The following is a 57,671-nucleotide window of genomic DNA, read 5'->3' as shown; positions in this document are numbered from 1 at the left end:
ATTTTGCTTGAAGGTAAATCCATTAAGCATGTCTCAGCTGCCAAACGTTCTAAGGACATCAGCCGTGTTTTCCAAGATCCTAAGATGGGAACAGCTTCCCGCTTGACCATTGAAGAAAATATGGCTATTGCCTATCGTCGTGGATTGTCGCGCGGTCTTGGTTGGGGTGTGAAGGATAGTGAACGTGCTATTTTTAAGGAAGCCTTGAAAGAGCTTGGTCTGGGATTAGAAAACCGTATGAAGGTGGACACGCAATTTCTTTCAGGTGGTCAACGTCAGGCTCTGACCTTGATGATGGCTTCGCTGGTTAAACCAAAAGTTCTGCTCCTGGACGAACACACTGCGGCCCTTGATCCAAAAACCAGCGATATGGTTATGGAATTGACCAAGAAAATCGTGGAAAGTCACCGGTTGACAGCTCTGATGATTACGCATAATATGGAAAACGCCATTGAATATGGTAATCGTTTGGTCATGTTGCACCGTGGTCAGATTGTTGTTGATGTAGAAGGAGAAGAGAAGAAGAACTTGACTGTTCAAAACTTGATGGACCTTTTCTACAAAAACAGCGGTGAGAAACTAACTGACGATGAGATGATTTTATAGACAATATGTAAAGACCCCCAGTTGAGAATTCGTGGATTTACCTGTACACTAGAATAAAAAAAACAATCAACTTCTAACAGGAATTACCACACTCAATTGGAGGTCTTATATGTTTCATTTTACCACACTTTTCATCGGAATGGATGTTCACAAAGAAAGTTTTTCACTCTGCTATTATGATATGATGGCGAATCAATTCAAACATAGCACTAAAGTTGGTCCAAATGTTAGCTATATTGTGAACTATGTGAATGAGCTTCGTCGTTTATATGGTCAAGATGCAGAAGTGTTATGTGGCTACGAAGCCGGATGTCTTGGATTTACCCTATATCACCAGCTACAAGCTCACGGGATTCCCTGTATCGTGATGGCGCCTACAACGGTGATGAAGGAAGGATCTAAGCGTGTTAAGACTGATAAAAAAGATGCAGCTCAGCTCGCAAAAGCTCTGGCCTTTCGTAGCTATCGGCCTGTTCATATTCCTACTGTTGAGGATGAACAAGTCAAAGAATATATCCGCATGAGAACAGACCACAAAGTGGCTCTGAAGAAAATCAAACAACAAATTCTTGCCTTCTGTCTCCGACATGATTTTCGCTATACCGAGGGAAGCAGTAATTGGACACAGAAACATGTTCGCTGGCTCCGTTCCCTAAAACCTGAGGGACTTTACGCAGAGATTTTGACAGAATATCTATTGACCTATGAGAAATTAGTAGATCAAATAGAACGGTATGATGCACGAATTGAGCAACTGGGTCAAAGCGACAGTTACCAAGAGAAGGTCTCACGGCTTTCTTGCTTTATTGGCATTAAAACACTAACTGCTCTTTCCATTGTGACAGAAATCGGTGATTTTAATCGCTTTGCGACAGCTCAACATTTTGCTTCTTATCTTGGGCTAACTCCTAGCGAAAATTCTAGCGGCGACAAGGAGAGAAGAGGTGCTATCACCAAAGCTGGGAATAGCCATGTGAGACGACTTCTGATAGAAGCTGCACAATCATTGGCTAAGGGGACGATTGGGTATAAATCCAAAGAATTGAAACGGAGACAAAGTGGAAACCGAGTGGAGGTGATTGCTTATGCGGATAAGGCTAATGAACGCTTAAGAAGACGTTATCGCACACTTGTTCTAGGAAAAAATAAGAAACAAAATGTTGCTAAAACAGCTATTGCACGAGAATTGTCTGGTTTTATTTGGGGGATGATGACAGGAAGAATAGCTTGAAGTTAGCGCTTGTTTTCATGTACACTTTTGACCATTAAGTTTTATCATCGCAGAGCGATGAGGAATCCCTATTTCTATCCAAAATCACTGGGTGAATTTGGACAGAAATAAGGATTGAAATCATGTTTGAATGGAAAGTATCTTGAAGGAGTTTAGGACTTCAAGGTTTGAGTCATCTACGAAACGACTAAGTGGCACAATTGTGATCCACGCTTATAGAGAGTAGGACTCGCGGCAGAACCATTGACCTGTAGGTAACCAATCCACGAATATCAGAGTGGCCAATGCCCGAAGCTAAGAACTAGGCTCTTTCTAGATACTTTTCATTTTTTAATCAGTTCGATTGTTTTTACTTGACAAAGGGCTTTACATATCAGTCGTTCAGTTTATCTTTTATTACGTCGTTAACTCGTTTTGCCGTACTCCAGTACTGTCTTCAACTCGTTGCCTAGTACTAAAAGCAAACTGAAAGACTATACAAAAAATAAGACTACTGATTTATTCAAGTCAGTAGTCTTTTTCTTATACTTGTAGAAACTCCAGCATTTCTTCCATTGGGATTTGATGGATGGCTGCCTGTCCCAATTGAGGAACGATGACAAGTTTGATGGTCTTGCCACGTGCTTTTTTATCGTGAGTTAGGGCGGCGTATAATTCATCTACATTCCAAGGCTGGTGTGTAGTCGGCAAGCCGAATTTTTCACACATGGCGATAATCTTTTCTGTCATACCAGCTGGCATCAGTCCTTTTTTCTCAGCTGCGCGTGAGATTTGTACCATACCGATGGCAACAGCTTCACCGTGCATGACTTGGCCGTAGCCAGCGGTCGCTTCAATAGCATGTCCAATCGTGTGACCGAAGTTGAGGTAGAGTCTGACACCGTTGTCTAATTCATCTTCGACAACAACCTTGCGTTTGACTTCACAGGAGTGGTAGATAATATAGTCAGCATGTTCCAGAATGCTCTCGACAGAGCCGTCTAATTGGTCTAGGGTTTCCCAGAGCTTCACATCATCTATTAAGCCATATTTGACAACCTCGCCCATTCCTTCAATCAATTCTCGTTTGCCGAGTGTTTTTAGGGTATCAGGGTCAATGAGAACGCCGTCAGGCTGGCAGAAGGTCCCCACCATATTTTTGGCAAATGGGGTGTTCACGCCAGTTTTTCCCCCGATAGAGGAATCAACCTGAGCAGTCAAGCTGGTTGGAATTTGTAGAAAATGGATACCTCGCATATAGGTAGAGGCAACAAAGCCAGCTAAATCGCCAACGACTCCCCCGCCGAGAGCAATGATTCCATCACTTCGTGTCATACCATTTTTTACGAGAAATTCGTAGGCCTGATTGACGGTATCAAGATTTTTTGAAGCTTCGCCTTCTGGAAATGCAAAGACAATGGTTTCAAAACCAGCTTGTTCTAAGCTTGACTGAACTGTTTCACGGTAGAGTGAGCCAACGTGGTCATCTGTAATAATGGCGATTTTCTGAGGTTTCCAAAGTTCTTTGACCCATGTACCTGTCTGTGCTAAACTTCCTCTTTGGATAAGGATGTCGTAGGGAGTGTTGGGAAGATTGACGGTCAGTTTCATCAGATTTCCTCTCTATTTGATGTCGTATTTCTGGACTAATTGGTCCCAAATCAAGTCAGTCGGCATTTCCTTACCAGTCCAGGCTTGGAATGCTTCAGCCGCTTGGAAAAGGAGCATGCCCAAACCGTTAATAGTAGGGTTGCCTTGTGATTGGGCTAGTTTTAATAAAGGTGTTTCGAATGGTTGATAAATCACATCTGCAACCAAAAGATTTTCGGGAAAGCGAATGGTAGAAGGAACAGGTTGAGAATACCCATCCATGCCTACACTGGTTCCGTTGACTAGTAAGTCGGAGTTGGTGATATGTTCCTGTAGTAATTGGCTATCATCAAGCGCTAGGACCTTCACGGGAACTCCAGTTGCTTGAGCAATAGGTGTAAGACTCGCCTGTGTTCTTTCCAAGCTTTGTTGACGGCAGAAAATAGTAATTTCCTTTGCACCATCCAATGTAGCCTGAGCTATGATAGCAGTAGAAGCACCACCACCACCTAGAATGGTCAGTCGCTTGTTCTTAACTTGAAAGCCTTTTAGTCTTTCCAAACTCTTGAAAAATCCAATTCCATCGGTGTTGTGACCGATTAGTTTTCCATCTTTATGAATGACGGTATTGACAGCGCCAATTAAGCGAGCAGAGTCAGTCAGGCTATCGAGATAAGGGATGACAGCCTGCTTATAGGGCATGGACAGGTTGATACCAAACATATCATATCGTTTGATATTTTCAAGCGTTACAGCCAAATCTTCCTCGGGAATTTCCCAAGCGACATAGACACCATTTACACCTGTTTCCTTAAAAGCCAGATTATGAATGAAGGGGGAGATGGAGTGTTTGATTGGCTTTGCAACAACGGCAGCAAGACGAGTGTAACCATCAATGTTCATAGCTTACCTCCAAATTATTTATCGTATAAAAAATTAAGGAAAGAATTAGACGGTTTGATGAATTTCACGAATCAGAGCTTCCGTTTTTTCCCAACCTAAGCAAGGGTCGGTAATGGATTTGCCGAATACCTCAGGGCTATCTTGACGGCCGTCTTCTAAGTAGGATTCAATCATGAAACCACGAACGTACTTGCGAATGGATTCGTTCCAATCACGGTTGATGAGGGTTTGACGGACGATACGGATTTGTTCCAGGTAATTTTTACCAGAATTGTCGTGGTTGGTATCAATTACGATAAATGGATTTTTAAGACCAAATTGTTCATACTGTTTGATGGTTTTCAAGAGAATATCATAGTAGTAGTTTGGCTCATAACCGCCCTTTTCAGTATTGGCACCACGAAGGATAGCATGAGCTAGAGGGTTGCCATCTGTATCAACTTCTGCATCACGGTAAATAAAGTTCTGTTTGTTTTGTGCGGCGTAGATACCATTGAACATAACGGTCAAATTACCAGAAGTTGGGTTTTTCATACCAGTTGGCATATCGATACCTGATGCAACAAATCTGTGTTCTTGGTCTTCAACCGAACGTGCTCCGATAGCATGGTAGGACACCAAGTCTTCCACAAGAGGGTAGTTGGCAGAGTAGAGCATTTCATCAGCAGTTGTGAGTCCGGTCTCAGTAATGACACGGTAATGCAAATTACGAACGGCAGCGATACCGTTAATGAGGTCTGGTAATTTAGAAGTATCTGGCTGATGAACCAGTCCTTTATAGCCTTCCCCATTGGTACGTGGCTTAGCTGTGTAAACCCGCATGACCATGAAGATTTTATCTTTGACTTCCTCTTGAAGCTTAGAGAGACGACGTGCATATTCTAGAACGGCCTCTTCATTATCTGATGAGCAAGGGCCTATAACCAAGAGCAGACGGTCATCTTCGCCTCGGATAATTCTTTTCAGTTCTTCATCGCGCTGATTTTTTGCAGCTAGAAATTCTCCTTCTAACTTGGAAAGTTCCTTTACTTTGTCGATGTCTAAACTGGTGCTACGTTTGTGAATTCCCATAATATCTTCCTATCTGTTGTAAATTTCTCGGATGAGTTCTTGTGTTTTTTCCCAGCCTAAGCAAGGGTCTGTGATGGATTTTCCATAGACATCTGGATTGTCTTGGCGACCGTCTTCAATGTAGGATTCAATCATGAATCCGCGAACGTAGTTACGAATGGCTTCGTTCCAGTCACGGTTGATTAAGGTTTGACGGACGATACGGATTTGTTCCAAATAATTTTTCCCAGAATTGTCATGGTTGGTATCGATGATGATGAATGGATTTTTCAAACCAAATTGATCATAGAGGTCAATGGTTTCTAGAAGATTGTCATAGTAATAGTTTGGTAGGTATTTACCATTTTCATTGACTGCGCCACGAAGAATAACGTGAGCAAGTGGGTTGCCAGATGTTTCAACTTCAGTATTGTTGAAGAGGAAGGATTGCTTCTTCTGAGCAGCAAAAAGACCGTTGAACATGACTTTGAGGTTGCCAGATGTTGGATTTTTCAAGCCTGTTGGAACATCGATGCCTGACGCTACAAAACGGTGCTGCTGATTTTCAACCGAACGAGCTCCGATAGCGATGTAGGAAACCAAGTCATCAACCAAAGGCAGATTTTCAGGGTAGAGCATCTCGTCAGCAGTAGTTAAACCTGTTTCCGTAATGACACGATAGTGGAGGTTACGAACAGCTTTGATTCCGTTGATGAGGCTTGGTGCAGCATCTGTATCTGGTTGGTGCATGAGTCCTTTATAACCATCACCATTGGTACGTGGCTTGGCAGTATAGACGCGCATGACCATGAAAATTTTATCTTTGACCTCTTCTTGAAGCTTGGCCAAGCGGTGTGCGTAGTCCAAAACGGCCTCTTCATTGTCTGATGAACATGGTCCGATAACCAAGAGAAGACGGTCATCTTCTCCCTTTAAAATAGCCTCAAGTTCACGGTCACGAGCTTGTTTTTTAGTAAGTGTTTCTGGAGAAAGTTTTGAATGTTCTCGTACTTGATTGATATCAATTTTTTCGCTGATTGGTGTAAACAATAGGTCTTCCTCTTTCATTTATAGATTTCTCAATTATACCATTATTTTTAAGAATTTAAAACCAATATTCATGATTTTGTGTAAAAATTACAGTAAATTCTGAAAATTCTTTCTTTAATTTCTGTAGATTTTGAGTATCGCTTTTATTTAGATATAATTTTCCAAAAAAAATCTGAAAATATTCAATAAATATGATAGAATAGGTCTAACACTATTTCGAGGTATGAGTTATGAAATTAAGAACAAATGTAGAAAAATTACAAGGAAAAATTCGTGTCCCAGGTGATAAATCAATCAGTCATCGTTCTATTATTTTTGGTTCCCTTGCAAAAGGTGTTACTCGTGTCCACGATATTTTACGTGGGGAAGATGTCTTGTCAACCATGCAGGTCTTTCGTGATTTGGGTGTAAAAATTGAAGACAATGGTGATATTGTTGAAGTACACGGTGTTGGCTTTGATGGTCTTCAAGCACCAAAAAATGATTTGGATATGGGAAATTCTGGAACCTCGATTCGTTTGATTTCAGGCGTTTTGGCAGGTCAAGACTTTGAGGCGACTATGTTTGGTGATGATTCCTTATCCAAACGTCCCATGGACCGAGTGACTATTCCACTCAGTCAAATGGGAGTAGAGATTTCTGGACAAACTGAACGTGACCTACCTCCGTTGACCATCAAAGGGAATAAGAATTTAAAACCAATTCGCTACCAACTTCCTGTAGCTTCTGCCCAAGTAAAATCAGCTCTGATTTTTGCTGCCCTGCAGGCTGAGGGAGAGTCGGTCATCGTAGAAAAAGAGTTGACTCGAAACCATACAGAAGATATGATTGTCCAGTTTGGTGGACAGTTAGAAGTCAATGGCAAGGAAATCCGCATCCAAGGTGGTCAGGAGTTTATTGCCCAAGAGATTACAGTTCCAGGAGATATTTCAAGTGCTGCTTTTTGGTTGGTTGCTGGCTTAATCGTACCAGGTTCAAAAATTGTCCTTGAAAATGTAGGAATCAATGAAACTCGGACTGGTATTCTAGATGTCATTAAAGCTATGGGCGGAAAAATGACCCTTTCTAACATAGATGAACTTGCAAAATCTGCTACCATTACAGTTGAAACGTCGGAATTGAAGGCTACGGAGATTGCAGGCGAATTGATTCCTCGTTTGATTGATGAGTTGCCAATTATTACCTTACTAGCGACTCAAGCACATGGAACAACGATTATTCGTGATGCTGAGGAGTTGAAAGTCAAAGAAACGGATCGTATTCAGGTTGTTGCAGATGCTCTAAATAGTATGGGAGCAACTATTGAACCAACAGAAGATGGTATGATTATTCACGGACCAACTGCTTTACATGGTGCTGAAATCAATACATTTGGTGACCACCGTATCGGTATGATGACTGCCATTGCCGCCTTGTTGGCCAAAGATGGAGAAGTTGTATTGGAAAGAGCAGAAGCTATCAATACTAGCTATCCTGCCTTCTTTGAACACTTAAATAGTTTGATGGATTAGGAGAACGTATGCCAATCGTTTTACTTGGATTTATGGGAGTTGGAAAAACAACAACAGCACATTTGTTAAATCTCCCCGTTTACGATATGGACCATATCATTGAAGAACGGATTGGTATGCCTATTGCTGACTATTTCAGTCTTGAAGGAGAGGCTTCGTTTAGACAACTGGAGACAGAGGTACTGAAAGAATTGCTGGACTTACCTAGTAATTGTATCGTGTCAACTGGTGGTGGTGTGATTAAATCTGAAGTAAACAGGGAATTGCTGTTGGCAAATAGGGAGAACAATGTACTTCTTACTGCCTCCTTTGAAGTTGCCTATCAGAGAATTAGTAAGGATAGACAGTCGCAAAGACCTCTCTTTTTACAGTGTAGTAAGGAAGAGTTTGAAGCCCTCTATCGTGAACGAATGGCACTTTATCAAGGTTTAGCTGATACTGTAATCGATACAGATAAACTGAATCCAGAACAAGTAGCAAGGAAAATTTTATGCAAGTAGCCTATCTAGGACCTCGTGGTTCTTTTACACATCAAGTGGCCCAGCAGGCCTTTCCGACTGCGGATTTGCAGGCTTTTGAAACGATTACAGAGGTTATCAAGGCCTACGAAACGGGGGAAGTTACCTATTCCGTTATTCCAGTAGAGAACTCGATTGAAGGTAGTGTTCATGAAACGATTGACTATCTCTTTCATCAGGCGGAGATTCATGCGGTTGCAGAGATTGTTCAACCGATTGCCCAACAACTGTTAGCCACGAGTGCCGATAAGGCTGTAGAGGTCATTTATTCTCATCCGCAGGCAATTGCTCAGGGGAAGAAATATATTCAGGAACATTTTCCTCAGGCTCGTATTGAAATAACAGCTAGTACAGCCTATGCTGCTCGCTTTGTGGCAGAACACCCTGAACAACCATTCGCGGCAATTGCTCCGCAAGCGGCAGCAGTTGAATATGGACTGGAAGTAATTGCGCAAGACATCCAGGAAATCAGCGAGAATTTTACACGTTTTTGGATTTTGGGGGATAAGGCTCCGTCTATTGCCCTGGAACAAGTAGCTAAAAAAGTTAGTCTTGCATTGACATTGCCAGATAACCTGCCAGGAGCCTTGTATAAGGCAATGTCTGTTTTCTCATGGAGAGGAATCAGCTTAACAAAAATAGAAAGCCGACCCCTGAAAACGGCTTTGGGTGAGTATTTTTTCATACTGGATCTGGACAATCAGTCTGAGGAATTATTAGCCTATTCTCAAAAAGAATTGACTAGTTTAGATATAACCTATAAAGTACTAGGGAATTACCTGGTCTATATGACCAGCTAGGATGAAGACAGATGAATAAAAACAATAATATCCTAACCCATCATGAACAATTGAGGTTAGATTATTTGCAAAAAAATATCCACTACTTAAATGACAAAGAAAGTCGCGAGTTGGATTATCTATTATATAAAAAAGAGTTGAGAGAACGGCATGGAAGTCCAAGGCAATCTCTACGTAGCTTTACACCAACGGCTTATGAAGATGACTTCGAGGAAGATTATTTTGAAGAGGGTGATGAGCAAGAGGAACTGTTGCCTCGCTATCCTGAACGTAAATCCAGAAAAACAAGACAAGCCAAACCTCAACGGTTTCAGTCTCCTCGTATCGAGCCCAAAGCGAAGGTACCTAAACCTAAAAAAGCTCGTAAAAAGGGTGGTTTCAAGCGCTTTATTGGTTCCGTATTGCTTGCTATAGCACTAGTGATTGTAGCGATGGGCTATAATTTCTTCAAAGGTATGAATAGCGTGAGCGAGAAGCCGGTAGCTGAGGTCTTCAACGGCGTAGATACATCGAATGGGACAAATATTTTAATTTTGGGAACAGACGGTCGTGTTGGCGAAAGTTCAGGTGAAACTCGAACGGATACCATCATGGTTCTAAATGTGAATAACACGGATAACAAAGTCAAACTTGTTAGCTTTATGCGGGATACCTTGGTGGATATTGAGGGATATGAATATAAACTCAATACTGCCTATACTTTGGGAGAACAGGATAATCAGCAAGGGGCTGAAGAAGTTCGGAAGGTGTTGAAGAATAATTTTGACATTGATATCAAGTACTATGCGATGGTGGATTTTGCAACCTTTGCGACAACGATTGATACACTTTTCCCTGAGGGCGTAACGATTGATGCACAGTTTTCAACTATTAATGGTGAAGTCGTTAGCTCAGTAGAAGTGCCGAATGATTTACAGCTGGAAGAAAATGCTCCTGCTTATCAAACGATTCAGGTCGGTGTACAGCAGATGGATGGTAAGACCTTGCTTAACTACGCGCGCTATCGTTCGGATGATGAAGGTGATTTTGGTCGTACGAGACGTCAACAGGAAGTGTTATCTGCTGTTATGACACAAGCTAAAAATCCAATGAAACTATTCTCTGGCTCCGAAGCTATAGGTAAGGTTGTGGCCATGACTCCGACAACAGTGCCACAAAGCTTTATGTGGCTACAGGGACCAGGTCTTCTATTGGATGCGGCAAATGGTATCGAACGTGTTACAATCCCAGAATATGGAGACTGGATTGACGACTATGATATGTATGGTGGTATGGCTCTTCGTGTTGATTTTGAAAAATACCAGCAGCGCTTGGCTGAGTTAGGCCTGCGTTAAGAAATATGGTATACTAGAAGTGACTTCGGTCACTTTTTTAGTGGTCCAAAAATAGAAAGTAGAATTATGTTAAAGAAAAACGATATTGTCGAAGTAGAAGTTGTAGATTTGACACATGAGGGGCAGGGTGTGGCAAAAATTGATAGTTTTGTCTTCTTTGTAGACAATGCTCTTCCAGGCGAGAAAATTTCTATGTGCATCTTAAAACTTAAGAAAAATATTGGTTTTGGTAAGGTGGAGCAATGGCAGAGCTTCTCACCAGACCGTAATCAGGACTTGGATTTGACCTATCTAAGAACAGGTATTGCTGACTTGGGGCATCTCACTTATCCAGCCCAACTAGCTTTTAAGAAAAAACAAGTTGAGAATAGTCTACGTAAGATTGCAGGCATTTCAGAAATAGCAGTAGCAGATACTTTAGGAATGGACAATCCTCTTGCTTATCGTAATAAGGCAGCTGTTCCAGTTCGTCGAGTTAATGGTCAATTGGAAACTGGTTTTTTCCGTAAGAATTCACACGATTTGGTTCCGATTGAAGATTTTTATATTCAACATAAGGAAATTGATGCCTTGGTTCTAGCGACACGTGACCTCTTGAGAAAATTAGACTTGAAGCCTTACGATGAGAAAGAACAGACAGGACTTGTGAGAAATATTGTTGTTCGTCGTGGTCATTATTCAGGTCAGTTGATGCTAGTTTTAGTTACGACTCGTCCGAAGATTTTCCGTGTTGAAACTCTTATTGAGCGTTTGACGAACCAGTTTCCGAATCTGGTTTCTATCATCCAGAATATTAATGACCAGAATACCAATGCTATATTCGGTCAAGAATTCCGTCTTTTGCATGGCAGTGAAACTATTGCAGATACCATGTTGGGCAATGAATTTGAAATTTCTGCACCGTCTTTCTATCAAGTCAACACAGAAATGGCTGAAAAACTCTATCAGACCGCCATTGACTTTGCAGAATTGTCGGCAGATGATGTCGTGATTGATGCCTATTCAGGTATTGGGACAATTGGTCTCTCCTTTGCAAAACAAGTCAAGCATGTTTACGGCGTAGAAGTCGTTGAAAAGGCTGTCCTTGATAGTCAGAAGAATGCTGCTCGAAATGGGATTGATAATGTTACCTATGTCTGTGATAGTGCAGAATCCGCTATGCAAAAATGGGTGGCAGATGGAGTCAAACCAACTGTGATTTTTGTCGACCCACCACGAAAAGGTTTGACAGAAAGTTTTATCAAAGCAAGTACTTCTGTAAAACCAGAGAAAATCGTCTATATCTCTTGTAATGTGGCAACCATGGCGCGTGATATTAAACTTTATGAGGAATTGGGGTACAAATTGACGAAGGTACAGCCGACTGATTTATTTCCGAATACGCATCACATCGAGTGTGTCGCTCTGCTTGTAAAGAACTAGAAAACTTTGAACGAAGGGATTCCATAGAGAATTACTCATTTTCTCTAATTAGATAAAATGTAACCTCTGTTATTCTTGTATAACTACTTTACAAGTTTTGAAAAATTGGTATGATCTGCATCATTTATATATTTGTATGTTTATGTTCGAGAGAAATCTATACGCATAGTTAAGAAAGAAAAGAGCCGCGAAAGCGACTCTTTTTGGTTTTAAATGATTATCCAACAAATTCGTTGATTTCTTTTTCGATGTTGGCGATTTTTTCTTCTGCTTCAGCAAGTGTTTCACCAACTGTTGCGATGTAGAATTTGATTTTTGGTTCTGTTCCTGAAGGACGAACAGCAAACCAAGAATCATCTGCCAAGGTGTATTTCAAGACATCTGATGGAGGAGTAGTGAGTTTTTCAACATTTCCATCTTTGTCAGTCTTAGTTTGAAGGGCAAAGTCTTCAAAGACTGCAATGTCAGTTGTGTTAAATTGGGCTGGTGAATTATCGCGGAATTTAGCCATGATCGCCTTGATTTGTTCCGCACCGTCTTTACCAGAAAGGGTAACTGAAATGGTTTTCTCAGCGAAGTAGCCATATTCTTTGAAGATTTCATCGATACCGTCAGCTAAGGTCATGCCACGTGAACGGTAGTAGGCAGCAATTTCAGCAACCATAAGCACAGCCTGGATAGCATCCTTGTCACGTACGAATGGTTTAATCAAATAGCCAAAGCTTTCTTCAAAACCAAACATGTAAGTATGGTTGTGTTTTTCTTCAAACTCTTGGATTTTCTCAGCGATGAATTTGAAACCAGTCAAGACGTTGAACATGGTAGCGCCATAGCTTTCAGCAATCTTAGTTACCAACTCAGTAGATACAATTGACTTAGCAAGGGCAGCGTTTGCTGGAAGTGTACCTGCTTGCTTGTGGGCTTCAAGGATGTACTTAGCGATGATAGCGCCGATTTGGTTACCAGAAAGGTTCCAGTACGAACCGTCAGCTTGACGAACTTCAACACCAACACGGTCAGCATCAGGGTCAGTTGCAAGAAGGACATCTGCCCCGACTTCACGGCCCAATTCTTCTGCAAGGGCAAATGCAGCTTGGCTTTCTGGGTTTGGTGAAGCGACAGTAGAGAAGTCAGGGTCAGCAGTCGCCTGTGCTTCAACAACTTGAACAGATTCAAAACCAGCTTGTGCAAGAGCACGACGCGCCAACATTTCACCCGTACCATGAAGCGGTGTGTAAACAATCTTCATGTCCTTACCATACTCAGCAATTAATTCAGGGTTGATGTTGAGGTCTTTGAGTTCTTCAAGATATTTAACGTCAGTTTCTTCGCCAAGAACTGTAATCAAGCCATTTTCCTTGCTGGCTTCAAGGTCAGCCAATTCAACTGCAAATGGATTGTCGATGGCACGGATGAAGTTGGTCAATGCATCTGCATCAGCTGGTGGCATTTGTCCACCGTCTTCACCGTAAACCTTGTAGCCGTTAAATTCTTTCGGGTTGTGGCTTGCAGTCACCATGATCCCTGCGATGGCATTGTAATGGCGCACAGCGAATGACAACTCAGGAGTTGGACGAAGGCTTTCAAATACATAAGATTTGATTCCATGCGCTGCCAAAACTTGAGCTGATTCAAAAGCAAATTCTGGCGAGAAGTGACGTGAATCGTAAGCGATGGCAACACCACGTTTTTTAGCTTCTTCACCTTTTGATTCTACCAATTTTGCCAAACCTTCAGTAGCTTGACGGACTACGAATACGTTGATGCGGTTGGTACCAGCGCCAATATAGCCACGCATACCAGCTGTACCAAATTCAAGATTTGTATAGAAGGCATCTTCTTTTGTTTTTTCATCCATTGCGACTAATTCTTCACGCAAGTAATCTGGAAGGTCCGCAAAGTCGAGCCATGTTTGATAGGTTTCTTGATAAGTCATCGCATATCTCCTTAAAAATTTTTTCTATTAAACGCTTTCATTATACCATGTTTGAAAAGAAAAATCACGCTTTCACATGATTTTCTGATATTTATTTTTGAATTTTCTGTAAAGTTGGAACAAGCGCTGCAGTTAATACAGAAGAAATGATCATTTCTGCAATTGAATTGGTACCTAAAACGGTTGCTAACATTGCTTGAATATTACCATCAAAGACAGAGGAGAAGAGGAAGAAAATACCTCCAAGTACAAAAATAGTATTGGTCATTGAACCAATTGCACCAGCAATAAATAATCCTTTACGATTTTTTATCCATTTGTAGACGAAATAAGGTGTAATCCCGACTAATATACGTGGGACAACTGCAATGATGATTGAATAAACATTACCATTTTCAACAAATGGGGAGAAAAGATAGCTGGTTGGTAGTAAGATAATAGTATTATGGATCATACTCATTAAGCCCATGAGAGCCCCCAAACAAGCCCCAACACGTGGCCCGTATATAATAGAAGCAATAATGACTGGGATATGTACGATGGTGGGTTTTATTGGAACAGGCAATATATTAAAAATAATTGAACTCAATATATTGATGACAATCATGACAGCAAAGAAGATTGCAATTGTAGCAATTTGAGTTGATTTATTTTTTTTCATCAAGGGTGTTACTCACTTTCTCTAAAATATCAGTTACCTCAGCCAAGGCCCCAGTTCCAAAATCTCCACAAGCAAGCAGGGCTTCACGCGGTTTGATTTCCTCAAAACCATACTCTATGAGGGTTTTGAGATTTTTCTGGGTAGCAGGATTGAGGTACATGTTAGTATTCATAGCAGGTGCCAGCAGCTTTTTAGTACCAATTGGCAGAGCCAGAGCTGTTGCCGTAATAATGTTGTCAGCCATACCATTAGCTAATTTAGCTATCGTATTGGCAGAAGCAGGGGCAAGTAAAAATAAGTCTGTTTCTTTGGCAATATCGATATGCTTGATAAGAGTAGGATTTTCTTCAATCATGACATCTGTGTGAACCAGATTTTTCGACAAGGATTGGAGAGTCAAAGGTGTGATGAAGTCCATAGCAGAGCGACTCATGAGGACTGTAACCTGATGACCGAGCTTGGTCAATTGGCTAGTTAGGTCAGCTGCTTTGTAGGCTGAAATAGAGCCAGTAACGGCAAGTGTGATATTAGCCATTTTGTTCTCCTTTTTCTAGGGTATTTAAAATGAGCTGAGCAATTTCATCTTTTGTCTGTGCTTGAATCTCCCTTGTTTTATCAACCAAATAGGCAATGTGTTGATTTTCTCCAATATCCTTCAAGTCATTAGCAAGTATATAATCAGCGCCATTTCGTTCAATGCTTTGGCGAGCTACGGCAAATAATTCCTCCTTAGGAACATTAACCAATAGTTTGAAGCCAAAGAGTGTGATAGCTGGATTCCATTTTTTTACATAGGAAATGACCTTGGGAGTTTTTTTCAAGAAAAGAACTTGGTAGTCATCCTTGGATGAAATCTTACTTTCTGTATTCTGTTTTTTTAGTAGACTAGAAATGTCTTCAGTTGCTCTTATTTCATCTAAGCCAGTCATATAAACAGGTGTATAATCGGATACAGCCATGCTATGAATCAGAGCCTGATGTGATTTGACTAAAGGTTCTAATGTTTCTTTCAAACTATCAACATTTGTAATTTCGATAATGGTTAAATTCTTCTGAGAATTTGGTTTAACAGCCTGTCTTGTAGTCACAAGAGTAACTTCATGACCGCGTTTCAAGGCTTGTTCGGCAATGATTTTTCCAAGATTTCCAGAAGCATGGTTTGTAATAGCGCGGACTTGATCGATAGCTTCGCTTGTTCCGCCTGATGTAATCAATAGTTTCATGTTCATATTTTACTAGAATTTCTATTTTTCGTAAAGTTTGCACTAATCGATTTGCTAATCAATCTGTGACACTGGAAAATGATGCTGCTAACACACAAAAATATAAGGGCCTGTATTATCGTCATTTAGTTTTTCTTTTATTACTTCGTTAACTCGCCTTGCCTAACTTCAGTTATGCCTGCGGCTCATTGCCTCGTACTAAAAGTAAACTAAAAGACTATATAAGTGAAGTGCTTTATGCAAGCGGTCGTTTGCTTGCTCATCAAGGCAATTTTTAAAGGAATACTGACTCTCTTTTGAAAAAACTAACTAAAACTAGTCTTAGATGGAAGTGTATAGCTATGATGAGAATGCAGTTTTTAAAAATTTGTATCTGTTTAAGTAAAGAAACCTGTAGTTTTTCTGAAAATTCCGTACGTTAGTGCATAAATAGTAAAAAATATGCGAAAATAAGCTGTGGTATGGTATAATGTCCATAAAAAATAAGGAATTTAGGAGCTCTCATGAAAACAGATATTGAAATTGCACAAAGTGTAACCTTGAAACCAATCACAGAAATCGTTGAAAAAGTTGGTATCAGCTTTGATGATATTGAACTTTATGGAAAATACAAGGCAAAATTGTCCTTTGATAAAATTAATGCGGTGAAAGACAATGCGCCAGGGAAATTGATCTTGGTGACAGCTATCAACCCAACGCCAGCTGGTGAAGGCAAGTCGACTATTACTATCGGTTTGGCAGATGCCTTGTCTAAAATTGGCAAGAAAACCATGATTGCTCTCCGTGAGCCTTCTTTGGGACCTGTCATGGGGATCAAAGGTGGAGCTGCAGGTGGTGGCTATGCTCAGGTCTTGCCTATGGAAGACATCAATTTGCATTTTACAGGCGACATGCATGCCATTACCACAGCAAACAACGCCCTTTCAGCCTTGATTGATAACCATATCCATCAGGGGAATGTGATTGGCATTGATCAACGTCGTATTATCTGGAAACGTGTTGTGGACCTCAACGATCGTGCTTTGCGTAAAGTAACAGTTGGCTTGGGCGGACCGCTTAATGGTATTCCACGTGAAGATGGATTCGATATTACCGTAGCTTCTGAAATCATGGCGATTTTATGCTTGGCAACAGACATCGATGACTTGAAAGAACGTTTGGCAAATATTGTTATCGGTTATCGTTTCGATCGCAGTCCTGTCTATGTGCGTGATTTGGCGGTGGAAGGTGCTTTGACCCTCATTTTGAAGGATGCTATTAAACCAAACCTTGTCCAAACCATCTATGGCACGCCAGCCTTTGTCCACGGAGGTCCATTTGCTAACATCGCCCACGGCTGCAACTCAGTCCTCGCTACCACAACAGCTCTGCGTTTGGCCGACTATACTGTCACAGAAGCAGGATTTGGTGCTGACCTTGGAGCAGAGAAGTTCCTTGACATTAAGGTGCCGAACCTGCCTAAGGCTCCTGATGCTGTGGTGATTGTAGCAACCCTGCGTGCGCTTAAAATGCACGGTGGTGTAGCCAAGACAGAACTTTCTGCTGAAAATGTAGAGGCAGTGAAAGCTGGTTTTTCTAACTTGAAGCGTCACGTTGAAAATATTCAGAAATACGGTATTCCAGCAGTCGTTGCTATCAATGAATTTGTATCAGATACAGCTGATGAAATTGCCGCGTTGAAAGAACTTTGCGCTGAAATTGGTGTACCTGTTGAATTGGCTAGTGTATGGGCAAATGGCGCTGATGGTGGCGTTGAATTGGCTGAAACAGTTGTGGCTACTACTGAAAATCAAGCAGCCAACTACCAACGACTTTACAAGGCAGACGATAGCTTGGAAGAAAAAGTAACCAAGATTGTTACGCAGATTTATGGTGGCTCAGGTGTGGTTTTCGAGAAGAAAGCTCGTAACCAGCTGGCTGAATTTGCTAAGAATGGTTGGGACAAGTTGCCAGTCTGCATGGCCAAGACCCAGTACAGTTTCTCAGATGATCAGTTTGCCCTTGGAGCGCCGACAGACTTTGACATTACAGTCCGTGAATTTGTTCCAAAATTAGGAGCAGGCTTCATCGTTGCCTTAACAGGTGATGTCATGACCATGCCTGGTTTGCCAAAAGCTCCCGCAGCTCTCAACATGGATGTGGCGGCAGATGGGACAGCTATCGGCTTGTTCTAACAAGAATATAAAAAATCCGCTCAAAGGCGGATTTTTTGTCTATTCAGATAGTTTCTCAACTGTTTGATAGGCAAGTAAGCCAAGTAAAATACTCAAGATAGGAAACACCGTCTGGAAGATACCTGTGTTGAATGGTGAATTAAAGAGAAAATGGATTCCAAAGCTTGCACCAATCCAAAATACTCCCTGTGCTTTTGACATACCTGTATTTTTCGTGAGAAGGGCTACTAAGCCAATGGCAAAGAGAAGCGTGAAAACCCAATGGGCCCAACCAGCTTGACCAACGCGTTCAAGAATGGTTTCAAAGCCGTCTAATTTATTCATGAACATGTCTCTAAAAACAAAGGTGACGTCTTCCATGATTTGGAAACCTAATCCAACAATCACTCCGCTTACCAATGCATTTTTTAGTGTCATTTTTCTACAAATAAGCAGTACAAGTAGAACAGTTAGCCCTTTCCCGATTTCTTCTGCCAATGGACCTGAAATAGCTGCGCCCCAGTCATTTAGGAAATTATTACTAGCTTTAACGATTTCGAGCAGGAAATATCCAATAGCTGTATGTCCCAGTTCAGAAAAAGAGATGCTACTTGTTAAGCCTAAAAGCCAGCTAAGCCCTATAACTTGTTTGGAGATGTTATAGCGTTTAGCTAAGGAATATGTCAGTACTAGTAGGGGGATGATGTAAATAGCAACCAAGGAAATGGTTAGGAGAAAGAGAGGATATTTAGCTTCCATGCCATTTGGCTTACCTAATTCTCCAAAGATAATTTTGCAACCGTTGACAAATCCAATCGTTGCTAAGACGACTGGAAGATAGGTTTTACACATTTGAAATTTTTCTTTCATAGTTTTACCTTTCTGTATTAATAAACTGGTGTATGGATACATTGTATCAAAAATAAGTACATTTCGTCTATTATTCACCTATTTTTTATCTAAACCTTCTCAGTTATTGTAATGTTTTTTCCTGCAACTAGGACTCCATAATAGGCCGTAGCAGAATTGTGCCAAAAATTTTCTTTTTTGATAGACTAGGGTTGAAACATACAAAAGGAGTATCTTATGGAACAATTTGATTTGTTAGTTATCGGTTTTGGAAAGGCTGGTAAGACCTTGGCAGGTAAGCTTTCAGCAGCTGGTAAAAAGGTAGCTTTGGTTGAGGAAAATCCAGCTATGTTTGGCGGGACTTGTATCAACATTGGCTGTATTCCGACCAAGACCCTCTTGGTTGCGGCAGATAAAAACTGGACTTTTGAGCAGGTAATGGAGCAAAAGGAAACAGTCACCACTCGTCTGCGAAACAAAAACGAGGCAGTCTTGAAAGGCAGCGGTGCCAATCTTTATCAAGGTCACGCACGTTTTGTTGCGGACAAAGTCGTTGAAGTGTCGGCCGGTGAAGAGTCGATCCAACTGACTGCGGAAACTATTGTCATCAATACAGGTGCTAAGTCGCGCGTGCTTCCAATTCCAGGTTTGTTGGATACAGCTCACGTTTATGATAGTACAGGCATTCAGAACTTGGAAACCCGTCCTGACAAGTTGGCAATTATCGGTGGTGGTAACATTGGACTTGAATTTGCTGGACTTTACAGCAAACTCGGTAGTCAGGTGACAGTATATGAAGCCAGCTCTGCTATTTTACCAAGAGAAGAGGAAGTAGTCGCTAAGTTAGCCAAGGAGTATATGGAAGAAGCTGGCGTGTCTTTCGTGCTCGGAGCAAACATCAAACAAGTGGTAGCAGCAGGTGATCAAGTTGCTGTGACAGTCAATGGTGAAACGGCAATCTTCGATGCTGTCCTCTATGCGACAGGTCGTGTGCCAAACACCGCTGACTTGGGCTTGGAACATACGGCGATTGAGCGTTTGGAAAATGGTGCTGTTAAGGTGGATGACTACTGTGAAACCACTGTTCCAGGTGTCTACGCAGTGGGCGATGTCAATGGCGGTCCACAATTCACTTACACATCCCTAGACGACTTCCGTATCGTTTTCGGTAAGTTGACTGGAACTGGAACTTACAGCTTGAGCCAACGTAAGTCTATTCCAACCAGCGTCTTTATCACGCCTGTGCTTTCTCGTGTAGGTCTGACCGAGAAGGAAGCCAAGGAAGCAGGTTACGACTATATTGCCAATGAATTGCCTGTTGCCAATATGCCACGTGCCCATGTCAATAACGACCTCAAAGGTATCTTCAAGGTTGTCGTGGATAAGGAAAGCAAACTGGTTCTTGGAGCAACTCTCTTTGGTCGAAACTCAGAAGAGTTGATTAACTTGATTGCTATGGCTATTGATAATAAAATCCCATATACCTACTTCAAAACACAAATCTTCACCCATCCGACAATGGCTGAGAATTTGAATGATGTCTTTAATTTTTAATAGTGTAATAACCGTCCAATAGGGCGGTTTTTCTTCTTCCATGTTACAATAAAGTATCAACCATTGGAGGTTTTATATGAAATGGAATAAAAAGTTAGCACTTGGTGCTGTATTAGTAACCAGCCTAGTCACCTTGTCTGCTTGTCAATCAATTTCAAATTGGTGGAAGAATACCAAGGAAGAATGGATTGGCTTGGAAATGACAGTTCGGACATTTGATGAGAATTCTCAGTTAATAGATGAAATGTCTGGTAAGTCCTTATCGATTTCGCGGAATGAAGAATTCGACTCAGTGGATGCCGAAGGTTATTCTAATGCGGATTCGTCTGTTTTGAAGGTGACACTTGGTAATTATGAAATTGACCATGTCGGCTCATCTTTGATCGCGGCAGAAGAGGGCTTGGAGGATTTATTTGCCAAGTATCAATCGACTGTAGATATTGCCAACTATGATCATTCTATTCCTTTGGTCAATCGGATGGTTTCTAGCTTAAAAAATGATTTTACTGGTAAGGCTAAGGTTGTTTTAATTCGTTCGCAAAATGGAACCCCGCTTGCTACTTATGTAGGTGATAAAGTGTCTCTTTATGCATCTGATGCACCTAAGACTTCTGAACTCTTAATTGATGGCAAGCGGTTGATTATATACCGCTGTGATTATACAATTTATGATAGAGAATTATTGGAGAACTAAATGATAGACATTCGTTCCGCAAGGACAGAGGATGCGGCAGACCTTGTGGCAATTTATGCTCCTTATGTAGAAAAGACCGCTATTACCTTTGAAACAGAAGTACCGACTGTGGAAGCCTTTGCAAGTCGAATTGAAAAGACCTTGGAGAAGTTTCCCTATCTGGTCGCAGTAGAAGAAGGTAAAGTTGTGGGTTATGCCTATGCTTCAACATATTATGCCCGTGCTGCTTACGATTGGACAGTTGAATTGTCTGTTTATGTTAGTAGAGAGGCACGTGGAAAAGGAATCGGAACTCTTCTCTACAATGCTTTGGAAAGGGAACTGACAGCGCGTGGTTTTAAAAATTTCTTAGCCTGTATCGCCCTACCAAACCCGGCCTCTATAGCACTCCATGAGAAGAGGGGCTATAAACAGGTAGCTCATTTCAAAAAAGTTGGTTATAAATTTGATAGCTGGCATGATATTGTCTGGCTCCAAAAATCTCTTGTAGGTGAGAATGATGAAGATTGAAGAATTAGAAAAACGTTTGTTGGCTGTGGCGGATGCCAGTCAGGCCCAGCCTATGAAGGCTTATATGAAAAACAATTTTGACTTTCTGGGTGTGCGAACTCCTGACCGCCGAAAAGTTGCTAGGCAATTTTTCAAAGAATTTAAGTCTCAGGGCATTGACTGGGAGTTTGTAGAGGCTTGCTGGTCTAAGCCCTACCGTGAATTTCAATATATCGCCATTGATTATCTGGTCACCAAGAAAAAAGACTTGGTTTTAGCCGACCTGCCCCGTTTGAAAAAACTAGCCCAAACAAAGTCATGGTGGGATAGTATTGATGGACTGGACAAGCTAGTTGGTAAGATTGTTTTGGACAATCCAGAATCCAAACAGACAATCTTGGAATGGAGTTTGGATGGTGATTTCTGGTTGAGACGGATTGCCATTGACCACCAACTCTTGCAAAAAGAAAAGACAGATACAGAGTTGCTGGAGACAATCTTGGTCAATAATCTTCATCAGACTGAATTTTTCATCAATAAGGCGATTGGCTGGAGTTTGCGGGATTATTCCAAGACCAATCCTGAATGGGTACGAGTTTTTCTTGCCAAGTACAGCTCACAAATGGCAAGCTTGTCCATTCGTGAAGCCAGTAAGTACATCTAGGAGGAATTTTGTCTAAAGTATATGAATTTGAAGCAGTCATTCATCCAGTACCAGATAAGGGCGGAGCCTACGTTATTTTTCCCTATGATATACGAGAGGAATTTGGAAAAGGCAGAGTAAAGGTACATGCGACTTTTGATGAACATCTTTATGATGGTTCAATCGTCAATATGGGAATTAAGGATGAAGCAGGCAATATCTGTTATATTATTGGCGTTCAAAAGGCTATTCGAGCGGCTATTGGAAAACAGGCTGGTGATAGAGTTCAGGTGACTATTCAAGAACGCTTGGATTAGTGTGACTTGCAAATTTTTTAGATTATGGTAGAATAGGTTCATGCGATGAGCCGAGTAGTGGTGGGATTAAGGTTCAGCACACTTCTAAGAGTTCGTGTCAACATCTCAGCGCAGTGGTTGATTGGCAGATTTGTTCGTATTTTATACTCTAAATCTGACCATTACGACTGTTGCGAACAAAGTTTGCTCTATTTCCAACCTCAAAAGGTTCACTGAACCTTTTGAGCTATGCGGGGTGGGAGTGAAACAGTCTGGGGATAGACTGTTTCAGCTCAACAACTGGAAATAAGGACTTGTTGACGAACTCTTGGTTGACAAGTTGAGTTCTTTCCCACTCCCTTCGACGCTAGGGAGGTCTTCATTTAATTGAAACGCAGGAGCGGACCTTGGTTAGATGCTGTGAACCTTCTAACCTCATCGGAAACGATGCCCTTGCCCACCTTTTAGGTGGGCTTTTTTTGCACACTAAGTGAGACTGGGCAAAAAGCCCTGCCCACTTCTCAGTGTTCATGTCAACATCTCAGCGCAGTGGTTGATTGGCTTTAACAGTCCAGTGGACTGTTAAAGGTTGGAGATAGGATTTGTGAAGCAAATCTCAGCAATTCGTGTTTTACACTCCAAATCTGGCCATTACGACTGTTGCGAACAAAGTTTGCTCTATTTCCAACCTCAAAAGGTTCACCGAACCTTTTGAGCTGTGCGGGGTGGGAGTGAAACAGTCTGGGGATAGACTGTTTCAGCTCAACAACTGGAAATAAGGACTTGTTGACGAACTCTTTTTGACTTAGTCGAGTTCTTTCCCACTCCCATTTCAGTATGTGATTTCTATAGGAATGCTATTGGCTCAGCCGAGGAAGTTTTTGTATTTCTCAAAGTTAGAAATAACAGTTGATATTATGTTTGATGAAGATTGCTTGATAGTCTTTTAAATCTTCTGGATGGAGAGCCTTGACATCGGTCATAGCATAGGTTCGATTGAGAAGCTTATACTTATTTTCTCCAAATTGATGGAAGGGGAGTAGTTGAACTTTGTCAATCTTGAGTTGATTAAAGAGACGGGCGAATTGTTCAGCATCTTCGAGGGAATTATTAAAGTCAGGGATAACAGGGATACGTAGGACGATTTCTTTCCCGATGGAAAAGGCGTATTGGATATTTTGTATGATAAGGTTATTGTTGATGCCGGTGACTTTTCTATGAGAAATTGTATTGTAATGTTTTAAATCAGTATAGATAAAGTCAACGTATTGGATAAGGTCAACAAATTTGCGGTGTTCTACGAAAGCGGTGGTTTCAATAGCGGTATGAAGGCCGTGTCTTTTTGCCTCCATAAGAATAGCTTTCGCAAACTCATATTGGGCAAAAATTTCTCCGCCAGACAGCGTGAGCCCACCACCAGATTCTTCGTAAAAATCAATGTCTTTCATGACTTCGGATATGATGTCATCAACAGATTTTTCTTCTCCCATGATGGTCATTTTTTTACTAATAGCATCAAGCATGGGTTCAGGTTTTCGTTTTTGAGATTCTGGATTTGCACACCAAGGACAACGTAGGGGGCAGCCTTTCAAGAAAACCGTCGTACGTATACCTGGACCGTCATGGAGTGAAAAATGTTGAATGTTAAAAATAATGCCTTTTCGTGTATTCATGCTCTTTCTCCTTTTCGATTAATTTGATTTTATCACACAAAAGAAAGTTTTACAATTACGAACGTAAGTTGAAAAGTTGCAAATAGTTGAAAAAGAGTCAAAATTTGATAGAATAATGATGAGGTGATGAAATGGAACGATTAGATAAAATTATACAACTGGTATCACAACATGAAAAAATAGATGTCAATAGTTTGGCGGAGCAATTGGACGTTTCTAAGGTAACCATCCGTAAAGATTTGGATAAGTTAGAATCAAAAGGTTTATTACGTAGAGAACACGGCTATGCTGTTCTAAATAGTGGCGATGACCTCAATATTCGAATGTCCTTTCGCTATGACGTAAAAAAACGAATTGCAAAAGAAGCAGCAAATCTTATTGCCGACAATGAAACGATTATGATAGAGTCTGGGTCAACTTGTGCTCTCTTGGCAGAAGAAATTTGCAAAACCAAGAGAAATGTGACCGTCATAACAAATTCTTATTTTATAGCCAATTATGTGCGACAATATGATAGCTGTCAGATTATTTTATTGGGTGGTGAGTTTCAAAAAGATTCCCAAGTAACAGTTGGGCCGCTCTTACATAAAATGATTCAGTTTTTCCATGTTGATAAGGCTTTTGTAGGAACTGATGGCTATGATAGCGAGCATGGTTTTACAGGTAAAAACTTAATGCGAAGCGAAGTAGTACAGTACATGTCTGATGTTGCTGAAAACATGATTGTGCTAACAGATTCTAGTAAATTTACAAAACGAGGGACAGTACGCAGATTTGGTTTAAGTCAAGTTACTCAGGTCATTACAGATACGTCGATTTCTGAAGATCTTGTCAAAGAATTAGAAAATGCTAGAGTCACAGTAAGGCTAGTTTAGGTTGGGAGCAGTATGAAGCAAGAAAAAAGAAGGCAGTTGGCAAAAATAGCCTATCTTTATTACGAAGAGGGGAAAAGCCAAGCTGAGATTGCTGCTGAGACAGGAATTTATAGAACGACGGTCAGTAGAATGTTGACCAAGGCTAAGTCAGAAGGCATTGTAAAAATAGAAATTCAAGATTTTGATAGGCGCCTATACCGACTTGAAAAATATGTTCAAGAAAAATATGGATTAAAAGGTTTAGAACTGGTTGAAAACAGCACCGATGAGGACCAGCTTGATTTAGAAAATCGTCTGGCACAGGCTGCAGCCGATATGCTTACCAATCTAATTGATGATGGAAAGAAAGTTGGTTTTTCATGGGGGAGAAGCCTCAGTCTTATTGTAGATAAGATAGGGAATCATCGTATGAAAGGTGTCAAATTTGTTCCAATAGCTGGCGGTCCAAGTCATATCCACGCACGTTATCATGTGAATACTCTGATTTACGATATGGCCAATAAATTTCGTGGAGAATGTAGTTTTATCAATGCGACGATTATTCAGGAGAATCAAGAACTCGCTCAAGGTATTCTTTCTTCTAAATATTTCGAGGAGCTACGTGCTGACTGGAAGGACTTAGATGTAGCAGCAATCGGTATTGGCGGCCGAGTCGATGAAAAAAATCGTCAATGGCTAGATATGTTGACGACGGCTGATTTTCAAGCCTTGTCAGATGAAGGTGCAGTCGGTGAAACCTGCTGTCGTGGTCTGAATCAATACGGTCAAGCTGTCGTTGAGGATTTGCAAAAGAGGACCATTGCCATCTCTTTAGATGATTTAAAAGAAGTTCCAGATACCATAGCTCTTGCATACGGGGAGGAAAAGGCCCAAGCCATTTTAGCTGTATTGCGAGCTGGCTACATTCATCATCTGGTAACAGATGAACGAACCATCGTAAAAGTTTTAGAACTGGATAATGATGAGTACGTCCATACAAATTAGCAAGAGAATACTTCAATCGCTTAAAGGTGGTTGAAGTATTTTTTTATCCTCAAATATGCACAAAAGTGCAAAAATAAATTAAAACAGAAAATGTTCTATAAATATATTTACGCTATAAAGAGAAAATGATATGATTTACTTACGAAAGAAATATAATAACTTACAAACAAAACAAATTGGAGGAAAAAGAAATGGAAATGATTATTGCAGATCAATTGATCATGGGATTGATTATTTATGCTGGAGATGCGAAAAGTCACGCCTACCAAGCTTTGTCGCTAGTCAAAGCAGGTGAAGAAGAGCGAGCAGAAGAGGAATTAGAATTGGCAGATGCAGCATTATTAGAAGCTCACAATATGCAGACAAAATTCTTAGCACAGGAAGCTGGGGGAGCAAAATCTGATATTACAGCACTATTTGTCCATTCGCAAGATCATTTGATGACATCTATTACAGAAATCAATTTGATTAAAGAAATCATTGATTTGCGGAAAGAACTAAAAAAAGTTGGCTAAAACAAAAAAATTATATTTAGGAGGAAACCGAAATGGTTAAAATCGCTCTATTTTGTGCCGCTGGTTTTTCTACAGGCATGTTGGTAAACAACATGAAGATTGCAGCAGCAGACGCAGGTGTCGAAGTAGAAATCGACGCGCATTCTCAAGGGAAAATTGCAGATTACCTTGACGAAATTGATGTAGCTTTATTGGGACCACAAGTAGCATATACGCTTGATAAGTCAAAAGCGCTCTGTGATGAAAAGCAAGTCCCTATTGCCGTGATTCCAATGGCAGACTACGGGATGTTGGACGGGGAAAAAGTTCTTCAATTGGCACTCAGCATGGTTTCATAAAGGAGTATGGTCATGTCCAAAATTGATACACAAAAAATTATTGTCCCAATCATGAAATTTGTGAATATGAAAGGGATCATCGCTCTAAAAGATGGTATGTTGGCTATCTTGCCTTTAACAGTAGTTGGTAGTATTTTCTTAATTTTGGGGCAATTGCCTTTTGAAGGCTTAAATGCTGCAATAGCTTCTATATTTGGAGCGGAATGGACTGAACCGTTTATGCAAGTCTATAGCGGAACCTTTGCAATTATGGGCTTGATTTCTTGTTTTGCGATCGGCTATTCTTACGCCAAAAATAGTGGAGTTGAGCCTCTCCCTGCGGGCGTACTGTCCTTGTCTTCATTCTTTATCCTCTTGAAATCATCTTATATTCCAGTTGATGGAGAACCAATCGGTGATGCCATCGCAAAAGTATGGTTTGGTGGTCAAGGAATTATCGGTGCGATTATTATTGGTTTGGTAGTGGGCGCTATCTATACGACTTTTATTCAGCGTCATATTGTTATCAAGATGCCTGAACAAGTACCGCAAGCAATTGCCAAGCAGTTTGAAGCTATGATTCCAGCTTTTGTTATCTTTTTGCTATCTATGATTGTTTATATTGTTTCCAAGATGGCGACAAACGGTGGTACATTCATTGAAATGATTTACGATGTGATTCAAGTGCCACTACAAGGTTTGACTGGTTCATTACCAGGTGCGATTGGAATTGCTTTCTTCATTTCCTTCCTCTGGTGGTTTGGTGTACATGGCCAGTCAGTTGTCAATGGTGTCGTTACTGCTTTACTATTGTCAAACCTCGATGCCAATAAGGCCCTTTTAGCAGCAGATAAATTGTCTCTGGAAAATGGCGCCCACATCGTGACCCAACAATTCTTAGATAGTTTCTTGATTATGTCAGGTTCAGGTATTACCTTCGGTATTGTTTTTGCAATGCTATTTGCCGCTAAATCAAAACAATATAAGGCTCTTGGTAAGGTAGCGGCCTTTCCTGCACTCTTTAACGTAAATGAACCAGTCGTCTTTGGTTTTCCAATTGTGATGAATCCTGTTATGTTCTTACCATTTGTCTTGGTACCGATCTTAGCGGCTTTCATTGTCTACGGTGCAATCTCAATAGGCTTTATGCAACCATTTTCAGGTGTGACCCTACCCTGGTCTACTCCAGCAATCATTTCTGGTTTTATGGTGGGTGGTTGGCAAGGTGCAGTTGTTCAAATCATTATTTTAGCTGTCTCAACTATTGTTTATTTCCCATTCTTCAAAATCCAAGATAAGATTGCCTATGAAAGTGAAATGAAAGAACCAGTTTAGTCAATGATGTCAGACAAAAGAGTTGCACAAATGTGCAGCTGGCTTCGGAAATCTTAGCGCTCACTAGCATCAATTGACAATAACCCCTATTACAGGATATACTTAATTTACAAACGAAACAAAATTAAGTTTCGAAAGAAAGGGTAAAACTATGAAAACAGTGACTGAAGTAGCTGGCACTAGCATTAAAACTGAGTATTTTGGAAGTCTGACTAATCGGATGAACAAATACAGAGAAGATGTCCTTGATAAGAAGCCCTATATTGACGCGGAACGGGCTGTTTTAGCAACAAAAGCCTATCAAGAACATAGAGAGAAGCCCAATGTATTAAAAAGGGCCTATATGCTCAAGGAAATATTGGAGAACATGACGCTTTATATTGAAGAAGAAAGTCTGATTGCAGGTAACCAAGCTTCTTCAAATAAAGATGCTCCCATCTTCCCAGAATATACCTTGGAGTTTGTATTGAATGAATTGGATTTATTCGAAAAGCGGGATGGGGATGTCTTCTATATTACCGAGGAAACTAAGGAGCAGTTGCGCAGCATCGCTCCATTCTGGGAAAAGAATAATCTTCGTTCACGTGCAGGTGTCTTGCTTCCAGATGAAGTTCAAGTTTATATGGCAACTGGCTTCTTTGGTATGGAAGGTAAGATGAACTCTGGCGATGCCCACTTGGCTGTCAATTACCAAAAGGTATTGGAACAAGGTTTGCGTGGTTTTGAGGAGCGAGTTCGTGCAGCAAAGGCTAAGCTTGATTTGACGGATCCTGCAAGTATTGATAAGTACCATTTCTATGATTCAATCTTTATCATCATTGATGCGGTGAAAGCATACGCAGATCGTTTTGTCGCCTTGGCTACTGAATTGGCAGAGAAAGCACCAACAGCTCAACGCCGTCAAGAACTACTGGAGATTGCACGGATTTGTGCGAAGGTGCCGTATGAACCTGCTGAAACATTTGCAGAGGCAGTGCAATCTGTCTGGTTTATCCAGTGTATCTTGCAAATCGAGTCGAATGGACATTCTCTATCCTATGGACGTTTCGACCAATACATGTATCCGTATGTAAAAGCTGATTTAGAAGCAGGACGTGAAACGGAAGACAGCATCGTCGAACGCTTGACTAACTTGTGGATTAAGACCATTACTATCAACAAGGTTCGTAGTCAATCACATACCTTCTCATCTGCTGGTAGTCCACTATACCAAAATGTAACCATTGGTGGACAAACACGTGATAAGAAGGATGCTGTCAATCCACTTTCTTACTTAGTATTGAAATCTGTTGCCCAAACACACCTGCCACAGCCAAACTTGACTGTTCGCTATCATGCAGGCCTAGATGCTCGCTTCATGAATGAATGTATCGAAGTCATGAAACTTGGTTTCGGTATGCCTGCCTTTAACAACGATGAAATTATCATTCCATCCTTTATCGAGAAAGGTGTCTTGGAAGAAGATGCCTATGACTACAGTGCGATTGGCTGTGTAGAAACGGCTGTTCCTGGTAAATGGGGATACCGTTGTACAGGTATGAGCTATATGAACTTCCCGAAAGTTTTATTGATTACCATGAATGATGGTATCGATCCTGCATCAGGCAAACGGTTTGCACCAGCCTTTGGTCACTTCAAAGATATGAAATCCTTTGAAGAGCTTGAAACGGCATGGGAAAAGACACTTCGTCATCTAACACGGATGAGTGTCGTCGTTGAAAATGCAATTGACATTGCTTTAGAAAGAGAAGTACCAGACATTCTCTGCTCAGCTCTGACAGATGACTGTATCGGTCGTGGCAAGCACCTGAAAGAAGGTGGAGCGATTTACGATTACATTTCTGGTCTGCAGGTTGGCATTGCCAATTTATCTGATTCTCTAGCAGCAATCAAAAAATTAGTCTTTGAAGAAGGACGATTGACTCCAGAAGAATTATGGCATGCATTAGAAACAGACTATGCTGGGGAGCGTGGTAAAGAAATCCAGGAAATGTTGATTGAAGATGCACCAAAATATGGTAACGATGATGATTATGCCGACCAGTTGGTGACAGATGCTTACAACATTTATGTGGATGAAATTGCCAAGTACCCCAATACTCGCTTTGGTCGTGGTCCGATTGGTGGTATCCGTTATTCAGGTACATCATCCATTTCAGCCAATGTTGGACAGGGGCGTGGTACGTTGGCAACTCCAGACGGTCGCAATGCAGGCACACCGTTGGCAGAAGGTTGTTCTCCATCACATAATATGGATAAAAATGGACCGACATCCGTTTTGAAATCAGTTACCAAATTACCAACACATGAAATTGTTGGAGGCGTTCTACTCAATCAGAAGGTCAATCCACAAACACTTGCCAAAGAAGAAGACAAACAAAAATTAATTGCCCTCTTGCGGACATTCTTTAACCGCTTGCATGGCTATCATATTCAGTACAATGTTGTCTCTCGAGAAACCTTGATTGATGCACAACTACATCCTGAAAAACACCGTGATTTGATTGTCCGTGTAGCAGGTTATTCAGCATTCTTCAATGTATTGTCGAGAGCAACACAAGACGACATCATTGGTCGTACAGAACATACATTGTAAAAGAGGTTATTATGGAATTCATGCTGGACACCTTAAATATAGAGGAAATACGAAAATGGGCTGAGGTTCTACCCCTTGCGGGGGTGACCTCAAACCCAACGATTGCGAAGAAAGAAGGTGACATTGACTTTTTTGAACGTTTGCACCTTATCCGTGATATCATCGGACCAAATGCTTCACTACATGTGCAAGTTGTGGCAAAGGATTATGAAGGGATTTTGGCAGACGCTAAAAAAATTCGTGAATTTGCACCGGAAAATGTCTATATTAAGGTTCCGGTAACGCCTGCTGGTTTGGCTGCTATGAAAACATTGAAAGCGCAAGGTTATCAGATTACAGCAACAGCGATTTATACCGTTTTTCAGGGCTTGTTAGCTATTGAAGCGGGTGCAGATTACTTAGCGCCGTACTACAATCGCATGGCCAATCTGAATATTGATTCGAATGCGGTCATCGCTCAGTTATCAGAAGCGATTGATAGGGAGTGTTCGGAAAGTAAAATTTTAGCGGCATCATTCAAAAATGTGGAGCAAGTAAACCAAGCATTTGCAAATGGGGCGCAGGCTATTACGGCAGGTGCAGATATATTTGAAGCAGCCTTTTCTATGCCATCCATTGAAAAGGCGGTAAATGATTTTGCAGATGATTGGTCTGCCATTCATGGAAGGTATACTATCTAAACATTTCTATATTATAAAATAAGGGGGCACTATGAAACAATTCTCAGGTCTTTCACGCACTATCCAAGGAAATCATCTTTTAGACACTTGTGCGATTGACATTTTGAAAATAGGTCATCGCCCCCTTGTTTTATGTACAAAACAGGAGTATAATACGACTGTAGAAAGTTTTGTGAAAGTTTTAACTTGTCATGGACTTATTGTTAAAATAGCCTATATGGAGGAGTGGGACCAGAACTCGGTTGAAGAATGTGGGGAGGTTGGTTTCCGACATCGTGCAGACCATATTATTGGCATTGGTAATAGTTCCGTGGCAGCTTGTACAAAGGCTGTTGCAGATTTACTAGACTTGCCAGCTGTTCTTATACCGACTTCGCCGCTTGCCACTCTACCTCGGGTATCGTTGGAAAATAAGAAAAGAGAGCGACCATTGTTTAATGAGTCCATCCAGCTAATTATAGCGGATAGGGAGCAATTATTGATACAAACTACCTCGGAGTTGATAAATGGATTGGTCAACACTCTTCTTTATCTAGCAGCCATAAAAGAAGTAAAAAGAAATCATCTATTCAGCTTGGTAGATGATATTCTTATCAGAGGTTTTGAAAGCGTTTTATTAAGAAGTAGTCTTCAAGCTATAGAGAATTTTGAAGCCCGAATATTATCAAAAGAAGTACAAGATGTCTTAGAAGTTCTTTCTACTTGTGTAACATTAGACCTACCTAGTGATGCTTGGGACGTGATTCAACAAATAGAATCAAAGCTCAGCGAAAGAAGAGAGGATTTAGTGGATGAGCCATTGAAACGAAATGTTGTCCTCTATTTGTTTTTGACCTATTTGACTCAGGAATCAGAAGAATTTCAAGCCAGGCTGAAGTGGTGTCAACAGTTGCTTTTGTCTGCAAACTCTAGCAATCTATTGTTGCTGGAGGCCGTTTTCAAGGAAATTGCACTAGAGATAGGAGAAGATGGCTCGACACGTTGCTAGTAGGCATCGCTGTACAATGGCAATGTTTAAAATACGGGCTCATGCCTCTTGCTTTCGGCAATGCTAACTGTCGTTTATTACTCAATATAACACTATCTATTATTTCAAGGAGGAATTCTTATGAAAGTATTTGCAAGTCCATCTCGCTATATTCAAGGTAAACATGTCCTTTTCCAAGGTGCAGAAGCTATCGGAAAATTAGGAACAAAGCCTTTGATTCTTTGTGATGATTTAGTATATGGGATTGTCGGTGAGAAGTTTTTGTCCTATCTCGTTGAAGAAGGGATGCAAGTCCATCGTGTTGCCTTTAATGGAGAAGCATCTGACAAGGAAATCCAGCGCGTCGTAGAAATCGGAAAAGAACAGGCTAGTGATGTCGTAATCGGTCTAGGTGGTGGTAAGACAATTGACTCAGCCAAGGCGATTGCTGATTTACTAGGGGTGCCAGTTGTCATTGCTCCAACAATTGCTTCAACAGATGCTCCGACATCTGCTTTATCTGTCATTTATTCTGAAGAAGGGGCGTTTGAACGCTATATTTTCTATAAGAAAAATCCAGATCTTGTCTTGGTAGATACAGCGATTATTTGTCAAGCACCGCCACGTCTTTTGGCTTCTGGTATTGCGGATGGCTTGGCGACGTGGGTAGAAGCGCGTGCTATTTTACAAAGCAATGGAACAACAATGGCAGGAGGAGGTCAGACACTTGCTGGTATCGCTATTGCGCAAGCCTGTGAACAAACACTCTTTGAATATGGACTTCAAGCCATGGCCAGCTGTAAAGCCAAGGTTGTGACAGCTGCTTTAGAGAACATTGTTGAAGCCAATACCTTGCTAAGTGGTTTAGGCTTTGAAAGTGCAGGTTTGGCCGCGGCGCATGCGATACACAATGGATTCACCGCCTTGGAGGGAGACATTCACCATTTGACACATGGTGAAAAAGTGGCTTATGGGACCTTGACCCAGCTCTTCTTGGAAAACCGTCCGAAAGAAGAATTGGAAAAATACATCCGTTTCTATCAAGCCTTGAGTCTTCCAACAACTTTGGAGGAGTTACATTTGGCTGATGCTGGTTATGAAGATCTATTGAAAGTCGGCCAACAAGCGACGATTGAAGGAGAAACAATTCACGGTATGCCATTTGCTATTTCAGCAGAAGACGTTGCAGAAGCTCTGATGGCTGTTGACTACTATGTTCGCTCGTTAGATAAATAAGAAGAGCATTCACAGTTGAGCATGTCCATCTAAACTTGTGAATAGAGGTTCGAAGTAATTGCCGGTAAATTCTCAAAGTAAGTTCTAGTTCCCGTCCTTCCAGAAGTTACTTTGAGAAAACTGCACAACATCAACAGAATTTAGTCTCAGACTAAGTTCTGTTTTTGACTAAAAATGTTGATAGTAGTGAGTTTTAGGGTTGAAAATGTTGAAAAAAAGAGTACACTAAAGTTACTGGCTCTGAGACGTCTCAAAGTAAGTTCTAGCTATCTGGAATTTTGGAAGGGACAAGTTCCTTTCTATTTTGAAATTATTTTTTGATAAAAACTAACGATTATTTATCCAATAATCGAGGTGATTGGATGACGTTCTCAGGGTCAATTTTAGAGATTCCCAAAAGTGTTGCCAATTCATCACCGTAGGTAAATGTAAAGAGTTCATAGGCGGATTTTCCGTTGAAAGAAGCTCGTCTGACGCTGTTGACATGCGAACAAACCAGGTTGATGTCCTCCTGTGTCAAGTTATCAAACGAACTTCCTTTAGGAAGAATATCTCTGATAAGTGTGTGATTCTTCTCAATTCTCCCTTTCTGGTCAGAACGATTGGGGTCACAGAAGAAGAGCTTTGATTCTCCACGAACATCCATTTCGATGTCGTCCACTCTGGCGAACTCACCACCATTATCGGTCAGAATGACAGGGAATAGTTCGCAGAAGTCCATCTCTTTCTGATGTAGGTCATTCTTGATAGCGTAGAGATGTTTAGCGACCTCATTAGCTGTTTTATTATCAAGTAATCGAGCGAAGATAAAGTTACAGAAGGAGAGGTTAAAGGTGAGAAGTACCTTTCCGCCGATCCGTCCAGTAACGGTGTCCATTTCCAGCCAATAGCTGATTCCTTTCTCTATGAGAAAGCGTTGGAAGTCCTCGTAAGACCGTCCATCTTTGGCAGTTTTAGGAATGGGTTGTAGGTTTCTGGTTCTCCGCTTTCTGAATTTCACGACACGGGGGAAATCAATGGGCTTTGTGGACAGATAGCCTTTTTCAAGGTATCGGTAGATAGAAGCTCTGGATGCCGAAAGTTCGTTTGAGGCGATGATGTGGTTGAGGTGTTGTCCCTTTTGGATGGCAGCAGAAACAATCTCATCCATGCGATAGAATTCTTCCTTGTTTAGCGCAACACCCGTTCTCGAGTCTGAGAGCTTAGCTTCATAATCAAGCTGAGCTCTTTTTGCGTAGTAGAACTGTTTCTGGTATCCGCAGTTGCCTCTCTTTTTCGGACAGGCATTACAAACGTAGGGAGCCTTTTTGAGTAAAGGGCAGGCCTCACAATTGGAGGTACTAGAGTTCTCTTTTATCACCCTATTTCTCCGAACTTCTTTTGAGATTGTGGACGGGTCTTTTCCTAGCTTAGCAGCGATAGCTGAGAAGGGCTTAAGTTGTTCAATTCCTATTTGAATATCATTGCGATCAGAGAGGGTTAAGTGTTTGTTTTTCATTGTCAGTTACCAACTTGTCCCATAGTAAGTTCTACCTTATTTCTTTGTCTCAGTCTAATTTCCAGCTTTTGGGTTAGACTGGAACTTACTTTGGGAATTTAGCCGAAGTAATTGCCTTGGGAAATTCTTTCTCAGGGCTTTTCATTTTATAAAATTATGGTATAATTATGAAATAACAAATATTTAGAAAATTTTGAAGAATTGATTTAAAGGAGATTTCTATGGCTTATGTAGTAGCTGTTGTTGGTGCGACTGGTGCAGTTGGTGCCCAAATGATTAAAATGTTGGAAGAATCAACTCTTCCAATCGAGAAAGTACGTTTCTTGGCATCTGCCCGTTCAGCAGGCAAGACCTTGCAGTTCAAGGGACAGGACATTGTCATCGAAGAAACAACAGAAACAGCTTTTGAAGGAGTCGATATTGCCCTCTTCTCAGCTGGTGGCTCTACATCTGCCAAGTACGCTCCTTATGCTGTGAAAGCTGGTGCAGTTGTCGTTGATAACACCTCTTATTTCCGTCAAAATCCAGATGTACCTTTGGTTGTTCCTGAGGTGAATGCTCACGCGCTTGATAATCACAATGGTATCATCGCCTGCCCTAACTGTTCGACCATTCAGATGATGGTTGCTCTTGAACCTGTTCGTCAGAAATGGGGCTTGGAGCGCATCATCGTTTCGACTTATCAGGCAGTTTCTGGTGCAGGTATGGGAGCTATCTTGGAAACCCAAGCTCAATTGCGTGCAGTCTTGAATGATGGAGTAGAGCCAAAAGCGGTAGAAGCAAATATTCTTCCTTCTGGTGGCGATAAGAAGCACTATCCAATCGGTTTCAATGCTATTCCGCAAATCGACCTCTTCACTGAAAATGACTACACTTATGAAGAGATGAAGATGACAAAAGAGACTAAGAAAATCATGGAAGATGACAGTATTGCTGTTTCTGCAACCTGCGTCCGCATTCCAGTCTTGTCAGCTCACTCAGAGTCTGTTTACATTGAAACAAAAGAAATTGCTCCAATTGATGAGGTGAAAGCAGCTATTGCAGCTTTCCCAGGCGCAGTTTTGGAAGATGATGTGGCAAACCAAGTCTATCCACAAGCTGTCAATGCAGTTGGTAGCCGCGATACCTTTGTCGGTCGTATCCGTAAGGACTTGGACAAGGAAAACGGTATTCATATGTGGGTTGTCTCTGACAACTTGCTTAAAGGTGCAGCATGGAACTCTGTTCAAATCGCTGAAACCCTTCATGAGCGTGGTCTAGTTCGTCCAACGGCAGAATTGAAGTTTGAATTGAAATAATTTTATTAACCAAAAGTACACAAAAGGCTGCACTCAGCCTTTTTTAGCAACAATCAGTAAGAGAGGAAGCCTATGTCTATTCAAGATTTGCGTGATGTAAAAATTATTACGGCTATGATTACGCCCTTTAAAGAAGATGGTGCAATTAACTATGATGTATTACCAGATTTGATTGAGCATCTGTTGTCCCATCATACAGAAGGGATTTTATTAGCAGGAACAACTGCCGAAAGTCCAACCCTGACACACGAGGAAGAACTGGAACTATTTGGTGCTGTGCAAAAAATTGTCAATGGTCGTGTTCCCCTAATTGCAGGTATCGGTACAAACGATACGCGCGACTCGATTGAGTTTGCCAAAGAAGTGGCGGCATTCGGAGGCTTTGCGGCAGGGCTTGCTATCGTGCCTTACTACAACAAACCCTCTCAAGAGGGAATGTATCAGCACTTCAAGGCTATTGCGGATGCCTCTGATTTGCCAATCATTATCTACAATATCCCAGGTCGTGTCGTGGTCGAAATGACGCCAGAAACCATGTTGCGTTTGGCTGAGCATCCAAACATCATCGGTGTTAAAGAGTGTACAAGCCTTGCCAACATGGCTTACCTAATTGAGCATAAACCAGAAGACTTCTTGATTTATACAGGTGAGGATGGCGATGCTTTCCATGCAATGAACTTGGGAGCAGATGGTGTGATTTCTGTTGCATCTCACACGAATGGTGATGAAATGTATGAGATGTTTACTGCTATTGAGCAGCAAGATATCCGAACAGCAGCTGCCATTCAACGCAAGTTTATTCCGAAAGTTAATGCTTTATTCTCTTATCCAAGTCCTGCACCAGTTAAAGCAGTTCTTAACTATATGGGATTTGAAGTTGGTCCACTCCGCTTGCCGTTGGTTCCATGTCCAGAAGAAGATGCCAAACGCATTATTAAAGTTGTCGTTGACGGTGACTACGAAGCGACCAAAGCCACAGTAACAGGAGTCGTAAGACCGGATTATTAAAATAGTCAGGGGAGTGACTATTTTAACGTGAGCCTTGAAATAAGAGAGCGAACAATGTCTGGGGGAGTGGATTAAAACAGTCAGGGAAGTGACTGTTTTAACCCGAGCCTGAAAATACGACAGCGAGGCTTGTTTGGGGGATACGAATAAACCGGTGGTCTATTCGTACCTGAGCCTGAAAACAAAAAAGTGAAGTACATCAGCTGGTCACCAAGAAATATGAAAGTGACCATAGAAGACCCGAGCCAAGAAACTGGAAAGCGAGGATAGTCTACGGATAGACTGTTTTAACGCGAGCCAAGAAACAAGAGAGCGAACAATGTCTGGGGGAGTGAAACAGTGCGGGGAACTGTTTCAGCTGGTCACCAAGAAATATGAAAGTGACCATAGAAGACCCGAGCCTAGAAATGCGAAAGCGAGGACAGTCAGGGGAGTCGTTTTATTTAAGTTTACACAAGCACATCAGTTATCTGGTGTGCTTTTTAGTTGCAAGCCTTTTCAATTTTTTGGCATTCTTGATATAATGACTAAAAACGATAAAAGGATTAAGTATGAATATTGTTATTATAGGTGCCTCCTTTGCTGGTTTAAGTGCAGCTTTAGAATGTCGAAAATTGTATCAGAATGCTCAAATAACACTAATTGATAGAGAAAAAGATGTGGCTTACTTTCCAAATACCTTGAATTGGAAAGTGGCAGGAAAAATTTCTGGTTGGGAAGAAGCGAAGATTTCTTTGTTCAGCGAGGTGCAGCATGCAGCTATTTCTTGTCTTTTTGAAACAGAATGTCTCGCAGTTTATCCCGAAATGCGAAAGGTAAAGATACGGCATCATCAAGATATAGGTGATATTATTTATGACCGGCTAATATTGGCTATGGGAGCTAGTCAAACATGGGAATGGGGAACGGAAGAACTTCAAGACTATCTAATTTGCTCAAAAACGCTATCTCAAGCACAAGCTAGTCTAGAGAAATTGACAAATGCAAAAACAGTTGCAGTGATTGGGGCAGGACAGATTGGTTTGGAAAGCTTGGATGCCCTTAGCCAGTTGGATTTGAATTTGCATGTGTTTGAGGCGCAAGATTCACTCCTTGCAAAGTACGTTGATGAGGATATGATTGCGTTGATTCGTCAAGAGATGGAAAAAAGAGGAATCCAACTTCATTTATCTGAAACAGTCAATCAGATAACGATTGATACTCAGGAAGAACAGCTGGTTTGTCATACAGTCACAGGTAATTATCCAGCTGATTTAGTCTTGCCATCCACCAATTTGACGCCCAATATTCAGCTAGTGAAAGACAGGCTAAAAGTGACTGCAGAAGGGACTGTATGGGTGGATGAGTTTCTTGAAACAAGTCAAGAGAATATTTTTGCTGTAGGTGATTTGGTCAGTCTCCCAGTAGATTATTTTGGCCAGGCATATCTTCCGATGATTCATCATGCGATTATGACAGGGAGGATGGCTGCTCGAAATTTGCAAAAGAGGATTGCTCCTATTAAGAGAGCCCAGCGGATTGTTTCTAGTCATGTATTTGGCTATTATATAACTAGCCTTGGCTTGACCGAGAGTGGGGCGAGCTTGTGGTTGGAGAGTAAATCGATCCGGATTAGAAGGTCATATAGCCAGTGGGAACCAACTTTAGTAGATTTCAAGCTGATTGTCGAAGAAACGAGTGGGCGCATCATAGGGGGACAACTCGTTTCTACTGCAGATTATATTGAACAGATGGATGTACTGTCTCTAGCGATTTCAAAGGATTTGACCGTCTTTGACTTGGTAGAACATTCTTGGCTCTGTCTTCCTGGAAATACTCCTCTGGTCCCCTTCATCGTAGAGGCCGCTCAAGAGTATATTCGGCAATTTTATCAGGTTGATGGGGAGGGTGTCTATGCGGATTGATTCCTTATTGGAAAAGCGTGAGCGCGCCATTTATCAGCTTCTCCTCTACTTAGAAGATAGGAAAGAGGCGCCATCGCTAAAGGATATTTGTCACTATTTAGAATTGTCAAAATCAACTCTTCTTCGCTATATTGTATCTTTCAATGAAGAAGAGGAAGTAACCGACTTGGGACTCTCTTTTCAACTCGAAGATGAAAAGGCCTTTTTGAAGAAAAAGACCAGTTTGAGTCTTCATCGGATCCTAGCCTATCTCTGTCAAACCAGTACCAAATATCAAATTATTGTTTATTTATCTGATAAGGAAGAGGTTTCTATTCAACAGCTGGCTCAAGAATTGCTGATAAGCGAAGCGACTTTGAATCGCCATCTTGCCTCTTTGAACCAGATATTGGCAGAATTTGGTATTGGAATCAAAAGTGGTCGTCTAAAAGGTAGTGAGCTTCAAATACGGTACTTTTTACATCAAATGTTGAGTTTGACTACTACGAGAGCGGAATTACAAGAAGAGTTTATGCTAGGGAAAATAGAGGCTTTATTGCCGGTTTTCGAACGCTTCTATCAATCGCCGCTCAATCCCAAGCAAGCCCATCGTCTGTTGTTGTGGTTAATGATTTCACAGCAACGCTCTCGATTGCGACAGCTAGATTTTAAGCATCTTTACAAATTGATGGAACCCTATCAAGAACATAAGTTTTACCGACGTTTGAGAAAGATGTATTTTACACTAAGTCAGCAACAATCCACCTCTTTCCAAGAAGGGGAGATTATGGCGTTGTTTGCTTTCCTGTTTAGCCATTTCATTTTAGCGCCGCATCAATTAGAGCAGGTTCTTGGTTTCGGTGGGCCGATTATGGAAGCTACCTCTTTGGCTCTTCAGAAATTACGGTTATATTTTGAGGGAAATTTACCAGTCTCAGAAGAAGCGCTCTATCATCTGAACCAAATTATGAGCCAGCTATATTTCTTTTATTCTTCCCTTGAACTGGAAGAAGTAGAAGCTTCTAGTTTCTATCCAGAAGCAGCAGACTTGCTAAAAGACGTCTATAAATCAGTTTTTCATAGAAAAGTCGATAAAGAAATAAGGAACTCTTATCTGACAAATATTGCGGTTTTGTATATTTATTTTAGCCAGGTCCAGCCTATACAGGTCAAGGTTGCTTTTGCTTCTTCCCTACATGAGGTTCTATCCTATCCTCTCTTGTTGCAACTAAGGGAGAAGTTAGAAGGCAATCGTCAGGTTCTTATTGAGCCCTATCAAGCAGGATATGACTATGATTTGATCATTACAGATTACCTCGAAAATACAAGCGTTCCAGTTTATTGCCTAGGAAATCGATTGAAAATCCAAGACATCGTACAATTAAAGGCATGGATACAGGATATATATCATCAAAAGTCCTGTCAATCAGAGATTATGGCGACCAAAACTTCTTTTCCTATCGAGCATCGCTAGATGATGTCAGATAGTCTTTGTGAAAAATGTAAGTGCATTTAACCTTGAAAAATTTATTTTATAAACTCTGATAACAGTTGATAGAATCATCTTTCTAGCCACTGCTTATCAGATTTTTTTATTTTTTTGAAAAAAATGATAGGAAAAATTCACAAGAATGGGTTAGAATAGAATTACCAAGAAAACGGAAGCGTTTTCAAAAAAAGATAAACAAACAGGAGGGAGACCTATGTCTACTGAAAAATACATCATGGCCATTGACCAAGGAACTACAAGTTCACGTGCCATTATCTTCAATAAAAAAGGTGAAAAGGTTGGCAGTTACCAAAAAGAGTTTACGCAAATTTTCCCTAAACCAGGTTGGGTTGAACATAACGCCAATGAAATTTGGAATTCTGTTCAGTCTGTGATTGCAGGGTCCTTTATCGAAAGCGGTGTTCGTCCTGATCAGATTGAAGGAATTGGTATTACCAACCAGCGTGAAACAACCGTTGTCTGGGACAAAGAAACAGGACTTCCAATCTACAATGCAGTTGTCTGGCAATCTCGTCAAACAGCTCATATTGCTGACCAGCTGAAGGCGGATGGTCATGCAGATATGATTCATAAAAAGACAGGTCTAGTAGTCGACGCTTACTTCTCAGCAACCAAAGTTCGTTGGATTTTGGACCAAGTTCCTGGAGCGCAGGAACGTGCTGAAAAAGGTGAGATTCTCTTCGGAACCATTGATACTTGGTTGGTTTGGAAATTGACTGATGGGAAATGCCATGTGACGGATTATTCAAACGCAGCTCGTACCATGCTCTACAACATTGAAGAGTTGAAATGGGATGATGAAATTTTATCTCTTCTCAATATTCCAAAAGCCATGTTGCCGGAAGTTCGTTCAAACTCTGAAGTTTATGGCACAACAGCTCCATTCCATTTCTATGGCGCAGAAGTGCCAATCTCTGGCATGGCAGGTGACCAACAGGCAGCTCTGTTTGGACAATTGGCATTTGAGCCAGGTATGGTGAAAAATACTTACGGAACTGGTTCCTTCATCGTGATGAATACAGGTGAAGAGATGCAGTTGTCACAGAACAACCTTCTCACAACAATTGGCTATGGTATCAATGGTAAAGTATACTATGCTTTGGAAGGCTCTATCTTTATCGCTGGTTCAGCGGTTCAATGGCTCCGTGATAGCATGCGAATGGTGACTACATCACCTGAGTCAGAAGAGCTTGCTCGTAAGTCTACCAGCAATGATGAAGTCTATGTTGTTCCAGCCTTTACAGGACTTGGTGCTCCGTATTGGAATTCTGGTGCGCGTGGTTCAGTATTCGGCTTAACTCGTGGAACAACTAAAGAAGACTTCGTCAAAGCAACTCTTCAATCCATTGCCTACCAAGTTCGTGATGTTATTGATACCATGCAATTGGATACAGGTATTGATATTTCTGTCTTGAAGGTTGACGGTGGTGCAGCTATGAACAGCCTCCTCATGCAATTCCAAGCAGATATTTTGGGTATTGAAATCGCACGCGCTCAAAACCTTGAAACTACAGCTCTTGGAGCAGCATTCTTAGCAGGTTTAGCAGTTGGTTTCTGGAAAGATTTGGATGAATTGAAAGAACTCAACGCTGTCGGCCAATCCTTCCAACCAACCATGAACGAAGCTCGTAAAGAACAACTTTACAAGGGATGGAAAAAAGCTGTCGCAGCAACTCAACTATTTGCAGAAGTGGATGAGGAGCAATAAAGGACTTGTTAGCTAGGGGAAAGAAGAATTTCCTCTTGCTAGACAGTCCTATTCGAAAGTTAGGAAGTGAATCGTATGGAATTTTCAAAAGAAACAAGACGCTTAGCTATTGAGCGAATGCAGGATCGTCAACTTGACCTCCTCATTATCGGTGGTGGTATTACTGGTGCTGGTGTGGCTTTACAGGCAGCTGCAAGTGGCATGGAAACAGCCTTGATCGAAATGCAGGACTTTGCAGAAGGAACATCCAGCCGTTCAACAAAATTGGTTCACGGTGGTCTTCGCTACCTCAAACAATTTGACGTGGAAGTGGTATCCGATACCGTATCTGAACGTGCTGTAGTACAAAATATTGCCCCACATATTCCAAAGCCAGACCCGATGCTCTTGCCAGTCTACGACGAGCCAGGTTCAACCTTCAGTCTTTTCCGTTTGAAAGTGGCTATGGACCTCTATGATCTCTTGGCTGGCGTCAATAATACCGATATGGCCAATAAGGTCTTGACTAAAGAAGAAGTACTTGAACGTGAACCAAACTTGAAGCAAGAAGGTTTGATTGGTGGCGGTGTCTATCTTGATTTCCGTAACAATGATGCCCGCTTGGTTATTGAAAATATCAAACGTGCAGCCAAGGATGGTGCCTTGATTGCCAGCCGTGTCAAAGCTGAGAAATTCATCAAGGATGAGGCTGGAAAAGTTGTCGGGATCGTCGCTCGTGACTTACTGACAGACCGCACCTTTGAAATCCGTGCGCGTTTGGTCATCAATACAACAGGACCATGGAGTGATGAAGTGCGTAATCTGGATGGAGAAGGTTCAGGCGTTCTCCAGATGCGTCCGACCAAGGGTGTGCACCTAGTTGTCGATAGCTCTCGCTTGTCTGTACCACAGCCGACTTACTTTGATACTGGCTATGCGGATGGTCGAATGGTCTTTGTCCTTCCACGTGAAAATAAAACCTATTTTGGTACGACAGATACAGACTATACTGGTGATTTGGCAAATCCAATGGTAACCCAAGAAGACGTTGACTACCTGCTTGATATTGTCAACAATCGCTTCCCAGAAGCGAACTTGACCTTGGATGACATTGAGAGCGGTTGGGCAGGTCTTCGTCCCCTCTTGTCTGGAAATGGTGCTTCTGACTACAATGGTGGCAACAACGGAAAACTCAGTGATGACAGCTTTAATAGCTTGATTGAAACAGTTAAAGGTTATTTGAACAATGAAAAGACACGTGACGATGTGGAACATGATTTGACACATTTGGAAGGTAGCGTTTCTGAAAAACACTTGGATCCTTCAGCTGTATCACGTGGCTCTGCCCTTGACCGTGATGACAATGGTTTGCTGACTCTTGCTGGTGGTAAGATTACTGACTTCCGTAAGATGGCGGAAGGTGCAATTGAAAAAGTGGCAGACATCCTCAAAGAAGAACATGGACGTAGCTTCAAACTCATCAATTCTAAAACTTACCCAGTCTCTGGTGGCGAATTGAACCCAGCTAACGTAGCAGAAGAAATTGAACATCTTGCTCAACTAGGTGTGAAGAAAGGACTTGTCTATGATGATGCGCTTTACTTGGCAAACTTGTACGGCTCAAATGCGACAAAAGTCTTTGCATTGAACCATAAAGTAGAAGCCGTTTCTGGCTTGAACAAGCGTGACTTGCTTTCCCTTCATTATGCTATGAAGGAAGAGATGACCTTGACCGCAGTTGACTATCTTCTCCGTCGTACCAACTACATGCTCTTTATGCGTGAGCAGTTGGATGCAGTTGCGCCTGAAATCATCAAGGAAATGGCAGCTTATTATGCTTGGTCAGAGGAAGAAGTTGCTCAACAGGAACAATTGTTGGCAGATACACTTGTTAAGAATGATTTGACCTATTTGAAAGAAAAATAGAAAGAGGTGCATGATGACAAATGAATTAATCGGTGAAGTACTGGGTACTGCCTTGCTGATATTACTTGGTAACGGTGTTGTAGCAGGGGTAGTGCTAGATAAGAGTAAGGCCAAGGATGCTGGTTGGATTGTAATCACAATTGGTTGGGGTCTAGCAGTAGCCATGGCAGCTTTTGTGAGTGGTTTATTGGGCCCAGCCCACCTCAACCCAGCTGTATCAATTGCAATGGCTTTTGCAGGAAATCTCCCATGGGCTTCTGTAGTCCCTTACATTCTTGCACAATTTATCGGAGCCTTTATCGGAAGTATCTTGGTCTACCTCATGTACAAGGATCACTACGACGCTACTGAAGACACAGCTGCTGTATTGGCAACCTTCTCTACTGGACCTGCCATCCGGGACTTAGTTTCTAATACAATTAGCGAAGCAATCGGAACCTTTGTTTTGGTCTTGGGACTACTGGCTTTCGGTCAGTATGATTTTCCAACAGGGCTTGGCACTTTAATCGTCGGTGGTTTGATTGTTTCCCTCGGAGTTTCTCTTGGTGGCCCAACAGGATATGCCCTAAACCCTGCGCGTGATCTTGGTCCTCGTATCATGCATGCCATCCTTCCATTGAAGCACAAGGGCGATTCAGATTGGGGCTATGCTTTGGTACCAGTAGCTGGTCCAATCATCGGAGGTTTGCTTGCGGCTGTCCTATATGGTCTCATTTTTTAAAAAATATCCTTCTCTAATCAGCAATGGTTAGGGAAGTTTTTTATTACTTGGCTGTCAATCGTGAGCAAAAGATTGTTATTTATCAATAATTAGTGATAAAATAAGTCTATCAACATCAGTGAGGTCATCTTATGAACAATACAGGTATTCATCACATTTCAAGCTTGGTAGGAAATATTCATCAAGCCTATCATTTTTATCATCATATTCTCGGCTTAAAATTGACCTTGAAAACTGTCAATCAAGAAGATTCAAGCATGTATCATCTCTTTTTGGGTGATGATGAAGGTCGTTTTGGAACGGAATTTACCATTTTTGATATGCCCAATCATCCTAGTCATCGACCAGGCAGCAATCGTTTGGAACGAACCGTTTTTCTTGTTAAAGATTTTGCTGCCTTGGAATTTTGGCAGAAAAGACTGACAGAGTTTGAAGTGGAGAATGAAGGAATTCAGGCTTTTGGAAATGGGCATATTCTGAATTTCCAAGATGAAGATGGCCAGTTGCTTGGCTTAACCTATCATAACGCTATCGGAGAAATGTTTCCGTATAAAATAGATGAAATTCCGTCAGAATACGCTATTCTTGGCATCGCCAGTCTACATATGCGGATTCGTGAAGAAAAGGCATTGTTATCTTTACTGACAGAGACTTTTGGTTTCGTCGAGGAAGGTCGATTTGTCTTTGAGGATAAGTTAGTGATTTCTCTTCTCTTTGACAACATCTTCCAGCATCGCCTGTATTTGATTTTAGACCAAGAGTCTCCAATCAGTGTTATGGGAGTCGGGGCTATTCATCATATCGCATTTAGTGTCTTAGATGAGTCCGACTTGGAAGACCTGATTAGTCGCTTAAATCTCATCAATCGTCCACATTCTGGGATTATCAATCGAGATTTCATGCATTCCTTGTACTTCCGAGCGCCGAATTACCTTATGTTTGAGGTGGCAACCATGACTGGTGAACGCGAATCGGAAATGCCAGCTCAGAATGAAGAGTTGGATCAGGTAGACCTATTTTTGCCAAGTTTCTTTGAGGAGGACAGACAGGATATCGAAAAAAATCTCTCCCAACGTTATTAGGAGAAATGAGATATGGATTATCGCTTTATCAAAGGGACCAGTCCCCGTCTTTTGGTCTTTTTCCACGGCACAGGTGGCAACAAGGAATCCACGCTCTTTCTCCGCCAACAGCTGGATCCAAAAGCTTCTGTCCTTTCCTTAGATGGAAGTTGGGGTCAAGGCAGAGAAAGGCGATTCTTTGCACCGCTGATCGACGGTCAGTTGGATCTTGTTGATTTTGAAATGCGCTTGTCGGCTTTTCTGGATTTTTGGCAGGACTTGGACATCCGAGATTATCGTCAGATTACTTTCGTAGGTTTTTCAAACGGTGCTAATTTCATCATGGGCTTGTTGACCAAGCAAGCAAACCTGGCGGACAATTATATCTTGCTCCATCCTTCAGCCTTAGATTATGCTTTTCCTATGGAAAATAGCAGAGCAGAGATTTTATTTACACTGGGGCAGAATGACCAACTCGTCGACCAAGTCGCTCTTAAAAATCTTGTAGATGACTGGCAAGCGTCAGCTTTTCCCAGAGCCAACCTAGCTCGTTTTGACAAGGGACATTTTTTAAGTCAGGATGAATTGACCTATATCAAAAATTGGTATCAAGAAAGAATAGACAAAAAGACCTGAACAAATAAGTTCAAGTCTTTTATTTGTCTTAGATAAGTGTTTCCAATTTATCAACCAAGGAACCGACATAGGCGATGGTTTCTTTGAGTGGCTGGTCAGTCGAAACATCAACACCTGCGTGCTTAGCAAGGTCTTGGGCAGAAAGACTTGCACCGAGTGACAAGGTTTCCAACCATTTTTCAACAACTTCTTCAGGCTTTTCTTCCAATTGTTTCGCCATAGCCGTACCGATGGTCAAACCAGCTGAGTAGGTATATGGATACAAACCAATGTAGTAGTGTGGTTGACGCATCCAGATAAGACCTGCATCGTCACCGATTTCAAAGTCTTCACCCCAGAATTCCTTGATGATATCCAACTTGATTTGGCAGAGAATATCACCGTTGAGGTATTCTTCATTGTCCAAACGAGTGTAGACTTCACGTTGGAAGGCTGCTTCAAGCAAGTGAGTGACCATGTTGTGGAAGTAAGTACGGCTAATCAACTCGCTAATCAAGTAAGCCTGGAAGCCAGGATCTTGGTTGTTTTTCAAAAGGGTGTTACATGTTAAGACTTCGTTAGCAGTAGAAGGCGCCTCGATGAAGTAGAGGGATGGATCGTAGCTGAGAACGCTTTGTTTCTTAGCCAATTGGAAATGACCAGCATGTCCCAATTCGTGAGCCAATACCAAGACCTCGTTCATCAAGCCTGTCCATGAAAGTAAGATGTAAGATGGTCCATCATAAAGAGTAGCACAGAAGCCACCAGTAGCCTTACCTTCGTTTTGAGCAAAGTCAATCCAACGCTCATCAAATGATTGTTCAATCATTTTCACATAATCTTCACCAAGAATGCCCAAGCAGTCAATCAAGAATTGCTTAGATTCTTCAGGAGTGATGCGTTGGTTGTATTCCGATGGTAGACTGATTTTCAAGTCAGCATGTGTGATCTTGTCCAATCCATGAGCCTTAGCAACCAATTTCACATAGCGACGCATGTGAGGAGCCAATTCTTTCATGATGACATCAATCTGACGGTCGAAGAGATCACGAGAGACATTTTGACTATGCAAGAGGAAGTCAATTGTGCTGTCAAAACCACGCAAGCGAGCTTCAATTTGCTCATTCTTGATATGAGATAAATATGTCGCTGCGGTTGTATTCTTGTATTTTTTCAAGGTTGAATAGAAACCAGCAGCTGAATTACGACGGATTTCGGTATCATGGCTGAGTTCATAATCATTTTCAAAGAGCACATAGCTATTGCCGAGTGTTTGACCATTTGCCTCGAAGTTGTCAAAGGTCATATCCTCAAACTTGGTCACACCGTAGTTGTTATATGGCTGGCCAAAGGTTGGAGCAAAATTTGATAAAAGCTCTTCTTGAAGTGGGTGCAGTTGATGCGGCTTGTCACGGAGAATACCATCAAAGAAAGCAGCCCATTGTGGTTGTTCTTCTTTTAATTCAAGAAGAAAGGCTTCATCTAATTGCCCAAGTTCTGAATAGAGGAAATCTCGTTGAGGACGTGCCTTGGCAGAAACGAGGTCGTATTCGTTGGCCAGGCTCGCCAATTCAGTATTCATCTTATCGACTTCCAAAGGAAGGAAGGCATAGTGGGAAAGTCTGCTATCAAGAATAACGATTTTTTCGTATTCTGTTAAGGCGGAAACGATGGTATCCTTATCAGTTAGCTTCCCTTTGTAATTCGATTCGAAAGCTGTCACTTGCTTAGCGTAGGCTGCTAAATTTTCTTTGTAGTTGTCAGGGGTTGGAAATAGAATGTCCGTATCCCAGGTTAATTGTACATCAATTTCTTGACGTTTAGGCATTGCGTTTGTCATGATTTTCTCCTTATTTCATTTTAATAGGTCCATTATATCATACTAAAGGGCTTTCAGTGAAAATAAGCCAAGGCAAAATTTATGAAAAAGAAATACTTGACAAAATGCATAAAAACCTAGATAATGTAAGTATGAAAGGGTTTACTGAAAACCAGAAAGGAGCTTTTATGCAAGTCATTAAACGTAGTGGAGAGATTGTTGAATTTGACCCAGATAAAATCTACCAAGCCATCATTAAAGCTGCACAGACAGTCTATGTCATTGATGAAACTTGGCGGAAAAATCTTGCTCAGGTCACAAAGAAAGTAGTGCTTGACTTGGAAGAAGCTCATACAGAGCGACCAACGATTAGCATGGTTCAGTCGCAAGTTGAACACCGTCTTTTAGATGCAGGGTATATTTCTATTGCTGAGCATTACATTTCCTATCGCTTGCAACGTGATTTGGAACGTAACGGCTATGGCGATAAGATTATTGTACATCTGCGTTTTGAACAAGTACGTTAAGAGAAGAGGCTGGGCAAAAAGCCCAGGACCACTGCTCAGAGTTCGTGTCAACATCTCAGCGCAGTGGTTGATTGGGTTTAACAGTCCAGTGGACTGTTAAAGGTTGGAGATAGTATTTGCGAAGCAAATCTCAGCAATTCGTGTTTTGCACTCCAAATCTGATCATTACGACTGTTGCGAACAAAGTTCGCTTCATCTCCAACCTCAAACTGTCTCCCAGACAGTTTTGTAGCGAACTTTGTTCGCTCTATTTCCAACTTCCAACTGTCCCCCAGACAGTTGGAACTATGCGGGGGTGGGAGTGAAACAGTCTGGGGATAGACTGTTTCAGCTCAACAACTAGAAATAAAGACTTGTTGACGAACTCTTTTTATCTTGGTCGAGTTCTTTCCCACTCCCTTTTTGCTTTTATATATCTTTACATTGTTTAAAGAAAATAGCATTTCAAAAACTTTTTGAAAAAAATGTGATATTCTGAGCAAAAATTTTGTAATCGGTATCATTTTTAGTGTATAATAGACTTTGTAAAAAAATATATTTTCGAAAGTGAGATTTCACATTATGGCTAAAATCGTTGTTGTCGGTGCTAACCATGCTGGTACTGCCGCAATCAAAACTATGTTGACAAATTATGGTCAAGAAAACGAAATCGTTGTATTTGACCAAAACTCAAATATTTCATTCTTGGGTTGTGGTATGGCTTTGTGGATTGGTGAGCAAATTGGCGGTCCTGAAGGACTTTTCTACTCAAACAAAGAAGAGTTGGAGAGCTTGGGCGCGACAGTATACATGGAGTCACCTGTTACAAATATTGACTACGATGCAAAAACAGTTACTGCACTTGTAAATGGTCAAGAACATGTTGAATCATTTGAAAAACTTCTTTTCGCAACTGGTTCACAACCTATTTTGCCACCAATCAAAGGAGCTGAAATCAAAGAAGGTTCTCTTGAATTTGAAGCAACTCTTGAAAACTTGCAATTCGTAAAATTGTACCAAAACTCAGCTGATGTTATTGAAAAATTGAAAAACAAAGACATCAACCGCGTCGCAGTTGTTGGTGCTGGTTATATCGGTGTTGAGCTTGCAGAAGCATTCCAACGTAAAGGTAAAGAAGTTATCCTTATCGACGTTGTAGATACATGTTTGGCTGGTTATTATGACCGTGATTTGTCAGATCTTATGGCTAAAAACCTGGAAGAGCATGGTATTCAACTTGCCTTTGGCGAAACTGTTCAAGAAGTTGCTGGTGATGGCAAAGTTGAGAAAATCATCACTGACAAGAACGAATACGATGTTGACATGGTTATCTTGGCTGTTGGTTTCCGTCCAAACACTGCATTTGCAGGTGAAGGAATCGAGCGTTTCCGTAACGGTGCCTTCCTTGTAAACAAACGTCAAGAAACTTCAATCCCAGGTGTTTACGCTATCGGTGACTGTGCAACTATTTATGACAACGCTACTGGCGACACAAGCTACATCGCTTTGGCTTCAAATGCAGTACGTACTGGTATCGTAGCAGCACACAACATCTGTGGTACTGACCTTGAAGGTATCGGTGTACAAGGTTCTAACGGTATCTCTATCTACGGACTTAACCTTGTATCAACAGGTTTGACACTTGAAAAAGCTACTCGTCTTGGTTTGAACGCTGCTGTTACTGAAGTAACAGACAACCAAAAACCAGAATTCATGGAGCATGGTAACTTCCCTGTTACTATCAAGATTGTTTACGATAAAGATTCACGTCGTATCCTTGGTGCGCAAATGGCTGCTCGTGAAGATATCTCTATGGGTATCCACCTCTTCTCATTGGCAATCCAAGAAGGTGTAACAATCGAAAAATTGGCATTGACAGACTTGTTCTTCTTGCCACACTTCAACAAACCATACAACTACATCACAGTAGCTGCATTGGGTGCTGAATAATCTATTGAATACAAAAGCTCAGAGATGACTCTGGGCTTTTTTAGTAAAAATTGAAATTATATTTAAAAATATCAAAAAAACTTGAATTTAATTTTTAAAAATGGTAAAATTTTAGAAATTCAAAAAAAAAGAGGTGTTTTTATGTACAAAAGACTAGAAATTGTGAGTTATTCTGATTTTGATAATTATGAAGCGGAATATCAAAAACGCTTTGATAGTCTAGCTACCATAAAAACAGGATTGACAATCAATCCTTTTTCAAAGAGGGAACAAAGAAGGTTGGCAGATAAACACCAATTGTTCTATGTATTGCTTCCGAACCATGTCATGGATATTGAAAAGATTTATAAAAATAGCCAACTTCTTTCTAATTTTGATTTATCAAGCGTTCAGATGCAAAAGCTATTCTATTTGCAAATCATTGATGAAATCCAAAGTACCAATGATATGGAAGGAGTCAAATCTACTCGTAAAGAAATAAAGGAGGCATACAACTCTCTAGATAAAAATAAAAGGTTTTCTGGAATCGTTTCGATGTACCATTCTATTTTGAAAAATGAATTTGAGAAAATAGATTCTTTGTCTAAATTTAGAAATATTTATGATCAATTATTTTTAGATGAGATGTCAGAAGATGAAAAGCCTGATGGAGAGCTTTTTAGAAAAAAAGTGATTTATGTCGGAGATGGAAATTCCTATGTTCACCAAGGAAATTCCTCGGAGTTTTCGATTAATGAAGATTTAACGAAGTTAATCATTTTTATGAACAATCCGGAGATTCCTCTTATTATCAAATCAATTATTACGCACTATTTTTTTGAGTATGTACATCCCTTCTATGATGGAAATGGTAGAATGGGGCGTTTCCTAATGTCATCCTATCTGTCTAGAAAATTAGATTTTTTAACAGGGTTGTCTCTGTCGGAGTCTGTTTTGCAAAATAAGAGTAAGTATGAGGAGGGTTTCTCAATTACTTCTCACCCTAAAAATAGAGGTGATTTGACCCCGTTTGTAGGGACCATGCTAGAAATCATTTTAAATGCACAAGAGAACATGAAGACTAAGTTGGGCAAGTTGAAGTCACAATTAGATAGAGTGTGGATCTTGATAGATGGTCTAGACCTGACGGGACCTCAAAAAGAATTGTTGTTTATACTTTCCCAAGATAAGCTTTTTGATGTTTTGCATACTGGCGTCAGCAACAAGGAATTAACGGAAGCATTCGGCGGAAAATACAAAAGGACGAGAATTGATTCTACTCTGAAAACACTGGAAGGAATGGGCTTAGTGACAAAAGTGAAATCATCCCCAGTCATTTATGAAGTTAGTTCTAATTTGATAAAAGATATTTAATAGCACCGGCCTCGGCTGGGCTTTTTTGCTCGTCACCTATCACATTGAACTGCCTATCGAGAGATTTTTTGGTATAATGGAGAGAATGATTATAACGAACCTGTATTCACAGTGTAGTACTTCTATCTAAGGCTAGTTTTTCAGCTACTCATCGTTAGTTTTTTCAAAATATAGTCTTTTAGTTTACTTTTAGTACTCGCTCCAACTATCTGGTAGATAGTTGGAGGTTGGAAATAAAGCGAACAAAGTTCGCATCAACAGCCGTAGGCATAACTCAATGCTTTCTTGTTTCTAGGTGACCAGCTGATGTACTTCGCTTTTTTGTTTTCAGGCTCAGGTACGAATAGTCCACCGGACTATTCGTATCCCCCAGACTGTTTCAATCAGGCAAGGCGAGTTCAAACACTCCAGTGGAGTGTTTGAAGTTGGAAATAGGGAAACGAAGTTTTCTCGTACGTCGAAGTAGTAAAAGAAAAACTAAATGACGATACAGTTGGTATTCCTTCAAAAAACTATCTTGATTAGCGAAAAACTATCTCTTATTTAAAAGCACTCCACTTGTAATACATGTTCTAAGAAAGTATGAGAAAATGAACCCATTATTAAACGGAATGAATGACAGACAGGCAGAAGCGGTACAGACGACGGAAGGTCCGCTCTTGATTATGGCAGGTGCTGGTTCAGGTAAGACGCGAGTCTTAACCCACCGCATCGCTTATTTGATTGATGAAAAAATGGTCAATCCTTGGAATATCTTAGCCATTACCTTTACCAATAAAGCGGCGCGTGAGATGAAGGAGCGGGCCTACGCCCTCAATCCTGCCACTCAAGATTGTTTGATAGCTACCTTCCACTCCATGTGTGTGCGGATTTTGCGTCGGGATGCTGACCATATTGGTTATAATCGCAATTTTACCATCGTAGACCCTGGTGAGCAACGCACCCTTATGAAACGGATTTTGAAAAATCTTAATTTAGATCCGAAAAAGTGGAGTGAGCGTTCTATTCTAGGAACCATTTCCAATGCCAAAAATGACTTGATTGATGACAAGGCATTTGAAGCCCAGGCAGGCGACCTATACACGCAGATTGTTGCTAAATGCTACACGGCTTATCAAAAGGAACTAAGACAGTCAGAGGCCGTTGACTTTGATGATTTGATCATGTTGACGCTCCGCCTGTTTGACCAAAATCCAGAGGTCCTGACCTATTACCAGCAGAAATTCCAGTACATCCATGTCGATGAGTATCAGGATACCAACCATGCCCAGTACCAATTGGTCAAGCTCTTGGCATCACGCTTCAAGAATATCTGTGTGGTCGGGGATGCGGACCAGTCTATCTATGGCTGGCGTGGTGCGGATATGCAGAATATCCTGGACTTTGAAAAGGACTATCCAGAGAGCAAGGTGGTACTCTTGGAGGAAAACTATCGTTCGACCAAGACCGTCTTGCAGGCGGCTAATGAAGTCATCGAAAACAACCGCAATCGCCGTCCTAAGAAACTCTGGACACAGAACGCCCAAGGGGATTTGATTACCTACTATCGTGCCAGAGATGAGAATGATGAAGCTATCTATGTTGCAGGACAGATTGACCAGTTGCACCGAGAAGGCAAGGCTTATAAGGACTTTGCTGTACTCTATCGGACTAATGCCCAATCCCGTACCATTGAAGAAGCCCTGCTCAAATCTAATATCCCTTATACCATGGTTGGAGGCACCAAGTTCTACAGCCGTAAGGAAATCCGGGATGTGATTTCTTATTTGAATATCATTGCTAACCCATCGGATAATATTTCCTATGAACGCATTGTCAATGAGCCAAAACGTGGCGTTGGACCTGGTACGGTTGACAAACTCCGTGATTTTGCGACCAGCCACAGCATGTCCTTGCTAGAAGCTTCTCAGGATATTATGTTATCGCCGATTAAAGGTAAGGCAGCACAGGCAGTCTTTGACCTAGCCAATCTCCTCTATAATCTTCGCAATCAATTAGACAATTTGACGGTTACCCAAGTAGTCGAGGCAGTATTGCACCAAACAGGCTACATCGATGCCCTTGCAGCACAAAATACGCTGGAAGCAAATGCCCGCATTGAAAACATCCAGGAATTCCTGTCTGTTACCAAAAACTTTGACGAAAAGGATACTGAGGAAGAAGAGACAGGTCTGGATCGCTTGACACGCTTCCTGCTTGATTTGGCACTGATTGCTGATACAGATGATGGCGATACAGAATCTTCAGAAGTGACTCTTATGACCCTCCACGCAGCCAAAGGTCTGGAATTTCCAGTTGTCTTCCTGATTGGCATGGAAGAAAATGTCTTCCCACTTAGTCGTGCAGCAGAAGAAGAGGACGAATTGGAAGAAGAACGTCGACTTGCCTATGTGGGTATCACACGGGCAGAGCAGATCCTCTACCTGACCAATGCCAACTCCCGCCTGCTCTTTGGTCGCACCAATTACAACCAACCTAGCCGTTTCATTCGGGAGATTTCCAGCGACCTCCTCGACTACCAAGGTCTTGCCCGCCCTGCCAATATCAGCTTTAAGGCTTCCTATATCAATGGCAGAGCGACACAGTTTGGACAAGGCATGAGTTTGCAACAAGCCATGCAAAGTCGAAAAGCATCCGTACAACCATCTGCCAAGCTCGGAGGTAGCATGCCCTTCGCATCAAGTAACAAATCGTCTGGCTCAGGCACCAACTGGTCAGTTGGTGACATCGCAGTCCACAAGAAATGGGGACGTGGGACAGTCCTTGAAGTATCAGGTTCAGGCAGCAATCAAGAACTCAAAATCAATTTCCCAGAAATGGGACTCAAAAAAGTCTTGGCAAGCTTAGCACCGATAAGTAAGGAAGAGTAGGGATGAATCTTCAGGTACAATTTTTTCAAAATGATGTTATAAAAGCCATCAAGGAAGGGGTATACCAAATTTCACTTCAGAAAGTTGATGGTGAACGGTGTGTCTTGTATATCGGTGAATCATTTTCTATGCTGATAAGATGTGCACAACATTTATATCAGTTGAGAAAATACCCAGAGTATTTAGTGATGACCACTGAAACCCTTCGTGATCAAAACCTTATCTTAATGTTTGAAATTCTAGAGCTTGAAGAAGCGATGGGAATCAGAAGAAAAAAAGAAAAGGAGTACATTAAGAAGTATAGGCCCTTGTTACAGAGTGGACTTAGTGATCGTATGTTACCCATTTCTAGAAAAAAAGAAGCGGTGGCTAATTTTCTGGAAATATAGATAGTGATTAAAATACAATGCATTAAATGCGTTGTATTTTTTTATTCATACTCTTCGAAAATCAAAAGTAGACTAGGAAACGAAGCCGATGATAGAACTCTGTTGCTTTCTTATTTCAAGGCAACAGGCTAAAAAGCTCCACAGGAGCTTTTCACTCAGCGAGGCAAGTTGACAACGGATCATTTTGATTTTTAAAGAGTATGAAATCTGAAAAACAGTATAATAGAGCCTAGGACACGGAGCTATTTTTTTAGAAACTGTGGTATACTTTAGATATACTGCCTGACATCGTTTCAGTAGTTTCTGCTTAGAAAGGACCTATCATCTTGCAATACAAACACTTACTCTTTGATCTTGACCATACTCTTCTTGATTTTAGCCGTGGAGAAGAAGTAGCCTTAACCCAGTTTTTAACAGCTATGGAGGTTGAAGATATTCAAGCTTTTAAAGAAGTTTATCGACCGCTCAACCAGGGCATGTGGAAGGATTTGGAAAAAGGGAACATTACAAAGAAAGAGCTAATAAACACTCGCTTTTCACGGACCTTTGCCCACTTTGGTCGGCAAGTTGATGGAAGGGAGATGGCCTTGCGCTACCAAGAATTTATTGGGCGGCAGGGACAAATTTTTACAGGTGCAGATAAGCTTTTGCAGGAATTGACACACCGAGGCTACCAGATTTATGCAGCGACCAACGGCGTGACCTATATACAGGAAAATCGCTTGCTTCACTCACCGATTCAATCGTATTTTAAAGAAGTATTTATTTCTGAGCAGATGGGGACGCAAAAGCCTGCGGTTGATTTTTATGAAAAAATAGCAGAGCAGATTGCAGGTTTTCAGTTTGACCAAGCCTTAATGATTGGAGACAGTTTGACAGCAGATATTCAAGGTGGCAATAATGCGGGTATGGATACTGTTTGGTACAATCCGACTCATATGATAAACAATAGTAAGGCAGTTCCAACCTATACCATTCATAGCTATCAAGAATTATTAGATTTGTTATAAGATATTTTAAGAAACTTATAAGGATTTTAGTATATAATTATACAGAAAGAATATGTACAAAAATATAAGGAGGAAAAAGTGAAAAGCTTACTGAGACGTATTCGTCCAACCAAGCCCCTAAAAGAACTCACTTGGATAGATTTGTTTATTATCACAACGATTTTATGTGGTAATGCTATTTATACCTCAACCATGCAATGGATAGCATCATTTTCCGCAACAGAAACCGTTGAAACAGGAGTTCTATCGTTTAGTCCAGCCGATAATTGGTGGGCTCTAGCCAATCAAGGGAAATTATTCCTGTTTGCCCTGGTGTATTTATTGATTCGGAATTATGATTTCAAGCAGCTAAAAGTAAAATTAGAATGGACCGTTCTACTCTGGGGACCACTGATTTTCATCGGTGCGGGCCTGATTAGCGATTTGGCATTTACAGCTTTTTCTTATATTCCTGGTCTATCTGGTGGATATAATTACCTTGGATACTTGCCTTATTATGACTGGAATATCATGACAGTGCTCAACCGTTTTCTAGCCGTTGACTACAGCACAGTTATCTATTCCTTGTTTAATGGTTTCTATGAAGAGTTCTTTTTCTTAGGCTTATTGTTGAGTACAGATAAGAAAAAGCGTTCGCTGGTCTTACTCTTTTCAACAATTGTCCGTATATCTTTCCATACCTATCAAGGAATGGTATCTGCTCTTGTTATTGGTGTAGCCTTCGGCCTTTTCTATTACTACATGTACACAAGGAAAAATGATAATTTATTACCATATTTCTTAGGGCATGCTCTTGCGGATATGGTTGGTACAAGTTTCTTCTCATTGTTTATTGCAGGGTAAACAATGAGAAGAACGGACATCAAGCTAATCGGATAAAATTTCTTTCTCCCTACA

At 41.2% G+C, this 57,671-nt stretch carries 52 protein-coding genes (1 of these 52 running past the window's edge); 39 read left to right on the top strand and 13 right to left on the bottom strand.

What is annotated here, in order from left to right; all coding sequences use genetic code 11:
- Together CWM22_07640 and CWM22_07635 are read left to right on the top strand one after the other, a co-directional pair.
- On the top strand, nucleotides 1–606 hold the 3' portion of the coding sequence (locus CWM22_07640; protein ID AUC91771.1) for an ABC transporter ATP-binding protein. The gene continues 195 nt to the left of window position 1, outside the view; the window shows 606 of its 801 coding nt (coding positions 196–801); its start codon lies off the left edge, out of view; it ends in the stop codon at nucleotides 604–606.
- A gap of 109 nt (nucleotides 607–715) precedes the next feature.
- Nucleotides 716–1,837, top strand: coding sequence for an IS110 family transposase (locus CWM22_07635; GenBank protein ID AUC91770.1), 1,122 nt, complete (start codon nucleotides 716–718; stop codon nucleotides 1,835–1,837).
- 522 nt (nucleotides 1,838–2,359) lie between these two features.
- On the opposite strand, the gene CWM22_07630 is transcribed toward CWM22_07635, so the two are convergent.
- The 4 genes from CWM22_07630 to CWM22_07615 are packed head-to-tail and all read right to left on the bottom strand — an operon-like array spanning nucleotide 2,360 to nucleotide 6,427.
- Nucleotides 2,360–3,427: a 3-dehydroquinate synthase gene (locus tag CWM22_07630; protein ID AUC91769.1), complete on the bottom strand. Its 1,068-nt coding sequence runs from the start codon at nucleotides 3,425–3,427 to the stop codon at nucleotides 2,360–2,362.
- Nucleotides 3,428–3,439: 12 nt separating this feature from the next.
- A complete protein-coding gene (locus tag CWM22_07625) occupies nucleotides 3,440–4,309 on the bottom strand; it encodes a shikimate dehydrogenase (GenBank protein ID AUC91768.1) in 870 nt (289 codons plus the stop codon).
- 45 nt (nucleotides 4,310–4,354) lie between these two features.
- A complete protein-coding gene (locus CWM22_07620; GenBank protein ID AUC91767.1) occupies nucleotides 4,355–5,380 on the bottom strand; it encodes a 3-deoxy-7-phosphoheptulonate synthase in 1,026 nt (341 codons plus the stop codon).
- Between the two features lie 9 nt (nucleotides 5,381–5,389).
- Nucleotides 5,390–6,427: a 3-deoxy-7-phosphoheptulonate synthase gene (locus tag CWM22_07615; protein ID AUC91766.1), complete on the bottom strand. Its 1,038-nt coding sequence runs from the start codon at nucleotides 6,425–6,427 to the stop codon at nucleotides 5,390–5,392.
- A gap of 212 nt (nucleotides 6,428–6,639) precedes the next feature.
- Between CWM22_07615 and aroA the strand changes: the two genes are divergently transcribed.
- The 5 genes from aroA to CWM22_07590 all read left to right on the top strand — a co-directional run bounded on the left by aroA (nucleotide 6,640) and on the right by CWM22_07590 (nucleotide 11,994).
- On the top strand, nucleotides 6,640–7,920 hold the full coding sequence (aroA, locus tag CWM22_07610; GenBank protein ID AUC91765.1) for a 3-phosphoshikimate 1-carboxyvinyltransferase: 1,281 nt from the start codon (nucleotides 6,640–6,642) through the stop codon (nucleotides 7,918–7,920).
- Between the two features lie 8 nt (nucleotides 7,921–7,928).
- Nucleotides 7,929–8,420, top strand: a complete 492-nt coding sequence (locus tag CWM22_07605; GenBank protein AUC91764.1) for a shikimate kinase — start codon at nucleotides 7,929–7,931, stop codon at nucleotides 8,418–8,420.
- Nucleotides 8,411–9,238: a prephenate dehydratase gene (locus CWM22_07600; protein ID AUC91763.1), complete on the top strand. Its 828-nt coding sequence runs from the start codon at nucleotides 8,411–8,413 to the stop codon at nucleotides 9,236–9,238. The genes CWM22_07605 and CWM22_07600 overlap by 10 nt, the downstream gene beginning before the upstream one ends.
- Nucleotides 9,239–9,249: 11 nt before the next feature.
- On the top strand, nucleotides 9,250–10,572 hold the full coding sequence (locus CWM22_07595; protein ID AUC91762.1) for a LytR family transcriptional regulator: 1,323 nt from the start codon (nucleotides 9,250–9,252) through the stop codon (nucleotides 10,570–10,572).
- A gap of 66 nt (nucleotides 10,573–10,638) precedes the next feature.
- Entirely contained in the window at nucleotides 10,639–11,994 is a 1,356-nt protein-coding gene (locus tag CWM22_07590; GenBank protein ID AUC91761.1) for a 23S rRNA (uracil(1939)-C(5))-methyltransferase RlmD, read from the top strand.
- Between the two features lie 217 nt (nucleotides 11,995–12,211).
- On the opposite strand, the gene CWM22_07585 is transcribed toward CWM22_07590, so the two are convergent.
- From CWM22_07585 to CWM22_07570, 4 genes are all read right to left on the bottom strand, one after another.
- Nucleotides 12,212–13,930: a phosphoglucomutase gene (locus CWM22_07585; protein ID AUC91760.1), complete on the bottom strand. Its 1,719-nt coding sequence runs from the start codon at nucleotides 13,928–13,930 to the stop codon at nucleotides 12,212–12,214.
- A gap of 91 nt (nucleotides 13,931–14,021) precedes the next feature.
- On the bottom strand, nucleotides 14,022–14,591 hold the full coding sequence (locus tag CWM22_07580; protein AUC91759.1) for an ECF transporter S component: 570 nt from the start codon (nucleotides 14,589–14,591) through the stop codon (nucleotides 14,022–14,024).
- Complete coding sequence (gene coaC / locus CWM22_07575) at nucleotides 14,578–15,126, bottom strand: phosphopantothenoylcysteine decarboxylase (GenBank protein ID AUC91758.1); 549 nt, start codon at nucleotides 15,124–15,126, stop codon at nucleotides 14,578–14,580. Before coaC ends, CWM22_07580 begins: the two co-directional genes overlap by 14 nt.
- A complete protein-coding gene (locus CWM22_07570) occupies nucleotides 15,119–15,820 on the bottom strand; it encodes a phosphopantothenate--cysteine ligase (protein AUC91757.1) in 702 nt (233 codons plus the stop codon). The genes coaC and CWM22_07570 overlap by 8 nt, the downstream gene beginning before the upstream one ends.
- Before the next feature lie 497 nt (nucleotides 15,821–16,317).
- Here CWM22_07570 and CWM22_07565 point away from each other — a divergent pair, with 497 nt between their 5' ends.
- Nucleotides 16,318–17,988: a formate--tetrahydrofolate ligase gene (locus CWM22_07565; protein AUC91756.1), complete on the top strand. Its 1,671-nt coding sequence runs from the start codon at nucleotides 16,318–16,320 to the stop codon at nucleotides 17,986–17,988.
- A 39-nt stretch (nucleotides 17,989–18,027) separates the two neighbouring features.
- Here CWM22_07565 and CWM22_07560 read toward each other — a convergent pair whose 3' ends face one another.
- Nucleotides 18,028–18,837, bottom strand: coding sequence for a PrsW family intramembrane metalloprotease (locus CWM22_07560; protein ID AUC91755.1), 810 nt, complete (start codon nucleotides 18,835–18,837; stop codon nucleotides 18,028–18,030).
- 216 nt (nucleotides 18,838–19,053) lie between these two features.
- Here CWM22_07560 and CWM22_07555 point away from each other — a divergent pair, with 216 nt between their 5' ends.
- The 5 genes from CWM22_07555 (at nucleotide 19,054) to CWM22_07535 (ending at nucleotide 22,513) form a co-directional block, all read left to right on the top strand.
- Nucleotides 19,054–20,370, top strand: coding sequence for a pyridine nucleotide-disulfide oxidoreductase (locus CWM22_07555; GenBank protein AUC91754.1), 1,317 nt, complete (start codon nucleotides 19,054–19,056; stop codon nucleotides 20,368–20,370).
- A 76-nt stretch (nucleotides 20,371–20,446) separates the two neighbouring features.
- The gene (locus CWM22_07550; GenBank protein AUC91753.1) at nucleotides 20,447–21,064 is read left to right on the top strand and encodes a DUF5052 domain-containing protein; all 618 of its coding nucleotides are present in this window, start codon (nucleotides 20,447–20,449) and stop codon (nucleotides 21,062–21,064) included.
- Complete coding sequence (locus CWM22_07545) at nucleotides 21,065–21,574, top strand: N-acetyltransferase (protein ID AUC91752.1); 510 nt, start codon at nucleotides 21,065–21,067, stop codon at nucleotides 21,572–21,574. It abuts the gene before it with no gap.
- Nucleotides 21,564–22,217 carry a DNA alkylation repair protein gene (locus CWM22_07540; protein AUC91751.1) on the top strand — a complete coding sequence of 218 codons (654 nt, stop codon included), beginning with the start codon at nucleotides 21,564–21,566 and terminating at the stop codon, nucleotides 22,215–22,217. The genes CWM22_07545 and CWM22_07540 overlap by 11 nt, the downstream gene beginning before the upstream one ends.
- A gap of 8 nt (nucleotides 22,218–22,225) precedes the next feature.
- Nucleotides 22,226–22,513, top strand: a complete 288-nt coding sequence (locus tag CWM22_07535) for a DUF1905 domain-containing protein (protein ID AUC91750.1) — start codon at nucleotides 22,226–22,228, stop codon at nucleotides 22,511–22,513.
- An 875-nt stretch (nucleotides 22,514–23,388) separates the two neighbouring features.
- Here the strand turns inward: CWM22_07535 and CWM22_07530 are convergent.
- A complete protein-coding gene (locus tag CWM22_07530; protein AUC91749.1) occupies nucleotides 23,389–24,165 on the bottom strand; it encodes a glycyl-radical enzyme activating protein in 777 nt (258 codons plus the stop codon).
- Between the two features lie 131 nt (nucleotides 24,166–24,296).
- On the opposite strand from CWM22_07530, the gene CWM22_07525 reads away from it, so the two are divergent.
- From CWM22_07525 to CWM22_07485, 9 genes are all read left to right on the top strand, one after another.
- Complete coding sequence (locus CWM22_07525) at nucleotides 24,297–25,040, top strand: DeoR/GlpR transcriptional regulator (protein ID AUC91748.1); 744 nt, start codon at nucleotides 24,297–24,299, stop codon at nucleotides 25,038–25,040.
- 12 nt (nucleotides 25,041–25,052) lie between these two features.
- Nucleotides 25,053–26,024: a DNA-binding transcriptional regulator gene (locus CWM22_07520; GenBank protein ID AUC91747.1), complete on the top strand. Its 972-nt coding sequence runs from the start codon at nucleotides 25,053–25,055 to the stop codon at nucleotides 26,022–26,024.
- Nucleotides 26,025–26,215: 191 nt separating this feature from the next.
- Complete coding sequence (locus tag CWM22_07515; GenBank protein ID AUC91746.1) at nucleotides 26,216–26,539, top strand: PTS lactose/cellobiose transporter subunit IIA; 324 nt, start codon at nucleotides 26,216–26,218, stop codon at nucleotides 26,537–26,539.
- Between the two features lie 32 nt (nucleotides 26,540–26,571).
- Nucleotides 26,572–26,877, top strand: a complete 306-nt coding sequence (locus CWM22_07510) for a PTS sugar transporter subunit IIB (GenBank protein AUC91745.1) — start codon at nucleotides 26,572–26,574, stop codon at nucleotides 26,875–26,877.
- Between the two features lie 12 nt (nucleotides 26,878–26,889).
- Complete coding sequence (locus tag CWM22_07505; protein ID AUC91744.1) at nucleotides 26,890–28,191, top strand: PTS sugar transporter subunit IIC; 1,302 nt, start codon at nucleotides 26,890–26,892, stop codon at nucleotides 28,189–28,191.
- A 151-nt stretch (nucleotides 28,192–28,342) separates the two neighbouring features.
- Nucleotides 28,343–30,787: a formate C-acetyltransferase/glycerol dehydratase family glycyl radical enzyme gene (locus tag CWM22_07500; GenBank protein AUC91743.1), complete on the top strand. Its 2,445-nt coding sequence runs from the start codon at nucleotides 28,343–28,345 to the stop codon at nucleotides 30,785–30,787.
- 11 nt (nucleotides 30,788–30,798) lie between these two features.
- Complete coding sequence (locus CWM22_07495) at nucleotides 30,799–31,467, top strand: fructose-6-phosphate aldolase (protein ID AUC91742.1); 669 nt, start codon at nucleotides 30,799–30,801, stop codon at nucleotides 31,465–31,467.
- 31 nt (nucleotides 31,468–31,498) lie between these two features.
- Nucleotides 31,499–32,455 (top strand): glycerol dehydrogenase, encoded by a 957-nt coding sequence (locus tag CWM22_07490; protein AUC91741.1) that lies wholly within the window; start codon nucleotides 31,499–31,501, stop codon nucleotides 32,453–32,455.
- A 120-nt stretch (nucleotides 32,456–32,575) separates the two neighbouring features.
- On the top strand, nucleotides 32,576–33,670 hold the full coding sequence (locus CWM22_07485) for a glycerol dehydrogenase (protein ID AUC91740.1): 1,095 nt from the start codon (nucleotides 32,576–32,578) through the stop codon (nucleotides 33,668–33,670).
- A gap of 334 nt (nucleotides 33,671–34,004) precedes the next feature.
- Here CWM22_07485 and CWM22_07480 read toward each other — a convergent pair whose 3' ends face one another.
- Nucleotides 34,005–35,168, bottom strand: a complete 1,164-nt coding sequence (locus CWM22_07480; protein AUC91739.1) for an IS30 family transposase — start codon at nucleotides 35,166–35,168, stop codon at nucleotides 34,005–34,007.
- Between the two features lie 221 nt (nucleotides 35,169–35,389).
- On the opposite strand from CWM22_07480, the gene CWM22_07475 reads away from it, so the two are divergent.
- From CWM22_07475 to CWM22_07430, 10 genes are all read left to right on the top strand, one after another.
- A complete protein-coding gene (locus CWM22_07475) occupies nucleotides 35,390–36,466 on the top strand; it encodes an aspartate-semialdehyde dehydrogenase (protein AUC91738.1) in 1,077 nt (358 codons plus the stop codon).
- Nucleotides 36,467–36,538: 72 nt separating this feature from the next.
- Entirely contained in the window at nucleotides 36,539–37,474 is a 936-nt protein-coding gene (locus tag CWM22_07470; protein ID AUC91737.1) for a 4-hydroxy-tetrahydrodipicolinate synthase, read from the top strand.
- Between the two features lie 319 nt (nucleotides 37,475–37,793).
- A complete protein-coding gene (locus tag CWM22_07465) occupies nucleotides 37,794–38,120 on the top strand; it encodes a hypothetical protein (protein ID AUC91736.1) in 327 nt (108 codons plus the stop codon).
- Nucleotides 38,026–39,378, top strand: a complete 1,353-nt coding sequence (locus tag CWM22_07460; GenBank protein ID AUC91735.1) for an NAD(P)/FAD-dependent oxidoreductase — start codon at nucleotides 38,026–38,028, stop codon at nucleotides 39,376–39,378. The genes CWM22_07465 and CWM22_07460 overlap by 95 nt, the downstream gene beginning before the upstream one ends.
- Nucleotides 39,368–40,831: a DNA-binding protein gene (locus tag CWM22_07455; GenBank protein ID AUC91734.1), complete on the top strand. Its 1,464-nt coding sequence runs from the start codon at nucleotides 39,368–39,370 to the stop codon at nucleotides 40,829–40,831. The genes CWM22_07460 and CWM22_07455 overlap by 11 nt, the downstream gene beginning before the upstream one ends.
- Nucleotides 40,832–41,060: 229 nt before the next feature.
- A complete protein-coding gene (gene glpK, locus CWM22_07450; GenBank protein AUC91733.1) occupies nucleotides 41,061–42,575 on the top strand; it encodes a glycerol kinase in 1,515 nt (504 codons plus the stop codon).
- Nucleotides 42,576–42,650: 75 nt separating this feature from the next.
- Nucleotides 42,651–44,480 (top strand): type 1 glycerol-3-phosphate oxidase, encoded by a 1,830-nt coding sequence (gene glpO / locus CWM22_07445; GenBank protein AUC91732.1) that lies wholly within the window; start codon nucleotides 42,651–42,653, stop codon nucleotides 44,478–44,480.
- 13 nt (nucleotides 44,481–44,493) lie between these two features.
- The gene (locus CWM22_07440; GenBank protein ID AUC91731.1) at nucleotides 44,494–45,201 is read left to right on the top strand and encodes an aquaporin family protein; all 708 of its coding nucleotides are present in this window, start codon (nucleotides 44,494–44,496) and stop codon (nucleotides 45,199–45,201) included.
- A 131-nt stretch (nucleotides 45,202–45,332) separates the two neighbouring features.
- Complete coding sequence (locus CWM22_07435) at nucleotides 45,333–46,283, top strand: 2,6-dichloro-p-hydroquinone 1,2-dioxygenase (protein AUC91730.1); 951 nt, start codon at nucleotides 45,333–45,335, stop codon at nucleotides 46,281–46,283.
- Nucleotides 46,284–46,505: 222 nt separating this feature from the next.
- On the top strand, nucleotides 46,506–46,898 hold the full coding sequence (locus CWM22_07430; GenBank protein ID AUC92866.1) for a hypothetical protein: 393 nt from the start codon (nucleotides 46,506–46,508) through the stop codon (nucleotides 46,896–46,898).
- 28 nt (nucleotides 46,899–46,926) lie between these two features.
- Here the strand turns inward: CWM22_07430 and pepF are convergent, their stop codons facing one another.
- Nucleotides 46,927–48,717: an oligoendopeptidase F gene (gene pepF, locus CWM22_07425; GenBank protein ID AUC91729.1), complete on the bottom strand. Its 1,791-nt coding sequence runs from the start codon at nucleotides 48,715–48,717 to the stop codon at nucleotides 46,927–46,929.
- 167 nt (nucleotides 48,718–48,884) lie between these two features.
- On the opposite strand from pepF, the gene CWM22_07420 reads away from it, so the two are divergent.
- Complete coding sequence (locus tag CWM22_07420; GenBank protein AUC92865.1) at nucleotides 48,885–49,223, top strand: hypothetical protein; 339 nt, start codon at nucleotides 48,885–48,887, stop codon at nucleotides 49,221–49,223.
- Nucleotides 49,224–49,300: 77 nt separating this feature from the next.
- On the opposite strand, the gene CWM22_07415 is transcribed toward CWM22_07420, so the two are convergent.
- Nucleotides 49,301–49,480, bottom strand: a complete 180-nt coding sequence (locus tag CWM22_07415) for a hypothetical protein (GenBank protein AUC91728.1) — start codon at nucleotides 49,478–49,480, stop codon at nucleotides 49,301–49,303.
- Nucleotides 49,481–49,784: 304 nt separating this feature from the next.
- Between CWM22_07415 and CWM22_07410 the strand changes: the two genes are divergently transcribed.
- The 6 genes from CWM22_07410 (at nucleotide 49,785) to CWM22_07385 (ending at nucleotide 57,617) form a co-directional block, all read left to right on the top strand.
- Nucleotides 49,785–51,152 (top strand): NADH oxidase, encoded by a 1,368-nt coding sequence (locus CWM22_07410; protein AUC91727.1) that lies wholly within the window; start codon nucleotides 49,785–49,787, stop codon nucleotides 51,150–51,152.
- A 141-nt stretch (nucleotides 51,153–51,293) separates the two neighbouring features.
- A complete protein-coding gene (locus tag CWM22_07405; GenBank protein AUC91726.1) occupies nucleotides 51,294–52,505 on the top strand; it encodes a Fic family protein in 1,212 nt (403 codons plus the stop codon).
- A 590-nt stretch (nucleotides 52,506–53,095) separates the two neighbouring features.
- A complete protein-coding gene (gene pcrA, locus CWM22_07400; protein ID AUC91725.1) occupies nucleotides 53,096–55,375 on the top strand; it encodes a DNA helicase PcrA in 2,280 nt (759 codons plus the stop codon).
- 2 nt (nucleotides 55,376–55,377) lie between these two features.
- Nucleotides 55,378–55,764, top strand: a complete 387-nt coding sequence (locus CWM22_07395; protein AUC91724.1) for a hypothetical protein — start codon at nucleotides 55,378–55,380, stop codon at nucleotides 55,762–55,764.
- Nucleotides 55,765–56,090: 326 nt separating this feature from the next.
- Nucleotides 56,091–56,774 carry a noncanonical pyrimidine nucleotidase, YjjG family gene (locus CWM22_07390; GenBank protein AUC91723.1) on the top strand — a complete coding sequence of 228 codons (684 nt, stop codon included), beginning with the start codon at nucleotides 56,091–56,093 and terminating at the stop codon, nucleotides 56,772–56,774.
- A gap of 78 nt (nucleotides 56,775–56,852) precedes the next feature.
- Nucleotides 56,853–57,617 carry a CPBP family intramembrane metalloprotease gene (locus CWM22_07385; protein ID AUC91722.1) on the top strand — a complete coding sequence of 255 codons (765 nt, stop codon included), beginning with the start codon at nucleotides 56,853–56,855 and terminating at the stop codon, nucleotides 57,615–57,617.
- The last annotated feature ends 54 nt before the right edge of the window (nucleotides 57,618–57,671 follow it).

The sequence above is a fragment of the Streptococcus suis genome (assembly GCA_002831545.1).
GTDB classification, from domain to species: Bacteria; Bacillota; Bacilli; order Lactobacillales; family Streptococcaceae; genus Streptococcus; species Streptococcus suis_P.
Note: the sequence above shows the minus strand (reverse complement) of the source record. Positions and strands in the feature narration are given on the sequence as shown.

Coding starts and splice junctions, on each gene's coding strand:
- CWM22_07520 (AUC91747.1), top strand. CDS start 25,053: ATGAAGCAAGAAAAAAGAAGGCAGTTGGCAAAAATAGCCTATCTTTAT.
- CWM22_07420 (AUC92865.1), top strand. CDS start 48,885: ATGCAAGTCATTAAACGTAGTGGAGAGATTGTTGAATTTGACCCAGAT.
- CWM22_07560 (AUC91755.1), bottom strand. CDS start 18,837: ATGAAAGAAAAATTTCAAATGTGTAAAACCTATCTTCCAGTCGTCTTA.
- CWM22_07565 (AUC91756.1), top strand. CDS start 16,318: ATGAAAACAGATATTGAAATTGCACAAAGTGTAACCTTGAAACCAATC.
- CWM22_07635 (AUC91770.1), top strand. CDS start 716: ATGTTTCATTTTACCACACTTTTCATCGGAATGGATGTTCACAAAGAA.
- CWM22_07465 (AUC91736.1), top strand. CDS start 37,794: ATGTCTGGGGGAGTGAAACAGTGCGGGGAACTGTTTCAGCTGGTCACC.
- CWM22_07410 (AUC91727.1), top strand. CDS start 49,785: ATGGCTAAAATCGTTGTTGTCGGTGCTAACCATGCTGGTACTGCCGCA.
- CWM22_07405 (AUC91726.1), top strand. CDS start 51,294: ATGTACAAAAGACTAGAAATTGTGAGTTATTCTGATTTTGATAATTAT.
- CWM22_07590 (AUC91761.1), top strand. CDS start 10,639: ATGTTAAAGAAAAACGATATTGTCGAAGTAGAAGTTGTAGATTTGACA.
- CWM22_07545 (AUC91752.1), top strand. CDS start 21,065: ATGATAGACATTCGTTCCGCAAGGACAGAGGATGCGGCAGACCTTGTG.
- pcrA (AUC91725.1), top strand. CDS start 53,096: ATGAACCCATTATTAAACGGAATGAATGACAGACAGGCAGAAGCGGTA.
- CWM22_07530 (AUC91749.1), bottom strand. CDS start 24,165: ATGAATACACGAAAAGGCATTATTTTTAACATTCAACATTTTTCACTC.
- CWM22_07585 (AUC91760.1), bottom strand. CDS start 13,930: ATGACTTATCAAGAAACCTATCAAACATGGCTCGACTTTGCGGACCTT.
- aroA (AUC91765.1), top strand. CDS start 6,640: ATGAAATTAAGAACAAATGTAGAAAAATTACAAGGAAAAATTCGTGTC.
- CWM22_07395 (AUC91724.1), top strand. CDS start 55,378: ATGAATCTTCAGGTACAATTTTTTCAAAATGATGTTATAAAAGCCATC.
- CWM22_07625 (AUC91768.1), bottom strand. CDS start 4,309: ATGAACATTGATGGTTACACTCGTCTTGCTGCCGTTGTTGCAAAGCCA.
- CWM22_07570 (AUC91757.1), bottom strand. CDS start 15,820: ATGAACATGAAACTATTGATTACATCAGGCGGAACAAGCGAAGCTATC.
- glpO (AUC91732.1), top strand. CDS start 42,651: ATGGAATTTTCAAAAGAAACAAGACGCTTAGCTATTGAGCGAATGCAG.
- CWM22_07605 (AUC91764.1), top strand. CDS start 7,929: ATGCCAATCGTTTTACTTGGATTTATGGGAGTTGGAAAAACAACAACA.
- CWM22_07490 (AUC91741.1), top strand. CDS start 31,499: ATGAAACAATTCTCAGGTCTTTCACGCACTATCCAAGGAAATCATCTT.
- CWM22_07600 (AUC91763.1), top strand. CDS start 8,411: ATGCAAGTAGCCTATCTAGGACCTCGTGGTTCTTTTACACATCAAGTG.
- CWM22_07455 (AUC91734.1), top strand. CDS start 39,368: ATGCGGATTGATTCCTTATTGGAAAAGCGTGAGCGCGCCATTTATCAG.
- CWM22_07440 (AUC91731.1), top strand. CDS start 44,494: ATGACAAATGAATTAATCGGTGAAGTACTGGGTACTGCCTTGCTGATA.
- CWM22_07470 (AUC91737.1), top strand. CDS start 36,539: ATGTCTATTCAAGATTTGCGTGATGTAAAAATTATTACGGCTATGATT.
- CWM22_07430 (AUC92866.1), top strand. CDS start 46,506: ATGCGCTTGTCGGCTTTTCTGGATTTTTGGCAGGACTTGGACATCCGA.
- CWM22_07620 (AUC91767.1), bottom strand. CDS start 5,380: ATGGGAATTCACAAACGTAGCACCAGTTTAGACATCGACAAAGTAAAG.
- CWM22_07515 (AUC91746.1), top strand. CDS start 26,216: ATGGAAATGATTATTGCAGATCAATTGATCATGGGATTGATTATTTAT.
- CWM22_07550 (AUC91753.1), top strand. CDS start 20,447: ATGAAATGGAATAAAAAGTTAGCACTTGGTGCTGTATTAGTAACCAGC.
- CWM22_07595 (AUC91762.1), top strand. CDS start 9,250: ATGAATAAAAACAATAATATCCTAACCCATCATGAACAATTGAGGTTA.
- CWM22_07475 (AUC91738.1), top strand. CDS start 35,390: ATGGCTTATGTAGTAGCTGTTGTTGGTGCGACTGGTGCAGTTGGTGCC.
- CWM22_07615 (AUC91766.1), bottom strand. CDS start 6,427: ATGAAAGAGGAAGACCTATTGTTTACACCAATCAGCGAAAAAATTGAT.
- CWM22_07525 (AUC91748.1), top strand. CDS start 24,297: ATGGAACGATTAGATAAAATTATACAACTGGTATCACAACATGAAAAA.
- CWM22_07555 (AUC91754.1), top strand. CDS start 19,054: ATGGAACAATTTGATTTGTTAGTTATCGGTTTTGGAAAGGCTGGTAAG.
- pepF (AUC91729.1), bottom strand. CDS start 48,717: ATGACAAACGCAATGCCTAAACGTCAAGAAATTGATGTACAATTAACC.
- coaC (AUC91758.1), bottom strand. CDS start 15,126: ATGGCTAATATCACACTTGCCGTTACTGGCTCTATTTCAGCCTACAAA.
- CWM22_07500 (AUC91743.1), top strand. CDS start 28,343: ATGAAAACAGTGACTGAAGTAGCTGGCACTAGCATTAAAACTGAGTAT.
- CWM22_07460 (AUC91735.1), top strand. CDS start 38,026: ATGAATATTGTTATTATAGGTGCCTCCTTTGCTGGTTTAAGTGCAGCT.
- CWM22_07510 (AUC91745.1), top strand. CDS start 26,572: ATGGTTAAAATCGCTCTATTTTGTGCCGCTGGTTTTTCTACAGGCATG.
- CWM22_07630 (AUC91769.1), bottom strand. CDS start 3,427: ATGAAACTGACCGTCAATCTTCCCAACACTCCCTACGACATCCTTATC.
- CWM22_07435 (AUC91730.1), top strand. CDS start 45,333: ATGAACAATACAGGTATTCATCACATTTCAAGCTTGGTAGGAAATATT.
- CWM22_07480 (AUC91739.1), bottom strand. CDS start 35,168: ATGAAAAACAAACACTTAACCCTCTCTGATCGCAATGATATTCAAATA.
- CWM22_07540 (AUC91751.1), top strand. CDS start 21,564: ATGAAGATTGAAGAATTAGAAAAACGTTTGTTGGCTGTGGCGGATGCC.
- CWM22_07495 (AUC91742.1), top strand. CDS start 30,799: ATGGAATTCATGCTGGACACCTTAAATATAGAGGAAATACGAAAATGG.
- CWM22_07505 (AUC91744.1), top strand. CDS start 26,890: ATGTCCAAAATTGATACACAAAAAATTATTGTCCCAATCATGAAATTT.
- CWM22_07485 (AUC91740.1), top strand. CDS start 32,576: ATGAAAGTATTTGCAAGTCCATCTCGCTATATTCAAGGTAAACATGTC.
- glpK (AUC91733.1), top strand. CDS start 41,061: ATGTCTACTGAAAAATACATCATGGCCATTGACCAAGGAACTACAAGT.
- CWM22_07580 (AUC91759.1), bottom strand. CDS start 14,591: ATGAAAAAAAATAAATCAACTCAAATTGCTACAATTGCAATCTTCTTT.